The following is a 46,791-nucleotide window of genomic DNA, read 5'->3' on the forward strand; positions in this document are numbered from 1 at the left end:
TACTGCAGGGGGGACCCTGTGGGAGAGTAGGACGCCGCCGAACTAATTGTGGGGAAAGCCCCGTGCCGATGGCACGGGGCTTTCTGCATTTCTGGGTAATGCCGACCCCTGTGTACGCGCCGACTCGTACGGACGGTAGGGTCATGGAGCATTGTTCGTACGTGACCGCAGGAGGCCCAGGGTGGAGGTTCAGGAGACCCGCGTTCAGACGGACCGGGTGCTCACGATTCCGAACATCCTCAGCATGGCACGGCTTGTCGGCGTGCCCCTTTTCCTGTGGTTGATCCTCAGGCCGGTGTTCGGTGGGCCCAACAGTGACGGCTGGGCCCTGCTGGTGTTGGCGCTGAGTGGTGTCAGCGACTATCTCGACGGCAAGCTGGCTCGTCGATGGAATCAGGTCAGCAGCCTCGGTCGGCTCCTTGACCCGGCCGCGGACCGGTTGTACATCCTCTCGACATTGGCCGGGCTGACCTGGAGGGAGATTCTCCCTCTCTGGCTCACTGCCGCGCTCTTGGCGCGCGAGCTGCTGCTCCTGGTGATGGTGGGCATTCTCAGGCGGCACGGCTATCCGCCGCCGCAGGTGAACTTCCTTGGCAAAGCGGCGACGTTCAACCTCATGTATGCGTTCCCGCTGTTGTTGCTCAGTGACGGAACCGGCTGGGTGGCGTCACTCGCTGCTATTTTCGGATGGGCGTTCGCCGGATGGGGTACAACGCTGTACTGGTGGGCAGGAATCCTGTACGTGGTTCAGGTCCGCCGGGTTATCAGGGCGGACGCCATGGCCGATTAAGCCTGCCGGTGGGGCGGCCGTATCGCGGCTGTTGGCTCGCAACCTGAGCTTAGGCGGGCCTGTCTGACGGGCTAAGTCGGCAAGACAGTCGTCTCTTCAAGGAGGACGCTTCCGACATGAAGGCCGTCGTGATGGCTGGCGGTGAAGGCACTCGCCTTCGCCCCATGACCTCGAGTATGCCCAAGCCGCTTCTGCCCGTGGCCAATCGGCCAATCATGGAGCATGTGCTGCGGCTGCTCAAGCGGCATGGGCTCTCCGAGACCGTCGTAACTGTCCAGTTCCTGGCGTCGCTCGTCAAGAACTACTTCGGAGATGGTGAAGATCTCGGAATGGAGCTCACCTATGCCAACGAGGAGAAGCCACTCGGCACCGCCGGCAGCGTGAAGAACGCGGAGGAAGCACTCAAGGACGACGCGTTCCTCGTCATTTCCGGTGATGCGCTGACCGACTTCGACCTCACCGAGCTCATCAATTTCCATAAGGAAAAGGGAGCGCTTGTCACCGTCTGTCTGACACGCGTGCCGAATCCGCTGGAATTCGGTATCACGATCGTGGACGAGCACGGGAAGGTCGAGCGGTTTCTCGAGAAACCGACATGGGGTCAGGTCTTCTCGGACACCGTCAATACGGGCATCTATGTCATGGAGCCCGAGGTGTTCGACTATGTCCAGGCCGATGTGCCCGTCGACTGGTCCGGTGACGTCTTTCCTCAGCTCATGAAGGAAGGCAAGCCGATCTATGGGTATGTGGCCGAGGGGTACTGGGAGGACGTCGGTACCCACGAGAGCTACGTGAAGGCCCAGGCCGATGTCCTCGAGGGCAAGGTCGACGTAGACCTGGACGGGTTTGAGATCTCGCCCGGTGTTTGGGTCGCGGAAGGGGCCGAAGTCCATCCGGATGCCGTGCTGCGCGGGCCGCTCTACATCGGGGACTACGCGAAGGTCGAAGCCGGCGTGGAGATCCGGGAGCACACCGTGGTGGGCTCCAATGTGGTCGTGAAGAGCGGGGCCTTTCTACACAAGGCGGTGGTGCACGACAACGTGTACATCGGCCAGCAGTGCAATTTGCGAGGCTGTGTCGTCGGTAAGAACACCGACGTCATGCGGGCCGCGCGGATCGAGGACGGCGCGGTCATCGGGGACGAGTGTCTGGTGGGCGAGGAATCCATCGTCCAGGGCAACGTGCGCGTCTACCCCTTCAAGACCATCGAGGCCGGTGCCTTCGTCAATACCTCGGTCATCTGGGAGTCCCGCGGACAGGCCCACCTCTTCGGCGCCCGGGGCGTTTCCGGCATTCTCAATGTCGAGATCACGCCGGAGCTCGCGGTCCGGCTCGCCGGGGCGTATGCGACAACTCTCAAGAAGGGGTCGACCGTTACCACCGCGCGAGACCACTCGCGGGGTGCCCGGGCCCTGAAACGTGCGGTGATTTCCGCGTTGCAGGCCAGCGCCATCGACGTACGCGATCTGGAGAACGTACCGCTGCCGGTGGCCAGGCAGCAGACGGCGCGAGGCAGCGCCGGCGGGATCATGATCCGGACGACCCCAGGGGTTCCGGACTCCGTCGACATCATGTTCTTCGACGGCCGCGGCGCCGACCTGTCGCAGGCCGGGCAGCGAAAGCTCGACCGGGTGTACGCGCGTCAGGAGTACCGTCGTGCGTTCCCCGGAGAGATCGGGGATCTGCGCTTTCCGGCGAGCGTCTTCGACTCGTACACGGGATCGCTGCTGCGGAATGTGGACATCACCGGGATCGCGGAATCCGGGCTGAAAGTGGTCGTCGACGCCTCGAACGGAAGCGCCGGTCTCGTGCTGCCCAGCCTTCTCGGTCGGCTCGGCGTCGACGCCCTGACGATCAACCCCGGCCTCAACGAGGCGCGGCCCACCGAGTCGGCGGAGACGCGGCGGGCGGGGCTCGTGCGGCTCGGTGAGATCGTCGCCTCTGCCCGGGCAGCGTTCGGCGTGCGCTTCGACCCGGTGGGGGAACGCCTCTCGCTCGTCGACGAGAAGGGGCGGATCGTCGAGGACGACCGCGCGCTGCTCGTGCTGCTCGACCTGGTCGCGGCCGAGCGGCGCAGTGGCCGGGTGGCGCTGCCGGTGACCACCACCCGGATCGCCGAGCAGGTGGCGGCGTACCACGGCACGCAGGTGGAGTGGACGACCACATCGCCCGACGATCTGACGCGGGTGGGGCGCGACGACACCACGATCTTCGGTGGTGACGGGCGGGGCGGCTTCATCATTCCGGAGTTCAGCAGCGTATTCGACGGTACGGCCGCGTTCGTACGGCTCATCGGCCTGGTGGCACGTACCCAGCTCACGCTCAGTCAGATCGATGCGCGGATTCCGCGGGCGCATGTGCTGCGGCGGGACGTGGCGACGCCGTGGGCCGTCAAGGGTCTGGTGATGCGGCGCGTGGTCGAGGCGGCGGGGGAGCGGTCGGTGGATACGACCGATGGGGTGCGGGTGGTCGAGCCGGACGGCAGCTGGGTCATGGTGCTGCCCGATCCGGCCGAGGCCGTCACCCATCTGTGGGCCGAAGGCCCTGACGACGCCTCCGCTCAGGCGCTGCTCGACGAGTGGTCCGCCGTGGTGGACAGCGCCGGACACTGACGTAAGGAGTGCCGGTCGGCGGCCTGCGGGGCCGCCGACCGGCGCGCCGGTGGGGCCATTCGGAGGTACGGCCCGCGACGTGCGACGATGTGCGGCATGCCGCAGCAGCCCCCCGTTCGGAGCACATCTTCGCCACCCGCGCGACCTGACGCTTCGATGTCGCTGCTGACCAATGTGATGGATCACAGCCTGGACGACGGCTATGCCGAGGCGGCGGAGCGTAAGCGGAACGAGGGCGGTGGTGGTCTGCCGCGTACCCTGCGGGCGAAGCTCGGCCTCGCCGCCGGTCTCGTGCTCGCCGCGCTCGTGGTGACCGTAGGTGCCGCGCAGGCCCGGATAGCGGCACCGGTCGTGGCCAAGGAACGCGAGGAGCTGATCGACCGCATCGAGCGGGAGACCAGGGCCGCCGACAAGCTTGAGGGCGAGATCGACGGGCTCCGCCAGGAGGTCGGGCAGCGGCAGCGTCAGGCACTCGAGAAGGCCGGTGGTGACCAGGGCGGGCTTGTGGAGCTGCTCGCCGGTGCCACGGAGGTGCACGGTCCCGGCGTGAAGCTGGTGATCGACGACGCCAAGGCCTCCGGCGGGAGCGGCGACGGGCCGCGCGGGGACACCGGGTTCTCCGACAACGGCCGGGTACGGGACCGGGACATGCAGCAGGTCGTCAACGGCCTCTGGCAGTCCGGCGCCGAGGCCGTCGCCATCAACGGTCAGCGGCTCACCTCGCTCTCGGCGATCAGGGCCGCGGGCGACGCCATACTGGTCGACAACAGGCCCTTGGCACCGCCGTATACGGTGCTCGCGGTGGGGAACGGACAACGGCTGAGCACCAGGTTCCAGGACAGCCCCGACGGCCAGTACCTGCACGCGTTGCAGGAGAACTTCGGTGTCAGGACCAGCATCTCCGCAGAGGAAGAGGTACGGCTGCCCGCAGCGCCGAGCCTGACCGTACGTACCGCACAGCCGCAAGCAGGAAAGGGCACATCGTGATCGCCGTACTGGGCCTCGTCGTGGGAGTGGTGGTCGGACTCTTGGTCCGGCCCGAAGTGCCCGCGGTGGTCGAGCCGTATCTCCCGATCGCCGTGGTGGCGGCGCTTGACGCGGTGTTCGGGGGGCTGCGCGCGATGCTGGACGGCATCTTCGACGACAAGGTGTTCGTCGTGTCCTTCCTCTCCAATGTGGTCGTGGCGGCGCTGATCGTGTTCCTCGGCGACAAGTTGGGGGTCGGGGCGCAGCTCTCGACCGGTGTCGTCGTGGTGCTCGGCATTCGGATCTTCTCCAACGCCGCCGCGATCCGTCGGCACGTGTTCCGGGCGTGAGGCCGATGAGCAGGGAACTGCCGCCGGAGCAGCCGCGTAAGGCCGACGACGCCAACGACAAGCACAAGGTCCAGGTCAAGGGCGCGGGAAGCGACGCGGCCGCGCCCGCTTCCGAGCCTGCGCAGGCCGACGAGACGCCCGAGGTCACCGAGGCCGCGGAGTCCGCAGCGCCTGCCGCGTCCGCCGCGGATCAGCTCACCGGCCGCCAACGGCTCGCGGAGAGCCTGTGGCCGCCCAAGGTGTCACGGGCCCAACTCATCGTCGCCGTACTGCTGTTCGTTCTCGGCCTGGGCCTCGCCATCCAGGTGCGCTCGAACAGTGAGAGCAGTGCGCTGCGCGGAGCACGTCAGGAAGATCTTGTTCGCATCCTCGATGAACTGGATGACCGTACTCAGCGTCTAGAAGACGAGAGGCGGCGACTCGACGACCAGCGGACCGAGTTGGAGAACAGCTCGGACCAGGCCGAAGAGGCGCGCAAGCAGACGTTGGAGAAGGAGCGGCAGCTCGGTGTCCTGGCCGGCACGGTCGCGGCGCGGGGCCCGGGGATCTCGATGACCATCACCGACAGCAAGGGCACGGTCGAGGCCGACATGCTCCTCGACGCCGTGCAGGAGCTGCGCGCGGCCGGGGCGGAGGCGATTCAGATCAACGACGCCCGGGTGGTTGCCGAGAGCTACTTCGAGGACGGGGCGGGCGGTGTCCGGGTGGACGGACGCAAGCTGCGGTCCCCGTATGTGTTCAAGATCATCGGCAAGCCGCAGGACCTCGAGCCCGCGCTCAACATCCCTGGAGGTGTGGTGCAGACGCTGGAGAAGGAGCAGGCGATGGTCGCGGTGGTCCGGGGCGAGAGGATCGTCGTAGATGCCTTGCGACGGGCGAATCGTCCTGACTACGCTCGGTCGTCTTCGCAGTGAGGCGGGGCGTATGAGGGCAGTTGTGCAAGGACATGAGGTTGCGGGGGGTCGACGCACCGTAAGTGTGGTGCGTGGTGGAAACTGTCCGGAGGATGCGGACGTTATAAGGATGTCTGTGCTCCCGACGTATGCCGGTGTGTGCATTCAGGGTTCGTCCTGCCCCACGGGCGGGTCTGTTTCGGTCAAGGGGAATCGCCCGTGAAGTTGTTTGCGAAGTTGTTCGGCAAGAGCGGCCGCGAGGACGGTGCCGACGCCACCGCCCGGCACCGCGCGCCGCGGCACGGTGAGGCCGAGGAGCAGGGAGCGGGTCGCCCGCTCTTCCGCGATCAGGTCGACGGAAGTGCGGGGGGTGACCTTGCGGGTGCTCACGGTGCTTCTTCTGTTGACCCTGCCGCGCCCGGCCGCATAGGTTTCGAGGATCCGTCAACCTCAAGTGCGGGTGGAGACTTTGCCTCCGGCCCGTCGGCGTCCAACGGCCCCGGGGCCCAGTCGCGGCAGGAGGATCCCTTGCCGGTTTGCAGCAGGTGCGGGCACCGCAATGCCGAGGCCAGCCGCTTCTGTTCCCACTGCGGTGCGCCGCTGCGGGGCGGGGCGGCGCCGGAGCGTCCGTCCGAGACGACCTCGACGATCTCGATCTCGGGGATCGAGGCGTACGACTCGGAGACCACCGGTCAGACGCCGACACCGGCGCTCTCCCCGGAGGCACAGGCCGCCGTCGACGCTCTGCCGCTGGGCTCGGCGCTCCTGATCGTGCGCCGCGGGCCGAACTCGGGCAGCCGCTTCCTGCTTGACGGCGAACTGACCACGGCCGGGCGGCACCCGCAGAGCGACATCTTCCTTGACGACGTGACGGTGTCGCGCCGCCATGTGGAGTTCCGCCGCGGCGCCGACGGCGTCTTCACCGTCGCCGACGTGGGCAGCCTCAACGGCACGTACGTCAACCGGGAGCGGATCGACTCGGTCACGCTCGCGAACGGTGACGAGGTGCAGATCGGCAAGTACCGGCTGGTCTTCTTCGGGAGCCAGCGGGCTATCTGACCCGCCCCGGACTCCGTCCGGGGGACCACCAGGGAAGGTCCATGCGTCATACAGCGAAGGGCGGTGCCGGTGACGGCACCGCCGCCGCGGACGGCCGCCTGGTCAGCATCGGTACGGTGCTGAATCTGCTGCGCGAGGAATTCCCCGAGGTAACGATCTCCAAGATTCGCTTCCTGGAGGCCGAAGGTCTGGTCGAGCCGCAGCGCACGCCGTCCGGATACCGCAAGTTCGGACCCGCGGACGTGGAGCGGCTCGCCCAGGTGCTGAGGATGCAGCGCGATCACTATCTGCCACTCAAGGTGATCAGGGAGCACCTCGACGCCCTGGGCCGCGGTGAGCAGGTCCAGCTGCCGACGGTCGGGGACCAGCGAGGCCCCCAGGAGGGCGCTGAGGGCGCTCCCGAGCCCGCCGAGCACACCGCCGCGGTCATCGGCCGCGCGGAGCTTCTCGCGGGCGCAGAGGTCGACGAGGCGGACCTGGCCGAGTGGGAGTCGTACGGTCTGATCGCGCCCGGCGCCGACGGCGCGTACGACATCGAGGCCGTCACGGTCGCCAAGCTGATCGCGGAACTCGGTGGCCATGGCATCGAACCACGCCATCTTCGGGCCATGAAAGCGTCCGCGGAGCGCGAGGCGGGACTGGTCGAACAGGTGGTCGCGCCGCTGCGCCGACACCGGAATCCGCAGACCAGAGCCCATGCGGAGGCCCGTACCAAGGAGCTGGCGCAGCTCACCATACGGCTGCACGCGGCCCTGGTCCGGCAGGCTCTGGGCGTCCGCCGGGACTGACTCGGACGGAGCTCGACTACCCAAACCTGCCGAGCACGGCCTAGGGTTGCTGTGTGAATGAGCTCGACGTCGTCGGTGTCCGGGTCGAAATGCCCTCCAACCAACCGATCGTGCTCCTGCGTGAAGTGGGAGGCGACCGGTACCTCCCCATTTGGATCGGACCGGGGGAGGCGACCGCCATTGCCTTCGCTCAACAGGGCATGGCGCCTGCCAGGCCGCTCACCCACGATCTGTTCAAGGATGTGCTCGAGGCCGTGGGCCAGGAGCTCACCGAGGTACGCATCACGGACCTCCGGGAAGGCGTCTTCTACGCGGAGCTGGTGTTCGCGAGCGGCGTCGAGGTCAGTGCGCGCCCGTCCGACGCCATAGCGCTCGCGCTGCGCACCGGAACGCCGATCTACGGCAGTGACGGTGTGCTCGATGACGCGGGGATCGCCATTCCGGACGAGCAGGAGGACGAGGTCGAGAAGTTCCGCGAGTTCCTCGACCAGATCTCGCCCGAGGACTTCGGGACCAACAGCCAGTGAAGGGCCGCTGAGCCGCCAGGGCAGCCCCGGCGGCTCATTCGAGCAGCCGTTCCACGCCGGAGCCCGGCGTAAACCACTCTCGGGGTGATTATCACTCGGCGTGCCGAGTGTGGCGTTCGTTGACGCACCTATGGGTACTCCCTACCGTCGAGAAGGCAGGTCAAGGACGGAGGTCGGCGTGAGAAGCAGCGGCGACGGTATGGCGGCGGGTGGTCCCTATCCGCTCCACGGCAGCGCGGCCGGTCACGCTCCGCTGCGGCCTGAGGTGGTGGCCCAGGACGCCGGTGCGGCGTTCGAAGGCGTGGGATATCGAGGGCCCACGGCATGTGCGGCGGCCGGGATCACCTATCGGCAGCTCGACTACTGGGCGCGGACCGGCCTGGTGGAGCCCAGCGTGCGGGCCGCCTACGGCTCCGGTACGCAGCGGCTGTACAGCTTCCGGGACGTGGTCGTCCTGAAGATCGTGAAGCGCTTCCTGGACACCGGGGTCGGGCTCCAGAACATTCGTACGACCGTCCAGCACTTGCGGGACCGCGGGTTCGCGGATCTTGAGCGCATGACGCTGATGAGCGACGGCGCCACGGTGTACGAGTGCTCCTCGCCGGACGAGGTCGTGGATCTGCTGCAGGGCGGGCAGGGTGTCTTCGGCATCGCCGTGGGTGTGGTGTGGCGGGACGTCGAGGCGGCGCTCTCGCAGCTGCACGGGGAGCGCATCGACACCGGCGAGACGCTGATCGGGCACAACCCCACCGACGAGCTGGCGCAGCGTCGCAACCGCGCGGGGTGAGCGCGGCGCCCTCGTAAGGCGTGGCGGCCAAGGCGTGGCGGCCAAGGCGTGGCGGCCCGATTGTCAGTGGTGTAGGGCAGCATCGGTCTTGTGAGATCGACGCCCACGATTCTTCATCTGGACATGGACGCCTTCTACGCTTCGGTGGAGCAGGCGGCCAAGCCCAGTCTGCGCGGGAAGGCCGTGGTCGTCGGCGGCATCGGGCCGCGTGGGGTGGTCGCCACGGCGTCGTACGAGGCCCGGAAGTTCGGGGTGCACTCGGCGATGCCGGTGGCGCAGGCGCGTCGGCTCGCGCCGAACGCGGCGTATCTGATGCCGCGGTTCGGGCTCTACCGGGACATCAGCGAGCAGGTCATGAGGCTGCTGCGGGAGCTGTCGCCGCTGGTCGAACCGCTCAGCCTGGACGAGGCGTTCGTCGACCTGGAGGCCGGGGGCGTGGCCTGGGACGGGGTGTCCGCGCGGGCGGTGGGTGAGCGGCTGCGCGCGGACATACGGGCGGTCACGGGGCTCACCGGCTCGGTAGGGCTCGCCGCGTCCAAGATGCTGGCGAAGATCGCCTCGGAGGAGGCCAAGCCGGACGGGCTCGTGCTCATCGTCCCGGGCACGGAACGGGAGCTTCTGGCGCCGATGTCCGTGCGTACGTTGCCCGGGGTCGGGCCGGTGACCGGGGACCATCTGCGGCGGGCCGGGATCACCACGGTCGGGGAGATCGCCGAGGCGGGCGAGGACGAGCTCGTACGGCTGCTCGGGAAGGCACACGGCACGCAGCTGTACGCGATGGCCCTGGCGCGGGACGAGCGGGACGTGGTGGCCGAGCGGGACACGAAATCGGTGTCCGTGGAGGACACGTACGACGTGGACATCCACGACCGGGTGCGGGTGCGCCTGGAGGTCGCCCGGCTTGCGGACCGCTGTGTGCAGCGGCTGCGGGCATCCGGGCACTCCGGGCGGACCGTGGTCCTGAAGGTCCGGCGCTACGACTTCTCGACGCTGACCCGCTCCGAGACGCTGCGCGGGCCGACCGACGACCCGGGGGTGGTGCGGGAGGCCGCGGCGCGGCTGCTCGAGGGCGTGGACACCACGGGCGGGGTGCGGCTGCTCGGGGTGGGGGTGTCCGGTCTCGCCGACTTCACGCAGGAGGACCTGTTCGCACAGGCCCAGGCTGCGGAGGCGGCGGCTGAGGCGGCTCAGGCTGAGGTTCCGGGGGAGGCCGGGGGCGCGGAGGGCGATTCCGCGGTGGGTGGGGGCGGTAACGGTGGCGGTGCGGCCGCACCTGCGGGAGACGGGGCGGAGGACGCCGGTGCTGCCGAGGTGTCCGGGGAGCGGCGCTGGCACGCCGGGCAGGACGTGCTGCATGCCGAGTACGGGCCGGGGTGGGTGCAGGGCAGCGGCCTTGGCCGGGTGACGGTGCGCTTCGAGACACCCGGGTCGTCGCCGGGGCGGGTGCGGACGTTCCGGAGCGATGATCCGCTGTTGCGGGTCGGTGAGCCGTTGCCGTTGGTGACGGCTCGGGGCGTTGTCGCGGGGGAGGAGGCGGATGGTTCGGAGGGGGCCTCAGGGGTGACTGCCAGCCCGTCCGGCGTTTGAGGACGAGCCCTGCTCAGAGGCGACAGGGCAGGGGGCCTGGGGGCGCAGCCCCCAGGCGAGGGCACCGGGCCGACGGCGCGGATGCGTGATCCGTAAAGCCAGATCCGTACCCGATCCGTAAAGCCAGGCTCGTACACGATCCGTATGGCAGGCCCGTACGTGATCCGTAAAGCAGGCCCGTACGGGGCACAGGCCTCACGGCGGCTTTGGGCCGGAGTCCGGGCTTCCGCGGGAGTTCGAGGGGCCCGGCCCCTCGTCACGGGTCTCCGTGCCGGCTACGTGGCCGAAGTTGTGGTTGGGCGGCGGTGGCGCCGAGACGTCGATGCCGTAGTGGTGGTAGAGCTGAAGCTCTTGTTCCGGCGACAGGTGGCGGCCGACGCCGAAGTCCGGGGCGTCCTTGATCAGGGCGCGGTCGTACGGGACCTGAAGCGTGCCCTTGACCAGCTCGCTGGGTTCGAGGGGTATGAACGCATCCCGGCTGAACAGGCCGGTGCGTATCGCCGCCCACTCCGGGACGCCGGTGGCATCGTCGAGATAGACCTCGTCCACCGTTCCCAGCTTGGCGCCGTTGCAGTCGAATGCCTTGCGGCCGATCAGACTCCGTGGATCAATGTCGGTCTGCACGGTCCCTCCAAGACGTCGCAACTCCTTCGTCATCACTACGAAAGAGCACATTGCGGCACGTGGCCAGTCGAGCGCGAGAGAGGTGGGCGTCGGTCCAGTGTCCAGGGATACCCCGGGAGGGCGCTGGTAGGCTGGCCAGCGGCTGCTGACCCCATGCGGGAGAGCTCTCCGGTTGACAGGCCGCATAGGCCCGACTACTGGAGGCGCCGAAGGAGCAAATCCTCCCCGGAATCTCTCAGGCCCCCGTACCGCGTGGATGAGGTCACTCTGGAAAGCAGGGCGGGCGTCGACGGCATCCGCTCTCACCGACGGTGAAAGCCGGTCGCGGTACGTGACCGGTGAAGCTCTCAGGTTGAGATGACAGAGGGGGAGGCCGTCCGGGTGCCCGCGCCGTGGTGCCCCTCGTAGGTCGCATAGACCAGGAGGCCTTCCGCAATGACCGCCAACCGCATTCCGCTCTCCCAGCTGGAGCGAGGCATCCCCTTCGAGCAGCGTCACATAGGGCCCGATGGCGAGGCCCGGGCCAAGATGCTCGCCCAGGTCGGATACGGATCGCTCGACGAACTGACCGCCGCCGCCGTGCCGGATGTGATCAAGAGCGCCGAGGCGCTCGACCTGCCCGACGGGCGCAGCGAGGCCGAAGTCCTCGCCGAACTGCGCACGTTCGCGGACCGCAACCAGGTCCTCACGTCCATGATCGGCCTGGGCTACTACGGCACCTTCACGCCGCCGGTGATCCTGCGCAACGTGATGGAGAACCCGGCCTGGTACACCGCGTACACGCCGTACCAGCCGGAGATCTCGCAGGGCCGCCTCGAGGCGTTGCTCAACTTCCAGACGACCGTGGCCGACCTGACCGGCCTGCCGACCTCCGGCTCCTCGCTGCTCGACGAGGGCACCGCGGCCGCCGAGGCGATGGCGCTGTCCCGGCGCGTGGGCAAGGTCAAGGACGGTGTCTTCCTGATCGATGCCGATGCCTTGCCGCAGACCATAGCGGTGATCGAGACGCGGGCCGAGCCGACCGGCGTCGAGGTGGTCGTCGCCGACCTGTCGCAGGGCATCCCGGCCGAGGTCGCCGAGCGCGGGGTGTTCGGCGTGCTGCTCCAGTACCCGGGCGCCTCCGGTGCCGTGCGGGACCTCAAGCCGGTGATCGAGCAGGCGCACGAGCTCGGCGCGATCGTCACCGTCGCCGCCGATCTGCTCGCGCTCACGCTGCTCACCTCGCCCGGCGAGCTCGGCGCCGACATCGCGGTCGGTACGTCGCAGCGCTTCGGCGTGCCGATGGGCTTCGGCGGGCCGCACGCCGGCTACATGGCGGTGCGCGACAAGTTCGCGCGCAACCTGCCCGGCCGCCTCGTCGGCGTCTCCGTGGACGCGGACGGCGACAAGGCGTACCGCCTCGCCCTGCAGACCCGCGAGCAGCACATCCGGCGCGAGAAGGCGACCAGCAACATCTGCACCGCACAGGTGCTCCTCGCCGTCATGGCCGGGATGTACGCGGTGTACCACGGGCCGCAGGGCCTCAAGGACATCGCCCTGCGCACCCACCGTTACGCCGCGATCCTCGCCGAGGGGCTGCGCGCGGGCGGCGTCGAGGTCGTGACCGGGCAGTTCTTCGACACGGTCACCGTGCGGGTGCCGGGGCGGGCCGCCGAGGTCGTCGCGGCCGCGCGCGAGGGCGGCGTCAACCTGCGCCTGGTCGACGCCGACCAGGTCTCGCTGGCCTGTGACGAGACCACCACGCGGGCCCAACTGGCCGCCGTGTGGGCCGCCTTCGGCGTCGAGGCCGACCTCGCCGACGTCAACGCCCTGGACGCGAGCGTCGCCGAGGCGCTGCCGGAGGACCTGCTGCGCGCAGACGAGTACCTGACGCACCCGGTCTTCCACCAGTACCGCTCCGAGACCGCGATGCTCCGCTACCTGCGCCGCCTCGCGGACCGGGACTACGCGCTCGACCGGGGCATGATCCCGCTGGGCTCCTGCACCATGAAGCTCAACGCGACCACCGAGATGGAGGCCGTCACCTGGCCCGAGTTCGGTGCCCTGCACCCCTTCGCGCCCGCCGACCAGGCCCAGGGTTACCTCACGCTCATCCGTGAGCTGGAGGAGCGCCTCGCCGAGGTCACCGGGTACGACAAGGTGTCGCTTCAGCCCAACGCCGGTTCGCAGGGCGAGCTCGCGGGCCTGCTCGCGGTGCGCGGCTACCACCGGGCCAACGGCGACGAGCAGCGCACCGTCTGCCTCATCCCCTCCTCCGCGCACGGCACCAACGCCGCCAGCGCGGTGATGGCCGGGATGAGGGTCGTGGTCGTCAAGACCGCGGACGACGGCGAGATCGACGTCGAGGACCTGCGCGCCAAGATCGAGCAGTACCGCGACGAGCTGGCCGTCCTCATGATCACGTACCCCTCGACGCACGGCGTATTCGAGGAGCACGTCGCCGACATCTGCGCCCAGGTGCATGAGGCGGGCGGCCAGGTGTACGTCGACGGGGCCAACCTCAACGCGCTTGTGGGGCTTGCCGAGCCGGGCAAGTTCGGTGGCGACGTCTCGCACCTCAACCTGCACAAGACGTTCTGCATCCCGCACGGCGGCGGCGGTCCGGGCGTCGGCCCGGTCGGGGTGCGCGAGCACCTGGCGCCGTATCTGCCCAACCACCCGATGCAGCCCGCCGCGGGCCCCGAGACCGGCGTCGGCCCGATCTCTGCGGCGCCGTGGGGCTCGGCCGGGATCCTGCCGATCTCGTGGGCGTACGTACGACTCATGGGCGGCGAGGGCCTCAAGCGGGCCACGCAGGTCGCGGTGCTCGGTGCCAACTACATCGCCAAGCGCCTGGAGCCGCACTACCCGGTGCTCTACACCGGCCCCGGCGGGCTCGTGGCGCACGAGTGCATCATCGATCTGCGGCCGCTCACCAAGGCCACCGGTGTGACGGTGGACGACATCGCGAAGCGGCTCATCGACTACGGCTTCCACGCGCCGACGATGTCCTTCCCGGTTGCCGGGACGCTGATGATCGAGCCCACCGAGAGCGAGGATCTGGCCGAGCTCGACCGGTTCTGCAGCACAATGATCGCTATACGGGCGGAGATTGAGAAGGTCGGCTCGGGCGAGTGGCCCGCGGACGACAACCCGCTGCGGAACGCGCCGCACACCGCCGCCGTCCTCGCGGGCGACTGGGAGCACCCGTACGCGCGCGAGGAGGCCGTGTTCCCGGCCGGTGTCTCCAAGGCCGACAAGTACTGGCCGCCGGTGCGCCGGATCGACCAGGCGTACGGCGACCGCCACCTGGTCTGCTCCTGCCCGCCCCTGGAGGCGTACGACAGCTGACGGGCACGCGTGAGGGCCGGTGCGGAGATCGCTCTCCGTGCCGGCCCTTTTGTTCAGGTCGTGCGGTGTTGCTCGAGTCGTACGGTGTCGCTCGAGGCCGTACGGATGTGCCTGGTCGACGGCCCGGCGACGGCCGGGCCGTGGTCAGGCGGCGCGCGCCACCTGGTCGGTGCCGAGCGGCCGGTGCGGGGCGATGATCTGCCCGTCCGGCAGCAGCTCACCGGTGTCCTCGAAGAGCAGGACGCCGTTGCACAGCAGGCTCCAGCCCTGCTCCGGGTGGTGCGCCACGGGTCGGGCGGCCTCCCGGTCGGCGGAGTCGGCTGTAGGACAAGGCGGCTGATGCTGGCACATGGATGAGTTCTTTCGCTGTGTCGTTGTAGTGCGCTGAGCCCCGCGGCTCGATGCGGTGTTCATGTCCGCCCCCGTTGGTGTGTCGGTCCGGCCCGTTGGTGTGTCGGTCCGGTTGGTGTTCCGTCCTCTCTCAGTGTTGCCCTACGGACTCGAATCCGCAGGGATTTCCGAGCAGCACCGCTCTTCCGGTAGGGACGCGTCACCCATGCGGACGGTTCAGTCCAACTGGACTGTCTCTTTGGGGGGTTGGGCCTGACTAAAAGGGGCTACAGCGCGTGTCGTACGTCCTTCAGGCCGGTGAGCCGAGCAGTGGGCCGGGGGGCAGACGGTGACCGAGGACCGGAAGCAGGTCCGCGACGCGGTGCGGGAGGTGCGCGGCGATGCCGGGCGGGGCGGGCGCGAGCGGCACGAGGAGGTCGGCCGGGCGGGGGCTGCCGGTGGTGCCGTCGGACTCGGTGTCGCCATGCAGCCAGAGCGTGAGCATATAGAGCTCGGGGACGGAGAGCAGGCGCGGCTGATACGGCGTCGGGAGCGCCTCGGCCTGGCGCAGGGCGCGCTCGGTGGCGCTGATGTAGGGGCCCTCGAAGAAGTGCGAGAAGGCCCAGCCGTCCGGGGTGAGCCGGGTGTCGCCCGCCGCCAGCGCGCGCTCCTGGCAGCGGATCAGGAAGCGCCAGCCGGCGAGCCGGGTGCGGGGCGGTCCGTCGGTGGTGGTGATCCGGTCCAGTACGTGGACGGGTAGCGGGAGTTCGGGTGTGGCCGGGCCCGTCGCGGCGCGCAGGGACGGGGTGCGGGCCTCACGGACGGCGGTGGGGGAGCCGAGTGCCGTCAGGACACTGCGCAGGGCGGGCGCGGGAGCCGGGGGGACATACAGCGGCATGGTGGGTGCCTCTCATTTCGACAGGCCGGTGAGACGTAGAGGTGCGGACTGCGCTGTCAGCTCTCTGGGTCAGAGGGGCGGGGGGCGTCGGGCCCAGGTCCTGGCGCCAACTCTCTGCCGTACCTGGGAGTTTATACGACGGGTGTTCAGGTAGCGTTTCACCTAAGCGCCCCGAGTTTGCCGGTCAAGGCGTTATTCGGTCGGTTTCTTGCGGGGTTTGCGCCGATTCCCTTTGGTGGTGGCGTCCTGACCTCGGTGTTCGAGCCGTGCGCGGTCGGCCTGTTCTCATCGGCGTTTTTCACCAGGTCTGCTTGCGTACTGCATCTGCATGTGCTGCATGCCCGGTGAATGTGCCCGATCCGCAAGGGGGTTGAGCGTAGCGTGCCATGGGCATCAGCGAGGCGTTATCGATCGAACGGCCTGGGCATCATCCTCCGTGACGCAGCGGCAGCGCGGTGGGCCGCCCAATCGAGGAGGGACGCTTCGATGGGGGAGAAGGTCGCGGCCGGGGCGTTCGACCTGGCCGATCGGCAGCGGTACCGGAGGAAGCTGCAGCAGTGCCTCGCCGGGTTGCGCAGGCTGCTCGACGAGCAGCGGTTCGACCGCCCCCGGAATCTCATGGGGATGGAGATAGAGCTGAATCTCGCGGGGCCGGACGGGCTGCCGAGAATGATGAATGCGGAAGTACTGCAACGCATCGCGAGTGGCGATTTCCAGACCGAACTCGGAATGTTCAACCTGGAAGTGAACATTGCCCCGCACCGGCTCGGCGGCAGCGTTCTGGACCAGCTCGCCGAAGAGCTCCGCACCGGCCTCGGGTACGCCCATCGCAAGGCCGATGAATGCGCCGCCGGGATCGTGATGATCGGTATTCTGCCGACGCTCGGCCGCACGGATCTGGTGTCCGCGAATCTCTCCGCCGTGGACCGCTACACACTGCTCAACGACCAGATCATGGCCGCGCGGGGCGAGCAGTTCACGCTCGATATCGAGGGCGTGGAGCGCCTGGTGTGCACCTCGGCGTCGATCGCGCCGGAGGCCGCCTGCACCTCCGTACAGCTCCATCTTCAGGTGACGCCGGGGCGGTTCGCCGATGTGTGGAACGCGGCGCAGGCGGTGGCCGGTGCGCAGATAGCGGTAGGTGCCAACGCGCCCTTCCTGTTCGGGCACGAGCTGTGGCGCGAGTCCAGACCCCCGCTGTTCCTGCAGGCCACGGACACCCGGCCGCCCGAGTTGCAGGCGCAGGGGGTCAGGCCGCGGACCTGGTTCGGGGAGCGGTGGATCTCCTCGGCGTACGAGCTCTTCGAGGAGAATCTGCGCTACTTCCCGCCGCTCCTTCCGATCTGCGAGGACGAGGACGCGCTGCGGGTGCTCGACGAGGGCGGGGTGCCGAGCCTGGCCGAGCTGGTCCTGCACAACGGCACCGTGTACCGCTGGAACCGGCCGGTCTACGGCATCGCGGACGGCGTACCGCATCTGCGGGTGGAGAACCGGGTGCTGCCCGCAGGGCCCACGGTCACCGATGTGATCGCCAACGCGGCGTTCTACTACGGCGTGGTGCGGGCCCTGGCGGAGGAGGCGCGGCCGGTGTGGGCCCGGCTGCCGTTCGAGGCGGCGGCGGCCAACTTCGACGCCGCGTGCCGGTACGGCATCGAGGCCGAGTTCGAGTGGCCGCGGCCGGGCCGGTTCGGCGGGCTGACGCGGCTGCCCGCGGTCGAGCTCGTACGCGGTGAACTGCTGCCGTTCGCGGCCGCCGGGCTCGACGCGTGGGGCATCGAACCCAGTGACCGGGACCGGTACCTCGGGGTGATCGAGGAGCGCTGCCGACGGCGCGTGAACGGGGCGTCCTGGCAGGCCGAGACGTACCACCGGGCGCGGCGCTCGGGCCTGTCCCGGCAGGACGCGCTCGCGGCCACGACGCGGCGCTACTGCGAGCTGATGCACGCGGGCGAGCCGGTGCACACCTGGCCCATGGGGCTCTTGGAATCCGTGCTTCCGACGTGATGTCCCCTGGCCACTTTCCATTGGCCATTGCCCACTGCCCACTGGCCACCGCCCACTGGCCACTACCCACCGGCCACTGGCGGACGGTCAGTTGGCGCCCGCGGCCATGATCGCCTTGAGGATGACGGACTGCATCTCGGCCGGGTCGTCGATCTGGTAGCCCGAGCCGCCGGTGGCCTCGGAGATCTCCTGGACCTCCTCCTTGTCGGCGTCCGGGCCGACCGCGATGGTGATCAGCGGGACCGGGCGCTCGGGGTCGGCGAGGCGCTTCAGCTCGGCGACGAGGGCGCTGCGGCTGATCGAGCCCTCGTCCTGGTTGGCCCCGTCGGTGAGGATCACCACGGCGTTGAACTTGCCCTTCACATACGTCGACCGGGCTTCCTTGTACGCGGCGAGTGCGGTGTCGTACAGGCCGGTGTAGCCGGGGCCCGGCTTCAGCGCGGTGTAGGCCTTCGTCAGGCGCTCGCGCTGGGTCGTGCCGCGGGCGTCGCGGTCGCCGAGGCGCTTGGCGGGCACCAGTTCCTCGTAGTCGCGGGTGCCGTCGATGAGGGTGGAGAACTGCCAGAGGCCGATCTCGTCCTCGGGCGTGAACTGGGGAAGCGCGTCGAGCAGCGAGGACTTGGTGACCTCGAGGCGCGACTTGTCCTTGCCCGGGACCAGTCGGGCCATGGAGCCGGAGACGTCGACGACGGTGGTGAGCCGGGCGCTCTGCACGGTGATCGTCCACATGCCGAGCGTCGAGTCCAGCTGACGGTCGGTGGGCGGCTCGCCGGAAGCCTCCATGACCGGCTGCGGTGTGCGGCCGCCTGCCGTTGTGACCAGCTTCGAGGAAGGCTCGTCGGGCCCGGCCCGGAAGCCGTGCTTGTGCAGGATGCCGCGGCCGGACTTCTCGGTGAGCAGGGCCATGAAGCGGAGTGCGGCGCGGCTCTGGTCGGTGCTGAGGTCGGCCTGGTTCATCAGGGCGTACGGGTGGTTGAGCTCGGGCGCGCCGTCCTCGGGGTAGAAGAGGTCGAGGTCGGCCTCGTCGTTCGCCCGTTCGTTGTGGGTGTAGGCGGCCTGCTCGGAGACGATCAGGGCCTGATTGCGGCGCGGGTTGCCCTGCTCGGTGCCCGAGCCGTCGCGGGCCAGGGTCTCCAGGGCCTGGGTGTCGCTGTCGCTGGTGCGCTGGGCCAGGATCTTCGCGGTGGTGGCGACCCGGGTGTCGCTGCCGGGGCCGTCCTCCTTGGCCGCGGAGGCGCCTATCTTCGCCAGGGCGAGCAGGCCGGAGGCGCTGCGGGCCGGGTCGGCGGTGCCCAGGCGCAGCTCGTCCTGGGTGGTGGCGGCCCTGGCCAACTCGGCCCAGGTGTACCGCTTCTTGGGCCAGCCGAGCTTCTTGGCGGCGGACGGGACCATGCCCAGGGCCACGGGTGAGGTGGCGACATTGCCCGCGGTGGTGAGCGGCACGTTCTTGCCGCCGAGCCCGGCCCGCTCCACCCACAGGTCGGCGTCCGGCACCCACACCTGGTAGCCGGACCGGGCATGGCCGGAGCGCAGCGAGTCGGCGGTCTTGTACGACTCCTCCGCCTTGACCCGTACGTCCAGGCAGCGGCCGTCCGCCGTGACGTCCTTGTCGCGCGCGTACTGAGCCGCCTCGCGCAGCGCGGGCGCCATCGCGGGCGAGGCGACCACGCCGAGGCGGACCGCGTCCGCGTCGCAGGAGGAGCCGAAGGGCAACAGGCCGTTGCGGACGGCGACTCCGGCGCCCGTGGCCACGCCGAGGACCAGGACCGTTGCGATCGCCACGGTGCGGCGGCGGGCGCGGGCGCGGGGGCGAGCCGCGGCGCGGTCCGTCGCTGAGTTGCCGGGCGAGTTGTGTCGTCCCATGGCGGTGGTGCCCTCCCTGAAGAGATGGCGCGACGCGGCCGCAGGGCGGGCGGGGGACCACGCCCTGCTCTGGCGTAGCGTCTCTGCCGGCCCGTCGCGCACGATCTTCGTAACTGCTTTCGAGGACCCTAACGGGTGCGAGCGCGAAGATGCGGCGCGAATGAACAAGTGGAGGAAGTGTGAAGGCGGACGGGGTGGCGATGGCCGAAACTTTTCCTGAAGGGCGGCCGTATCGGCGGATGTTCCGTGACGAGACGCTGCTCGTCCTCGCGCTTTCGCTCGCCGCGAGTGCCGTATCCGCCCTGATCAGCTTTGTCGGCTCGGTCACCGAGCCGGGAGGTCTGAAGGACCAGGCGGCGACCCTGAACGCCTCGGCCGCGCCCGGGCGGCCCTGGCTCGATCTCGCCTGGCAGCTCTTCGGGATCGCGACGGCGCTCGTGCCCGTCGCGCTCGTCGCGCACCTTCTCGTACGGGAGGGATCGGGGCTGCGCGCGATCGGCTTCGACCGTACGCGGGCGTGGCCGGACCTGGGGCGGGGTGCGGCGATCGCCGCGGTGATCGGCAGTACGGGCATCGCCTTCTATCTGGCGGCCCGCGGCCTGGGGTTCAACCTCACGGTGGTGCCGGAGGCGCTGCCCGAGGTGTGGTGGAAGTACCCGGTTCTGGTGCTTTCGGCGGCACAGAACTCGATCGTCGAAGAGGTGATCGTGATCGGGTATCTGCTGCGCCGCCTGGACCAGTTGGGATGGTCCCCGAAGGCGTCGCTCGCGGTGAGCTCGGTCCTCCGGGGCTCGTACCACCTGTATCAGGGCATCGGCGGATTCATCGGGAACATGGTGATGGGCGCCGTCTTCGTACTTCTGTACCGGCGTTGGGGCCGGGTCGGGCCGCTCGTCGTCGCCCATACGCTGCTCGACGTCGGGGCGTTCGTGGGGTACGCGGTGCTCGCGGGCAAGGTGGGTTGGCTGCCCACGGCGTGAGACGGCCCGGTGGTCAGACGAGCACCTCCTCAGACGAGCAACCGCCCGTCGATCGTGGTGATCGCGCGGCCGGTGAGCAGGGTGCGCTCGCCCTTCAGTGACGTACGGACGAGACCGGTGCGGGCCGAAGCCTGTAGGCCGGTGAGTTCCGTGCTGCCCAGGCGCGGCGACCAGTAGGGCGCGAGCGCGGTGTGGGCGCTGCCGGTGACCGGGTCCTCGTCGATGCCGACACGCGGGAAGAAGCCGCGCGAGACGAACGCGTAGTCGCCGGTGGGGTCCTCGGCGCGTGCGGTGGCGATGAGGCCGCGCTCGGAGTGGCGTACGAGACCGGCGAGGTCGGGGGCCAGGCCGCGCACCGTCTTCTCGTCGGCCAGCTCGACCAGGACGTCGCCGCAGTACGGCCCGGCGTCGTAGCACGAAAGCAGCTCCGCGCCCAGCGCCTCGGCAAGCCCGGTGGGCGGCTCGGCCTCGGTGAGCGGGGCCGTGGGGAAGTCGAGCGTGAGGGTGCCGTCGCCGTGGGCGGTCGCGGTGAGGATCCCGGCGCGGGTGCGGAAGCCGATGGTGCCCGTCGCGGCGCCGGTGGTGTGCAGGACGTGGGCGGTGGCCAGGGTGGCGTGGCCGCAGAGGTCGACCTCGGTGGTCGGCGTGAACCAGCGCAGCGCCCAGGCCGCGCCGTCGCCGTCCGTGCCCTCCGGGAGCGGGTGGGCGAAGGCGGTCTCGGCGTGGTTGACCTCCATCGCTACGCGCTGGAGCCAGTCGTCCTCGGGGAAGGCGTCGGTGAAGAGCACGACCCCGGCCGGGTTGCCGGTGAAGGGGCGGTCGGCGAAGGCATCGACGATTCGAATCTGCATGGCCGCGAGGCTAGGCGGCCGCCGAAATGGCAGGCCAAGGCCAATTCGGGAGCCGTGGCCCTTCTTCTGTGGTGCCGGTCTTTGCCCCGGTTCGGTCGCTCTGGAAGCAAGGGCTTGTCGAACGTAGTGTTCCGATATATCGTTGAGGCATCGCGACTGATACACGATGTCGCGGTGACTCTTGAAGCGACAACACGAAGCGACGAACGGAAAGGGTGTGGTTGCCATGCGACCCCACGGACACGGACATGAGCACGAACGCGAGGGCGGCTGCGGGCGCGGCCCGGGCGGTCGCGGGCCGGGCGGTCGCGGGCCGTTCGGCCCCGGCTGGGGCCGCGGTGAATTCGAGGGGCGGCGCGGGGCCTTCGGCCCGTTCGGGCCCGGCTTCGGCGGCCCGGGTGGCCCCTGGGGCGGGCGGGGACGCGGCCCGGGCGGTCGCGGCAGGGCGCGGCGCGGCGATGTGCGCGCCTCGATCCTGGCGCTCCTCAAGGACCGGCCGATGCACGGCTACGAGATGATCCAGGAGATTGCCGAGCGCAGTGACGGGGCGTGGAAGCCCAGCCCCGGCTCGGTCTACCCGACCCTGCAGCTGCTCGAGGACGAGGGCCTGATCACCAGCGAGAGCGAGGGCGGCAAGAAGCTGTTCTCGCTGACCGAAGAGGGCACCGCGGCCGCCGCCGAGGGTCCCGACGCGCCCTGGGAGGACGCGGGCCGCGGCGTCGACTGGGAGGCCGTCAACGAGATCCGGCAGGCCGGGTTCGGCCTCATGGAGGCGTTCGGCCAGGTCTGGAAGACCGGGTCGGCCGAGCAGCGGCAGAAGGCGCTCACGGTCGTCAATGACGCCCGTAAGCGGCTGTATCTGATCCTGGCCGATGAGGACTAGGGCGTTCCTTGCGGATCACGGATGCGCACCGTCGTACGGGGCTCGGCAATCGCGCTGCACGCGCTGCACGCCCTCGTCCGCAAACGCCGGACGGGCTGAAACATGACGCCCGCCGCCATGATCCGGAGAGCTGCGGCGCCTCGCGGTCACACCCGCGGGGCGCCGTTGTCGTGCGTCGGGCGTCAGCCGACCAGGCCGCTCAGTTTGCGCAGTGACTCGTTGAGGGCCGCCGTCGCCGAGTCCTTGAGCTTTCCCGCCATGAGCGTGACGGCCGCGCCGGTGAACTCGCCGTCGATGCGTACGGTCGTGGCGTCGCCGTCCGGGGTCAGCGTGTAGCGCGTGCCCACGTTCACGGCCATCGGGCCCTTGCCCTTGATGGCGAACACCCGGGCGGGCTCCAGCTCCGCCACGGTCCAGGTCACCTCGGCCGGGAAGCCCATCAGCTTCATGCTCTCCTCGAACGTGCCGCCCACTTCGAGGGACTCGGGCACACCCTTGGGGAAGCCGGTGTGCGTGGTGTTCCACTCGCCGTACACGGAGAAGTCCGTGAGCCGACCCCAGACCTTCTCGGCGGGCGCTTCGATGCGTGCTTCCGCGGTGACTTCGGCCATGCGACACCCCTCTCGTCAGGCGCTGCGGCGGGTGCAGCGGTGAGTGTCGCGGAACGTAGCGGCGGGGCCTGGAAGTTACAAGACTGACGGCCCGTCAGGAATGCTGGGGATCGCCGACGCGACGGATCACCGCGGCGTCGAAGAGGTCCAGGGCGCGCGGGAACGGACCCTCGTCGTGGCAGTGCCAGGCGTCCCAGAAGAGATCCGCGAGCAGCGCGTCGGCGGGGGCGTAGACGCGGTAGACGTACTGCTTGTCGTCGACGGCGGGCAGGGCGACCAGCCAGCAGCCCATGTCCTCGGGCGGCGTCTCCTCGTACGAACCGCGCGTGCCCACGCCATACGGCTGCGGGGAGCGCGGGGCGGCGGACATCGGCTGAGTCCTTCGATGGGGAGCGGGCCTGCAGAGGACTGTGTACGGGATGGGACGTACTACGGCGAGCCGGGGTTGCGCAGGGGGAGTGAAGCAAGGCGGCGCGAGCCCCCGAGGAAAGAACGGCCGGATCTCCTCCCCAAGGAGGACAACTCGCCGATGGATGCCCAACCTGTGTCGGATGTGCAGATGCTCCCTTCCGGGGATGCTTCCGCAATAACGGCCTGATGGGGTGGGAGGCGTGCATAGTCCCACCTCGCCGGCGGCGCAGCCGGGCCCACCCCCTGACAGAACTGACGGAACCGACGGCCCGGTCAGCGATGACCGGCTCAGTGCGGAACTGACGTCGGTCGTCTCCGGTGCGCGCCGTCGCGCGCTGCGCGACGGTGACGCCCAGATCGACACCGCCCACCTGCTGCACTCCCTGCTCGAGGCCGACCCGGTGGTGCGCGAGGCGTTCGACGGCGGCACCCAGGTGGCCCGGCTGCTCGGCTATCTCGTGCAGCGCACCATCGGCTACGGGCTGCGCTGGCAGGGGACCGTGGAGGACTCCGGCGCCGTGCCCGTCGTGGCCGGGACTCCCGGCTGGTCGCCCGCGGCCGCCGGTGCCATGGCGGCGGCCCGGGTGCGCGCCGCGCGCCGCGGCGACCACCGCGCCACCGGCACCGACCTGCTCGCGGCGCTCGCTGCCGACGCGGAGTGCCGGGCGGTGGAGGTGCTGCGCCGGGCGGGGGTGGAACCGGGTGAACTGACGGAGCGAATAGCGGAGTTGGGGAGCGCGAGGGAAGGCGCGCGCCAGGTGCCGGGGTGAACGTCCGGACCCGCGCTCGGACCCGCGCCCGGACCCGCGTACTGAGGCGCAACGGGGCGCGGTCTCGGCCATTGATCTCGGCCATTGAGATGTCAGGGGTAACGGGGATGACGCTCCTGACATCTCCTGTCATGATGTGCCGATGTCCAGAGCTCAGGGTGTTCCGGGGAGCGGGGGGCGGGGCGTGGGCCTCGGCCTCGCGCTCGTCTCGGCGTTCGCGTTCGGCGGTTCGGGAGTCGCGGCCAAGCCGCTGATCGAGGCGGGGCTCGACCCGCTGCACGTGGTGTGGCTCAGGATCGCGGGCGCCGCCTTCTTCCTGCTGCCCATCGCGTGGCGCCACCGCGATCTGGTGCGGAACAGGCCCGCGTTGCTGGCCGGGTTCGGGGTGCTCGCGGTCGCGGGCGTGCAGACCTGCTACTTCCTGGCGATCTCCCGGATCCCCGTCGGCGTCGCGCTGCTCATCGAGTATCTGGGGCCCGCGCTGGTGCTCGGCTGGATCCGGTTCGTACAGCGCCGCCCGGTGTCGCGGGCCGCGGCGGTCGGCGTCGTGCTCGCGGTCGGCGGGCTCGCCTGTGTCGTCGAGGTGTGGGCCGGGATGCGGTTCGACGCGCTCGGGGTGCTGCTCGGCCTCGGCGCCGCGGTCTGCCAGGCCGGGTACTTCATCCTCGGCGATCACGGCAGCGACGCGGGGGAAAGCGCCCCCGACCCGCTCGGCGTGATCGCGTACGGATTGCTCGTCGGCGCCGCCGTGCTCACGGTCGTCGCGCGCCCCTGGGGCATGGAGTGGTCGGTGCTCGCCGGGCGGGCCGATATGAACGGCGACTCGGTGCCCGCCTGGCTGCTGCTCGGCTGGATCGTGCTCATCACCACCGTGCTCGCGTACGGCACCGGGGTGCTCGCCGTGCGTCGGCTCTCGCCCCAGGTCGCCGGGGTCGTCTCCTGCCTGGAGGCGGTCATCGCGACCGTGTTCGCCTGGATCATGCTCGGTGAGCACCTCGCTCTGCCGCAGATCGTCGGCGGCGCCCTCGTGCTGGTCGGCGCGCTCGCCGCACAGTCGTCCACGCCCGGCAAGCCGGTCTCCGCGGAGCCGGTCGCGGGCGGGACGCCGGGGACGGGCGCGGCGCCTGACGGGACGGGCGCGGCGCCCGACGGGGAAAGCCAGTTGTCCGGGTCCCGCACCTCCGCTTAAGGTCCGATCATGCCTTCGACGCTCGTTCTGCCCCCGCCCGCCGCATAATGCGGGCGGCCGGTAGCCACGTACCCACGTGCAAGCTCACCCCCGGGCGGTGTCCCGGGGCGATGACGGCTGCCCGCAGACGACAGCCATGACGTTCCGTCTTCCTGTCTTTTGCGGAGAACTCACGTGTCGAACGTGTCGAATGCTGTTTCCGGCGCGCCCACTTCGGGCTCGTCCTCACTCCCCGCGGTGGCTTCCGTCGCCGCGCGCCCGTCCGTCGGGCGCGGGCTCCTCTATCTGATCGTCGCCGGGGTCGGCTGGGGCACCGCGGGTGCGGCCGGCTCCCTGGTGTTCCGGGCCGGTGAACTCGGGCCGCTCGCGCTCTCGTTCTGGCGGTGCGCGGGCGGGCTTGTGCTGCTGCTCCTGGCCGCCGTGTTGCCGCGGCCCGGCCGGACCCCGCGCCGCGAGGGCGCCGCACGCGTCCGGCCCGGCCGGATCGTCGCGCTCGGTCTCTGCCTCGCGATGTTCCAGACCGCGTACTTCGCCGCCGTCGAGGCCACCGGGCTTGCCGTCGGCACCGTCGTGACTCTGGGCGCGGGCCCTGTACTCATCGCGCTCGGCGCGTGGTGCACGCTCGGCGAACGCCTCGGGTGGGGCGGGCTCGCCGCCGTGGCCGGGGCGCTCGCCGGGCTCGCCGTCCTGGTGCTTGGCGACGGCGGGGTGACGGTGCGCTACTGGGGCGTCCTGCTCGCCGTGCTCTCCGCCGCCGGGTACGCCCTGATGACGCTGCTCACCCGCTGGTGGGGGCGCGACGCGGGCGGCGGCGACGCACGCACCACCACGGCATGGACCTTCGGAGTGGCCGCCCTCGCGCTGCTGCCGCTCGCCGCGGGGGAGGGGCTGCTTCCGCACACCGACCGGCCCTGGCTCGTGCTCGGCCTGCTCGGGTACATCGCCGCGGTGCCGACGGCCCTCGCGTACAGCCTGTACTTCTCGGGTGCCGCGGTCGTCCGCTCCGCGACCGTCTCCGTGATCATGCTGCTCGAACCAGTCAGCGCGGCGCTCCTCGCGGTCCTGCTGCTCGGCGAGACGCTCACGGCCGCCACCGTGGCGGGCACCGTCCTGATGCTCGCCGCGGTGGCCGGACTCGCGGTCGCGGAGGTACGGCGACGGTAAGGCGACGACGGGAGGCCGCAGCCCACCCTCACCCGCCGGACGGCCCCGGCGTCCGCCCGGAGGGCGGGCCCCGCCGGGGGTACCTCCCGCTCGAGCGAGGCCGAGAGTGGGGGAGTCTGGTGCGGCGATCGCAAGGCGCCGGAGCGTCCTCGTGGCGGAGCCACGTGGGCGATTCGGCAACGCCGCGAGCGTGCGTGCCAGGCGTCGTGGGGCAGGCGGGAGTTTGACGGCAGGGCCTAGGATCGCGTCCGGTGCCGCGCTCGGCGAGACCGGCCGCGATCCGGTCCCGCCGCTCCTGCGCCCGGTGCCCCGCGTACTTGAACTTCGCCCGTACGTCGGTGATGTCGAGCCGGAGGCCGCGGATCCCGGCGAGCTGCCTGCCGAACGGCGCCTCGCCGGGCGCCGCGGGTGCCGTACCGCCGTCAGGCTGGAAGTGGGCGGCCTGGCGGTTCAAGAGCGCGGCCTTCTCGGCCGGGTCGTCCACGAGGTGGGCGGTGCAGTGGAGTTGAACGGCCGCGTAGATGCTGGTCGGCACGCCGTGCTCGGTCGGGTCGTCGGGCGCCGCCTGCCAGGGGCCGGGCACGTATGCGTAGTCGTCGACCACGCTCACGACCACCTCGGGGCGGGCCTCGAGGGCGGGCCAGATCGGGTTGGGGCGCGCCAGATGCGTGAGTACGGTGCCGCGCGGGCCGCCGTCCGCGACGTACGCGATATGCAGCGGCTGGACGTGCGGGGGCCAGGCCCTCTCTTCCGGGTCATCCCGGCGTCGCGGGGTCTGGTGCGCAGGCATTTGGCGGCACTTACTCGTTGGGGCTCCGCGTCGCCGCCCTCCTCCGCCTTGCAGCTGCTGCTCGCCATCCAAGGGGATGAATCAAAGAGGCGAGGCGGAGCCGCGCAGCGGCGGAGCGCACCAGACCCCGCTCGGGCCACCCGGACAGCGCCGTCGTCCGGAGCCGGGCTGACCCGGAAGAGAGCACCTAGCCGGACAGTCCGTTGACGACGAGCTGACCGAAGTCGTGGTCGGCGAGCCACCGTTGCCACTCGGCGTCGTCCTGCGGGGCGGCGCGGCCTCATCCGGGACGGACCAGCCTCACAGCCCCTTGACGTAGTCGGGGACCTCGATGCCGGGCGCCAGGTCGGCCGCGGGCACCGGCTCGCCGTACGACAGGTGGAGCGGGACCACGCCGGTCCAGTGGGGGAGGCCGAGGTCCTCCTCGTCGTCGTTGGGGGCGCCGGTGCGGAGCTTCGCGGAGACCTCGTTCAGGTCGAGGCGGAGTACGGCGGTGGCGGCCAGCTCCTTGGCGTTGGCCGGGCGGGAGTCCGCGGCGCGGCCCGGGACCACGTGGTCGACCAGGGCGTCCAGGGCGGTGCGCTTCTCGTCCGGCTCGGTCACCTGGTGGGCCGTGCCGTGCACCACGACCGAGCGGTAATTGAGCGAGTGGTGGAAGGCGGACCGGGCAAGGACCAGGCCGTCCACGTGCGTGACCGTCAGACACACCGGAAGCCCCGGATCCGCCTGGCCTGTCCGGCCCGCCGCGCGCAGCGGCCGGGAGCCGGTGGAGCCGTGCACATAGAGGCGCTCGCCCACCCGTCCGTACAGCGTGGGCAGCACGACCGGGGCGCCGTCGCGGATGAAGCCGAGGTGGCAGACGTACGCCTCGTCGAGTATCGCGTGCACCAACGCGCGGTCGTACGAGGCTCGTTCACGGGCGCGGGTGGGGACGGTCCGGTCGGTCGGAACGTAGCTGGTGCTGTCCGGCGACACGGGCTTGGCGTCGGGCATTGCGAACTCCATTGCACTAGTGCATAATCTTGTTTGTGCTAGGAGAGTATCGGATTCAGGGGCGGCGTGCAGCCGAAATCGCCGCCAGCGTCGAGACCGGGGTCGGCAGCGGTGACCTGCCACCCGGCCAACTTCTGCCGCCCATGCGGGAGTTGGCGGCCGAGCTCGGGGTGAATCCGAACACCGTGGCGGCCGCCTACCGCACGCTCCGGGAGCGCGGAGTGATCGAGACCGCCGGGCGCCGCGGCAGCCGGGTGCGCCCCCGGCCCGCCACCACGGCGCGCGAGTCGATCCGCGTCGACGTACCGCCCGGGGTGCGCGACGTGTCCACGGGCAACCCGGACCCCGCCCTGCTACCCCCACTCGCCGACGCTCTCGCGGCCGCCGCCGAGCAGGCCCGACGACACCCCGTGCTCTACGGAGACGACGCCGTGGAGCCGGAGTTGGCGCGGCTCGCGCGGGCGGCGTTCGCTGCCGATGGGGTACCGGACGGGCCGGTCGCCGTCACCTCCGGGTCCCTGGACGCCATCGAGCGGGTCCTCGCCGTGCACCTCAGGCCGGGCGACGCGGTCGCCGTCGAGGACCCCGGCTGGGGCAGCCTGCTCGACCTGATCCCGGCGCTCGGGCTGCGGCCGCTGCCGGTCCGCGTCGACGACGAGGGGCCGCGCCCCGAGGACGTGGAGCGGGCGCTGCGCGACGGCGCCCGCGCTCTCGTCGTGACCGACCGCGCACAGAACCCGACCGGCGCCGCCGTGACCGCGCCACGCGCGCGTGCCCTGCGCGAGGTGCTCGCGGCCCACCCCGAGGTGCTGCTCATCGAGGACGACCACGGCCACGGCATCGTCGACCTGCCGCTGCACCCGCTGGCCGGAGTGTCCGACCACTGGGCCCTGGTGCGCTCCACGGCCAAGGCGTACGGCCCCGACCTACGGCTCGCCGTCCTCACCGGCGACCCGGCCACCGTCGACCGGGTGCAGGGCAGACAGCGCCTGGGGCCCGGCTGGGTGAGCCGACTGCTCCAGTGCGCCGTGGTGCGACTGTGGACCCAAGGGGCCGTCGACGCGCGCGAGGTGGCCGCTTCGTACGGTCGCCGCCGGGACGCCCTGATCGCGGCGCTCGCGGAACGCGGGGTGGCCGCGCACGGGCGCAGCGGGATGAATGTGTGGGTGCCGGTGCCGGACGAGACCGGTGCGGTGGCGCGGTTGCTGCATGCGGGGTGGGCGGTGGCGCCGGGGGCTCGGTTCCGGGTGGGGGCCGGGTCCGGGGTGCGGATCACCGTGTCGCTGCTCGCGGCCGCCGACATCGAGGCGGTGGCCGAGGCGGTGGCGGCGGCGACGGGGCCTGCGCCTGCCCGGCGGTATGAGTGAGCAGAAGAAGCCCGTCCGGCGTTTGAGGACGAGGCCGTTCAGGCCGATAGGGGGTCTGGGGGCGCAGCCCCCAGTTCCGGCCACCCCGTACAACGGTGCGGATCGCCTAGCGGTGGGCCCGCCGTCGCGACTGCGTCAGCGCCGCCCCTACTAGGACGATCACCGCACCAACAGGCGTGGACCAGGCCAGCGGCTCGCCGAGCAGCGCGACGCCCGCCGCGGTGGCGATGACCGGGATGAAGTACGTGACCATCTGGGCCGTCGTCGGGCCGACCTCCGCGACCAGGCCGTACTGAAGAAGCACCGCGAGCCCGGTGCCGAGCGCGCCCAGGGCGACGACGGCGAGCAGCGGAAGGAGCGGGAAGCTCGTCGGGGCGGATGTGAACAGCGGGGTCACCAGCGCCAGTTGGGCGGTCGCGAGGAGTAGTTGCGCGCCGGTGAGGGAGAGGTTCGAGTGCGAGCTGCCCGCGAGGGTGCGGCGCACGTAGATCCAGCCGATCGGATAGCTCAGCGAGGCGAGCAGCGCCATCGCCGTACCGCCCGCGTCGAGCCCGCTGAACCCCTGCCAGGCGCCGAGCACCGTGAGCACGCCGAGGAACCCGAGGCCGAGCCCCGCGACCCGGCGCCGGGTCGGCCGGTCCTCGGAGAGCGCGACCAGGGACAACGCCATGCCCCACAGAGGAGAGGTGGCGTTGCAGATGCCCGCGAGCGTGGACGGAATCGTCAACTCCGCGTAGGCGAAGAGCGAGAACGGCAGGGCGTTGAGGAAAAACGCCGCCACCGCCACATGCCCCCACGTACGCAGCCCGCGCGGCAGCCGCTGCCGCCGCGCCACCATCGCCACCGCGAGCACGGCGGTACCGAAGAACAGCCGCCCGAGCGTGACGTGGAACGGCGCGTAGCCCTGCGTACCGACCTTGATGAGCAGAAAGCTGAAGCCCCAGATGAGCGACAGGACGGCGAAACGGAGCCGCCAGTCGAGCGCGGGCCGACGGCGCACAGCGGCAGGAGTAGCAGTGGCAGGAGCACAGGGGCAGGGGCAGGTGCGGGCGGCGGACGCCGGGGCATCGGAAGACTGCCCGAGGTCGGAGGTGACGGAGGCCATGGACGACACTCTGGTGAAGCCGACTTCGTAGAACAAGCGAAATTTGATACGTCGTTCCGCTTAGCATTGCTTACATGTTGAGCCTGGAGCGCCTGCGCACCCTGGATGCCCTCGCCCGGCACGGCTCCGTCAGCGGAGCGGCCGCCGGGCTGCACGTCACCACCTCGGCCGTGTCCCAGCAGATGGCCAAGCTGGAGCGCGAGGTGGGCCAGCAACTGCTCGCCAAGAACGGTCGCGGCATCCGCCTCACCGACGCCGGGCAGCTGCTCGCCGAGCACGCCGGACGGATCCTGTCCCAGGTGGAGCTGGCCCAGTCGGACCTGGAGGCACAGCGCGGCCAAGCCGTCGGCGAACTCCGCGTCGCGGCCTTCCCGACCGCCGCGCGCGGCCTCTTCCCGGCCGCCCTCGTCGCGCTTCACGCCGCCCACCCGGGCCTGCGCGTACGCTCCCACGAGCGCGAGCCGCAGCCCGCCGCCGCCGGAGTGGTCCGCGGCGACCTGGACCTGGCGGTGGTCCTCGACTGGTACAACAAGTCGCTCCCGGTGCCCGAGGGGCTCGTACGGGCGCCGCTCCTGGACGACTTGGTGGACGTGACGCTGCCCGCCGACCACCGGCTCGCCGACAGCGCCGACCTCGACCTCGAGGAACTCGCCGACGAGGACTGGATCACCTGGCCGGAGGGCGCCTTCTGTGCGGACTGGCTGTTCTACACGCTGCGCACCAAGGGCATCGAGCCGCGCCTGTGCCACTGGGCGGAGGAGCACCACACCCAGCTCGCCTATGTCGCGGCCGGGCTCGGCGTCTGCGTCACACCGCGCCTGGGCCGCGGCCAACTCCCCGACGGCGTAAGGGTGGTGCCGGTCCGGCAGCGGATCAGCCGCCATGTGTACGCGGTGTGGCGCGCGGACGCCGACCGGCGGCCGTCGATCCGGGCGGCCGTCGAGGCGCTGCGTACGGCCGGGGCGGCGGTGACGGGGTGAAGCGGTTGGTCAGGTGGTGCGGGAGGCCAGCTTCCGGAAGTCCCACGACGCCACCGTGTCCGGGGTGAGCCGGGCCCAGGCGTGCCGCCCGTCGTGCGGCATGGTGTCGAGGCCGAAGTTCTTCCGCGCGAAGAGCCGCTCGGGCTCCACCAGTTCGGGACACGGCTCGCCGGTGCGCGGGGCCTCGCCGACGAACTCCACGGAACCGGCGAGCTCGACGCCGCGCAGCTCCCCGTACTCCTCGCCCGCGTCCACGACCACGGCGATCCGCGGGTCCCGGCGCAGCTGGGCCCAACGCCTGCTGCGGGTGATGGAGTACAGCCACAACGAGGTGCCGTCCCAGGCGAACCAGAGCGTGCCGGCGTGCGGGGCGCCGTCCGTCGCGACGGTCGCGACCCGGCAGGTGCGCTGCTCGGCCAGGAACGCGTCCAGCTCGTCCGGCGTCATCATGATCTTGCGACCGCGGCGCTGCGTGGTGGCCATGCGTCCTCCCCGATGGCCCTGGGCGGGCCGGTCCGGCACTGCTTTCTGACAGCGTGTCAGGAAATCATGGGGGCTCTTCCGCGCATACGCAATGGGGGCTAGTCTCCGCGACCTGTCCCGACCGTCCTGACCCGTCCGCGCCCGCCCGCCGCACCGTGCTCGTGTCAAGGGGAGAACCATGCCGTCGCCCGAAGCGCTCGCCGAGCTTCTCGACCCCGCCACCACCGCGCTGCTCACCGTCGAGTGCCAGCAGGGCGTCGTCGGCACCGAGAGTGCCCTGCCCGAACTCGCCGAGGAGGCCCGCGGCTCGGGTGCGCTCGGCAACGTCGCCCGGCTCGTGGCCGCCGCGCACACCGTCTCCGTACAGGTGCTGCACGCGGTCGCGGAGCGCCGCCCCGACGGGCGCGGGGCCGGTCGCAACGCGCGTCTGTTCCGCGCGGCGGAGCGGCTGCCCGTGCAGCAGATCGCGGGGACGAAGGCGGTCCGCGTCGCGCCGCCGATCGAGGTCGCGGAGGAGGATCTGGTGGTGCGGCGGCTGCATGGGCTCTCGCCGCTCGCGGGCACGGACGTGGATCCGTTGCTGCGGAATCTGGGGTGCCGGACCTTGATCGTCACTGGGGTCTCGGCCAATGTGGCCGTGCCCAATGCCGTGTTCGACGCGGTGAATCTGGGGTACGAGGTGGTGGTTCCCGCGGATGCGATCGCGGGGGTGCCCGCGGAGTACACGCCCTTGGTGGTGCGGCACACGTTGGCACTGGTCGCGACCGTCACGTCTACGGACGAGGTGCTCGGGGCTTGGAAGGGGGCGCCGCGGGGGTAGTGCAGGGCGCTGAGCGCGCGCGTCGTCGACCGCCGGATGGGCTCAAAGAGCCAACGCCCGCCGCAAGAAACCCAGTTCATGCACCATCAACGCGTCCGCCGTCCCCCGGCCGGAGGCCATGTGCGTCGCCCCCGACAACGGCAGCACGCTGTGCGGGCGCCCCGCCGCAAGCAGCGCGGCGGAGAAGCGGAGCATGTGGGCCACCACCACGTTGTCGTCGGCCAGGCCGTGGACCAGGAGGAGGGGCCGGGTCAGGCGGTGGGCCGCGGCCACCAAGTCGCAGCGCTCGTAATGTTCCGGGGTCACCTCGGGGTGGCCGAGAAAGCGCTCCTTCCAGTACGTGTCGTACAGGCGCAGATCCGTCGGCGCGGCCCCGGCGACCGCCGCGTGGAAGACGTCAGGACGGTGCAGGACCGCGCCCGCGGCGAGGAAGCCGCCGAAGGACCAGCCACGGATCGCGACCCGGTCCAGGTCCAGGTCGCGCCCGGCACGCGCGCGTACGGCCGCGTGCAGCGCATCGACCTGGTCCTCCAGGACGGGCGTCAACTGGTCGCCGTGCACGGCGTTCTCCCAGGCGCGGCCGCGCCCCGGCGTGCCCCGCCCGTCGACCGTGAGCACCGCGAAGCCCTGGTCCGCGAACCACTGCGAGACCGCCGCCCACCAGCCCCGGGCCCGCTGCACGAGCTGAAGACCGGGCCCGGAGTACGAGTTGACCAGGACCGGAAGCCGTCCGTCGCCCGGCTCGTGGCCGGTCGGCAGGTGCAGGTTCGTGCGCAGCTCGCGCTCGCCGAGGTGAAGCAGGGTGGGTGCCACGCGCACCAGGGGCTCTTCCGCCCGTACGGCGATCCGGCCCGCGGGTTGTCCGTCGCGCAGCACCGTGACGGTGTGCCCGTCGGCGGTACGACTGTCCAGAACCATGGCCGGGCCGTTCGCGCTGGCCGTGTGCACCCCGGGCTCCGTGGTGAGGCGGGTGGCGCCGTCCCCGGGCGTGTACGACCAGACGTGCACCTCGGTCGGCTCCTCGCTCGCGGTGAACAGGACCCGCTCGCCGACCGTGCCCAGGACCTCGTGGACCTGAAGGCCGGGCGGTGTCGCTGTGTTTCCGACGCCCCCGACGCCCCCGACGCCCCCGACGCCCTCGACGTACCCGACGCGCAGCCCGCAGGTGTCCCCGGTGACGGAGGTCAGGACCGGGGTCCCCGAAGCGGTGCGCACCGGGGTGCCCGGCAGGAGCCGCACCCAGGCGTCGTCGGTGCGGTGGTGCAGGAGCCGGGTCGCGCCGCTGTCCGGGTTCACGGCGTAGAGCAACTCGGAGCGCTGGTCCCGGGATTGGAGCACCACCAGCGGACCGTGCGCGTCCCAGGCCGCGCCGGTCACGTACTCCAGGGCGGGGTCCATCCAGGTGCCCGCGGGGTGCCGCTCGCCCGGGGCCGACGCGGGCGTACGCACCCGTACGCGCGTGCCGTCCAGGGCAAGGACATACAGCTCCGTCACGGCGTTGGCGGTGCCCGCCGCCGGGTACCGCACCGCGCGCGGCGGCCGCTCCGGGTGCGCCGGGTCGGACAGATACCAGCGCCGCACCGGAGCCGTGTCCACGCGCGTAACGAGCAGGGCGGTGCCGTCCGGCGCCCACCAGAAGCCGCGCGGGCGGCCGATGGACTCCGCCGCGACATGGTCGGCGAGCCCGTACGTCACATCCGCCGACTCCGGGTCCGCGAGCAGCCGGTCGTCCCCGCCGTCATCGAGGCGTACGACGCGCAGGGCCCCGCCGGAGACGTACGCGACCCGGCTCCCGTCCGGCGACGGGCGCGGGTCGAAGACCGGCCCCGCCGTCGGGATACGGCGCGGCGGTATGTCCTGGGCCACCGTACCCCCCGTACCGACCACCCACAGGGCCCCGCCCAGCGAAAACGCCACCACGCGCGCGTGCCGGTCGGTCGCGTACGCCACCACCCCCTCAGACGCCTCCCGCGCCCGCTCCCGACGCACCCGCTCCGCCTCCGGCACCGCACCGCCCAGGTTGAGCACCGCCGGGTCGGCCACCAGCCGTTCCTTGCCGTTTTCGTGCACCCATAGGCGGCTGACCGGATCGTCGCCTCCAGTAGTGCGCAGAAAGACCACGCGCTCCCCGTCAGGGGAGACCGAAAACGCCCGCGGAACCCCGAGCGCGAAGCGGCGCGTGCGGGCGAACTGACGGGGAAAGGCAAGGTCTGCCATGGCGGACACGCTGTCAGACACTGTCAGATACCGACAGACACTGCCACGGAAAATCCCGGTCGAACACCCCTGATCCGCGGCGTAGCCTGGCCCGATGCTCACCGAAGTCAGCGCGACCCGCTACGTCACGCCCTTGCGTGAGGGCGGCTCGCTCCCCGGCATCGTCGAGGCCGACGATCTCGGCACGTACGTCATGAAGTTCACCGGCGCGGGGCAGGGCCGCAAGACGCTCGTCGCGGAGGTCATCTGCGGGCAGTTGGCGCGCGGGCTCGGGCTGCGGATTCCCGACCTGGCGCAGATTCAACTGGACCCCGTGCTCGGGCTTTCCGAGCCGGACCAGGAGGTGCAGGAGCTGCTCAAGGCGAGCGGTGGCCTCAACCTCGGCATGGACTACCCTGCCGGGCTCGATCGGCTTCGACCCGCTCGCGTACGAGGTGACGGCCGCGGAGGCCGGGCGCGTGGTGTGGTTCGACGCGCTGATCAACAACGTCGACCGCTCCTGGCGCAACCCCAACATGCTGGTGTGGCACGGCGACCTGTGGCTCATCGACCACGGCGCGAGCATGATCTGGCACCACAACTGGCCGACCGCGCCGCGCGCCGCCGAGAAGCCGTACGACGCCTCCGACCACGCCCTCGCGCCGTTCGGCCCGGACGTCGCGGCCGCGGCCGCCGAGCTCGCCCCGAAGGTCACCGAGGAGCTGCTCACCGAGGTCGCCGCGGACGTGCCCGACGAGTGGCTGGTGGACGAGCCCGGCTTCGAGCACCCCGACGAGCTGCGCCGCGCGTACGTCGACGTGCTGCACGCGCGCGTGGCGGGGCTGCACGAGCGGATCACGCTCGGGCCGCGCCAGGAGCGGAAGTCCTCCGGCGCGCCCGGCTGGCTGACCGACCACGTCGGCGCCTGGCCGCACCCCACCCGGGCCGAGCAGAGCGGGAAGGACGCGGGCCGGTGACCGAGCGCGATGTGTACGAGTACGCGCTGCTGCGCGTGGTGCCGCGGGTCGAGCGCGGCGAGCAGTTCAACGCCGGGGTCGTCGTCTACTGCCGCAACCGCGGCTTCGTGGCCGCCCGCACCCACCTCGACGAGACCAAGCTGCGGGCCCTCGACCCCAACGCCGACGTGACCGGCGTACGGGCCGCGCTGCACGCCGTCGAGGGCATCTGCCACGGCGGCGAAGAGGCCGGGCAGGCCGCGCACGACAACCCCGGACGGCGCTTCCGCTGGCTGATCGCACCGCGCTCGACCGTGGTCCAGCCCGGCCCGGTCCACACCGGCCTCACCACCGACCCGGAGGCGGAGGTGGAGCGGCTGCTCGACCTCCTGGTCCGCTGATCCGGCGCGGGCCGCCGAGCACGCCGAGAATGCCGCCATGATCAAGCCCTGGCACCCGATGGGCCGTTGACACCGGGTGCCAGGGCTTCTAGCGTCTCGTCCACTGAGGGTACTAAGCGGTCGCTCACTGAGCGGAGCGACCCCGCCGCAGTCGATCCGTCTTCAGGTGAGGAGAACCCGCATGTCCACCACCGAGCAGCGCGTCGCCGTCGTCACGGGAGCCGCGCGCGGAATCGGCGCCGCCACCGCCGTACGTCTGGCCGAGGAGGGCCGGGCCGTGGCCGTGCTCGACCTCGACGAGGCCGCCTGCAAGGAGACCGTCGAGAAGATCACGGCCGCCGGCGGCAAGGCGATCGCGGTCGGCTGCGACGTCTCCGACGAGGCGCAGGTCGAGGCGGCCGTCGCGCGCGTGGCCGAGGAGCTCGGCGCGCCGTCGATCCTGGTCAACAACGCCGGCGTACTCCGCGACAACCTGCTGTTCAAGATGAGCGCGGCCGACTGGGACATGGTCATGAACGTGCATCTGCGCGGCGCCTTCCTGATGTCCCGGGCCTGCCAGAAGCACATGGTGGACGCGGGCTTCGGCCGGGTCGTGAACCTCTCCTCGTCCTCCGCGCTCGGCAACCGCGGCCAGGTCAACTACTCCGCCGCCAAGGCCGGTCTGCAGGGCTTCACCAAGACCCTCGCCAAGGAGCTCGGCAAGTTCGGCATCACCGCCAACTCCGTCGCCCCGGGCTTCATCGTCACCGAGATGACCAAGTCCACCGCCGACCGCGTCGGCATGGGCTTCGAGGACTTCCAGGCCGCGGCCGCCACCCAGATCCCGGTGCAGCGCGTCGGGAAGCCCGAGGACATCGCCAACGCCATCGCCTTCTTCACCGGCGAGGCGGCGGGCTTCGTCTCCGGGCAGGTCCTGTACGTGGCGGGCGGCCCGCTCGACTGACGTACGCCTCCGGACCGACGTACGAAACGCGCAGAACGTAAAGGACACAGCAGATGACGGTGCAGGACAGCGGCAGGGCCGCGCTCGTCACGGGTGCGAGCCGCGGTATCGGGTACGGCATCGCCGAGGCGCTGGTCGCCCGCGGTGACCGGGTGTGCATCACCGGGCGGAACGAGGACACCCTCAAGGAGGCGGTCCAGCGGCTCGGCGCGGACCGGGTGATCGGCGTCGCGGGCAAGGCGCACGACGAGGCGCACCAGGCCGTCGCCGTGGAGCGGGCCATGGAGGCGTTCGGGCGGCTCGACTTCCTGATCAACAACGCCGGTACGAACCCGGTATTCGGGCCGATCGCCGAGCTCGACCTCAATGTGGCGCGCAAGGTGTACGAGACCAATGTGATCTCGGCGCTCGGCTTCGCCCAGCAGACCTGGAAGGCCTGGCAGAAGGAGCACGGCGGCGCGATCGTGAACATCGCGTCCGTCGCCGGGGTCGCGGCCTCGCCGTTCGTCGGCGCGTACGGGATGAGCAAGGCCGCCATGGTCAATCTGACGCTTCAGCTGGCGCACGAGTTCGCGCCGCAGGTGCGGGTCAACGCGATCGCCCCCGCGGTGGTCAAGACGAAGTTCGCGCAGGCCCTCTACGAGGGACGGGAGGAGGAGGCGGCCGCCTCCTACCCGCTCGGTAGGCTCGGGGTGCCGGAGGACATCGGCGGCGCCGCGGCGTTCCTCACCTCGGAGCAGGCCGACTGGATCACCGGCCAGACCCTGGTCGTGGACGGCGGAATGTTCCTTAATGCGGGCGTTGGCTGATAAAACCGAACCGGGCGGTCCAATAGCGGACCGATAGTGCTTTACCGGACGTCCTGGGGCATCAAGTGCCCCGCTGGGCCTGTGGGTTGGCTCGGCGGGGCGCTGCGGTAGTGTGCGGCAACCCCCCATGGCGTGGTTGATCGAGGAGCGTGCGCGTGTTCAACCGGACCCGAAGTCTGCAGGCCGCTGCAGTTCTTGCGTCCATATCCCTGCTCTCGGGATGCGGCCTTGTGTCCTCCGGCGACTCCGAAGAGGAGCAGCCGATCGTGGTCGGCACCACCAGTGCGCCCACCGGCCTTGACCCTGCGGCTGCCTGGAACGGCTCCTGGGAGCTGTACCGGAACATCTACCAGACCCTGGTCAGCTTCCCGACCGGGGCCTCGTCCCCGGAGCCGGACGCGGCCGAGAGTTGCGCCTTCACGGACGGCACCAACCGTACATACCGGTGCGAACTGCGCGAAGGGCTCACCTTCTCGGACGGCAACTCGCTGGACGCCAAGGCCGTGAAGCACTCCATCGACCGGATCCGCACCATCGACGTCAAGGGCGGCCCCGCGGGCCTGCTCGGCAGCCTGGACAAGGTCACGACGAAGGGTGACCGGCAGGTCACCTTCCACCTCAAGAAGGCCGACGCGACCTTCCCGTTCGTCCTGGCCACGCCCGCCATGTCGATCGTCGACCCGGCCGAGTACCCGGCGAACAAGCTCCGCGAGGGCGACGAGATCAACGGCTCCGGGCCGTACGTCCTCGACTCGTACGACGGGCAAGAGGCCGAGCTCGTCAAGAACGAGCACTACAAGGGCGCCGCCGAGCGCAAGAACAACGCCGTCACCATCCGCTACTTCAAGAAGTCCACCGCCATGGTGAGCGCCCTGAAGGAGAAGCGGATCGACGTCACCTACCGTGGTCTGACCTCGCAGGACATCGTCGACCTGCAGGGCAAGAACGCGAGCCAGGGGCTCCAGCTGGTCGAGGGCGCCGGCACCGAGACCCGCTTCCTGGTCTTCAACCCGAAGGACAAGTGGGCCGGCAACCAGGCGGTGCGCAAGGCCGTCGCCCAGGTCATCGACCGCGGCGCCATCGCGCACAACGTCTACAAGGACACCGTCGAACCGCTCTACTCGATGGTCCCGCAGGGCGTGGCCGGTCACACCACCGGCTTCTTCGACCGGTACGGCAAGCCCAGCGCCGCCAAGGCCAAGTCGATCCTCGCGGACGCGGGGATCAACGAGACGGTGCCGCTCACCCTCTGGTACACCACGGACCGCTACGGCTCGGTGACCAAGGACGAGTTCGAGGAGATCAAGCGCCAGCTGGAGAAGTCCGAGCTCTTCGACGTCACGCTCGAAGGCCGTCCCTGGGAGGACTTGGAGAAGGGGTTCAGCAAGGGCGAGTACCCCGTGTTCGGCCGCGGCTGGTTCCCCGACTTCCCGGACGCCGAGAACTTCATCGCGCCGTTCGTCGGCAAGCAGAACGCTCTTGGAACGCCGTACGAGACCTCGAAGATCACCGACGAGCTGCTTCCGCAGTCCCGCCGCGAGAGCGACCGGGGCGCCGTGGTCAAGGAGTTCGAGCAGGCCCAGGAGATCCTCCTGAACGATGTGCGCCTGCTGCCGGTCTGGCAGGGCAAGCAGTACGTGGCCGCGAGCGAGGACATCGCCGGTGGTGAGCGGGCCCTTGACCCGTCGACGATCATGATGATGTGGGAGCTGAGCCGGAAGACCAGCTGGTAGTCGCGGCCGGGACGGTGGCCGTGGACCGAGCCCGGTCACGGCCACCGTCCCGCGTTGTCAGTGGCCGACGGTAGGTTCAGTGGAGCTAACTGACCACACACCGGAGGTTGTTGACGTGACGGACCCCTCGATGCTCCCCGAGTCCTGGCGCGAGGTGCTCGGCGAAGAGCTCCAGAAGCCCTACTTCAAGGAACTCACCGAGTTCGTGGAGGAGGAGCGGGCGAAGGGTCCCGTCTACCCGCCGCGCGAGGAGGTCTTCGCCGCCCTGGAGGCCACGCCGTACGAGAAGGTGAAGGTCCTGGTCCTCGGCCAGGACCCGTACCACGGCGAGGGGCAGGGCCACGGCCTGTGCTTCTCGGTGCGGCCCGGTGTGAAGACCCCGCCGTCGCTGCGGAACATCTACAAGGAGATGCACGCCGAGCTCGGCACCCCCATTCCGGACAACGGCTATCTGATGCCCTGGGCCCGCCAGGGCGTGCTGCTGCTCAACGCGGTGCTCACGGTCCGGGCCGGTGAGGCCAACTCCCATAAGGGCAAGGGCTGGGAGAAGTTCACGGACGCGGTGATCCGCGCCGTCGCCGAGCGGCCCGACCCGGCGGTCTTCGTGCTCTGGGGCAACTACGCGCAGAAGAAGCTCCCGCTGATCGACACCGAGCGGCACGTCGTGGTGAAGGGCGCCCACCCCTCGCCGCTCTCGGCGAAGAAGTTCTTCGGCTCGCACCCCTTCACGCAGATCAACGAGGCGGTGGCGGCCCAGGGCCACGAGCCGATCGACTGGCGCATTCCGGACTACGCGGAGGCCGGCTACTGAGCGGCCCGCCCGACACGGGGGCACTGCCGCCGTATGCCCGCGCCCGACCGGCGTTCGTCCCGGGCGGCGGTTAGCGTCGTCCCGGCGGGCAACGGCTGGGGAAGGTGCGTGAGGGCGCGGTGGCTGAGCGGCAGGAGCGGGCGGCGGAGGACGCGGTCCTGGCCCGGGCGGGGCAGGCGGTCATGCTGCACCACGCCGGGGACCGCGAGGAGGCCCGTAAGCGGTTCCTGGACCTCTGGGCGGAGATCGGCGAGGACGGCGATCCGCTGCACCGCGTCACCGTCGCGCACTACATCGCCGACACCCAGGACGAACCGGCCGACGAGCTGGCCTGGGACCTGCGCGCGCTGACCGCGGCCGAGTCGCTCACCGAGGAGCGCCTCGGCCGCGCCTTCTCCCCGTCCCTGCACCTGAACCTCGCCGCCGACTATCTGAAGCTCGCCCGCGAGGACGAGGCCCGCAGGCACCTGCGGTGTGCCCGCGCGGCTCTGGATGCCCTGGACGACGACGCGTCCCGGACCGGGGTCCGTGCCGCCCTGGAACGGCTTGAGCGGCGGCTCGGCTAGGGCCTGTCCGATGGGTCAGGCCGGCTGAGGTGGGCGGTGCCTGTCCGTGTGGCCGGGAGCGGCGTCTGGTGCGCTCCGCCGCTGTGCGGCTCCGCCTCGCCTCTTTGATTCGTCCTTCGGATGGCGAGCAGCGGCTGCAAGGCGGAGGAGGGGGTGCCGTCATCCGGGGGCTGCGCCCCCAGACCCCCCTTTCGCCCCTAGGCCAGGGGGTGGCGCGTAGCGCCTCGGTTGAGGGTGGTGGTGGGAGACGGGTGGGCAGGGCTCGTCCTCAAACGCCGGACGGGCTGAATTGTTGCCCAGCATCCCCCGCAGAAGTTCACGGAAGCCCACCGTCAGCTCCGCCTCCGAGGGCACCTCCGCGTGGAACGACCCCGCCGAGCAGGAGAACAGGATGCCCTCGCACCACGCCACCAGGGACAGCGTGTGCCGCTCCGGATCCGGCGAGCCGAGCGCCCGCAGCAGCGCCGTCACCGGCTCGCGGAACTGTCGGCCCGCCCGGTCGTAATAGGCCCGCAGCTCCGGCCTGCGGGTGGCCTCCAGGGCCAACTCGTAGCGCGAGACGACCAGTTCGCGCTCCCGCGTGAGCGAGCGGTGCAGGGCCAGGGCGAGGCTCTCGGCCACGCCCTCCACGCCGCTCTCCGGACTCGGTGACTCCGTCGGCGTGAGCAGCCGCGCCTCCCGCTCGGCCTGGCGCCGTACCGCCGTCTCCAGGAGCGCGAGCCGGGTGCGGGCGTGGTTCGACGTGGAGCCCTGCGGCAGCCCGGCCGCCTCGTCCACGGCGCGGTGCGTGAGCCCGCGCATGCCGCGCTCGGCGAGCAGGGCGAGGGCGGTGTCGGCGATGAGTTCGGCGCGGGTGGCGGCGCCGGTGGAGCGTACGGCCATGGGAGCACTCTACTCACGATCACTACATGTGTAGTACTGTCGGGGCAGGTGCTCACTACAGGTGTAGTTCCGCGTGGTTGCGCGAGAAGGAGGAGTGTCATGGCCCGTGCACTCGTGATCGGAGGCGGCATCGGTGGGCTCACCGCGGCCGCCGCACTGCACCAGGAGGGCTGGGACGTGACCGTCGTGGAGCGCGCCGTGTCCCTCGAACCGGTCGGCGCGGGCATCTCGCTCTCGCCCAACGCCCAGCGCGCCCTCGACGTCATCGGGCTCGGGGACGAGATCCGCGCGCTGGCCGCCTGGCAGGGCGACGGCGGCCTGCGCACCCCCGCAGGTCGCTGGCTCTCGCGCACCAGCAGCAAGGATCTGGCCGAGCGGTTCGGCGGCTCGCTCGTGCTCCTGCACCGCGCCACCCTGGTCGACGCGCTCCGCTCCCGGCTGCCGCGCGAGGCCGTGCGCACCGGGCAGGCCGCGTCCCTCGTCGACGCGGGCGGACCGGTGCGGCCCGCCGTGGTGGCCACGCCGGACGGCGCGTTGACGGCGGACCTGGTGGTCGGCGCGGACGGCATCCACTCGCGGGTGCGCGGGGCGCTGTTCCCGGACCACCCCGGCCCGGCGTACTCCGGATTCACCACCTGGCGCGTCGTGGTGCCCGCGCTCGAGCGGCCCTTCGGGTCGCACGAGACCTGGGGGAGAGGCGAGTTGTGGGGCTCGCATCCGATGAAGGACAGCACGGTGTACGCGTACGCCGCCGCGGGCGTCCCGGCGGGCGGGCGCGTGCCCGACGACGAACGCGAGGAGCTGCTGCGCCGGTTCGGGGACTGGCACCGGCCCATCCCGGACATCCTGGCCGCGGCACGGCCCGAGCAAGTTCTGCGCAACGACGTGTACTTCATGCGCGAGGCGCTGCCCGCCTACCACTCGGGCCGGGTCGCACTGCTCGGTGACGCCGCGCACGCCATGACGCCCAGCCTCGGCCAGGGCGGCAATCAGGCCATCGAGGACGCCGTCGTGCTCGCCCACCACGCCCGCCCGGACGCCACGCTCGACGCGGCCCTCGCGGCGTACACGGCGGACCGCCTGCCGCGCACCATGGCCGTCGTCCGCAAGGCGTACACGATGGGCCGGGTCAACACGACGCCGATCGGGCGCCCCGCCGAGTTCCTGCGCAACGCGCTGATCGCGGGCGTCGACCGCCTGGGCCCCAACCTGGTGGCCCGCACCTTCGACGGCATCGTCGACTGGCGGCCGCCGCAACGCACGTATGCTGCCGGGGCGGAGCGGGACGCCGCCGCACAGCGCCCGTAGCGTCCGTGGCGCTTGCAGTGCCCGTAGTGCCGAAACGGTCGCCACTACAGAAGCGGCGGCGGGCGGATCGGTCGCTACAAGAGAAGCGACGCACAGCGAAACGCGACGCACGGCGAGAACCGCCACGAACACACGGCCACGAACACACGGCCACGAACACAGGGAGACGGACGTGAAGGTCGGCTGCATCGGGCTCGGGGACATCGCGCAGAAGGCGTATCTGCCGGTGCTCGGCACGCTGCCGGGGGCCGAGCTGCATCTGCAGACCCGCTCCCCGGCCACGCTCGCCCGGGTCGCGGCCGCCCACCACGTCCCCGAGGAGCGCTGCCACACAGATCTGGACGGGCTGCTCGCGCAGGGCCTCGACGCGGCGTTCGTACACGCGCCGACCGCCGTGCACCCGGAGATCGTCGGGCGCCTCCTGGAGGCCGGGGTCGCGACGTATGTCGACAAGCCGCTCGCGTACGAACTCGCCGACTCCGAGCGCCTGGTGGCCCTCGCCGAGGAGCGCGGCACCAGCCTCGCCGTCGGCTTCAACCGCCGCTTCGCACCCGGCTACGCGCAGTGCGCCGAGCACCCGCGCGAGCTGATCCTGATGCAGAAGAACCGCATCGGCCTGCCCGAGGACCCGCGCACGCTCGTCCTCGACGACTTCATCCACGTCGTCGACACGCTGCGGTTCCTGGTGCCGGGGCCGGTCGACGACATCTCGGTCCGGGCCCGCGTCGTGGGCGGCCTCATGCACCACGTGGTGCTGCAACTGGGCGGCGAGGGCTTCACCGCGATCGGCGTCATGAACCGGCTCAGCGGCTCGACCGAGGAGATCCTGGAGGTCTCCGGGCAGGACAGCAAGCGCGAGGTGCGCAACCTCGCCGAGGTCATCGACCACAAGGGCCAGCCCAGCGTCCGGCGGCGCGGCGACTGGGTGTCGGTGGCCCGGCAGCGCGGCATCGAACAGGCCGTGCACGCCTTCCTGGACGCGGTGCGAGCGGGCAAGGCGCTCAGCGCACGGGATGCTCTGGCGACCCATGAGCTGTGCGAGCGGGTGGTGGAGCGGGCGGTCGCGGGCGCCGACCGGAACCTCTGAACATCCGGATCGCCTCGACCGCGCACAGCACGGCAAGTGCCGCGAGCGACCCGTACACCGTCCAGTCGCCGAACCGTACGTACGGCGTGGTTCCGGTGGCGAGCGGTACGTCGTAGACCGCGGCCGTGGACTCGTCCGTGCCGAGCGGGGCGCCGATGCGCTCGCCGTCCGGGCCGTACACCGCGGAGACCCCGGTGAGCGTGGCGTGCACGAAGGGGCGGCCGGTCTCGGCGGCGCGCAGTGCGGCGAGCGAGGCGTGCTGCGCGGGGGCCCAACTGCCCTGGAACGTCGAGGTCGCGGACTGGGCGAGAAGGACCTGGGCGCCGTCGCGGGTGAGGTGGCGGCTCATGTCGGGGAACGCCGACTCGAAGCAGACCAGCGGGCCGACCCGCGGCCCGCCTGCCACCGGCAGCACCACCGGGGCCGTGCCGCGCCTGCGGTCCTCCTCCGCGGCCTTGCCGACGAAGGTGGCCCAGCCGAGCACCGCACGGGCCGGTATGTACTCGCCGAACGGCACGAGCCGCATCTTGTCGTAGCGCGCGCCGGTCGGCCCGTCCGGGCCCACGAGCAGCGCGGACTTGAAGATTCCGGGCTTGTCGGAGCGGCGTGCGTCCACGTTCACGAGGATCTGGGCGTCCACCTCACGGGAGAGCGCCGCGATCCGGTCGGCGAGGTCGGGGCGGTCGGCGAGGTCGGACCCGACGCTGCTCTCGCCCCAGACCACCAGGTCGAGCTCGCGCCCGGCGAGCCCCCGGGTGAGCGCCTCCTCGCGGTCGAAGCGCGCCGCGGCGCCGCCCACCCCGTTGTTCACGCCGGGCTGTACGACGGCGATCCGGACGGTGCCCGCGCCGTCCCGGTCCGGGCGCGGCGCCCACAGCCACGCGGCGCCGGTCACCAGGGCCGCGGCGACGAGCCCGGCGGTCGCGGGGGTCCGGGCCGCGCGCTCCGTGACGAGCAGGGCGAGCCCGGTGTTCACCGCCACGACCAGGAGACTGATCAGCCATACGCCGCCGACCGACGCCACCCGCAGAGCCGGGCCGACCTGCCACTGGCTGGACCCGAGCAGCCCCCACGGACCGCCCAACCCCTCCCAGGACCGGACGAGTTCGATCACCAGCCAGCCCGAGGGCACGAGCACCAGGGCGGCCGCCGCCCGACGCCACGAGAGCGCCCGGGCGCCGAGCAGATGGTGCACGAGCCGCCCCCACGGCGCCCAGAGCAGCCCGAGCAGCGCCGCTATCACCAGCGTGAACACATGCAGGCTCGGCAGCAGCCAGTGGTGCACCGCGAACATGAAGCCGATCCCACCGAGCCAGCCGTCGTACATGGCCCGCCGCGCGGTCGGCGCGGACCGGATGAGCAGCAGCCACGGCACGAGGGCGACGTACGCGAACCACCACCAGTTCGGCTCGGGGAACGTGAGCACGGGCAGTGCCCCGCAGAGCACCGCGGCCCCGCCCCGCCACCATGGGGATGACAGGAGCGCAGGCCCTGTCTTCACACTCCGGCCCGCCCCGCGCCCTCCGCGATCCTCGGTCGTGCCTGCAGCGACGTCCATATACCGCGCCTCCCCGGCCCTGGATGCCCGGTGCACACGTCCAGTGTGCGCGCCCGCGGCGATCTCCGACAGAGGGCCTGGTGCGGCCCGCGTCAGGGGCCGGTGCGGTGGTCAGCCCGTACGACGCCACTTTTCGTGCACGGTGAGCCGGGTGATGCGCCAGCCGACCGGCGTACGCAGGAAGGAGAAGGCGTACCGGCCGCCGCACTCGAAGTCCGGGGCCCCGCCGCGACCGTCCGTACGCATCGGGTTGGTGTAGTCGGCCTGGAGCTCGGCGGTGTCGCCGATGTCCCCCTCCGGGTAGTCGAGGCGGAGGCGGCGGTTCACGATCAGGTGCTGGCGCATCGGCAGGGCGAGGAGGGACTCGGCCAGCCAGTCGGCCACGTCGTCCGCGGTCCCCTCGATGCCACCGGCCGAGCGGTAGTCGGCGCGCCCGTCCGGCGCGAACAGCCTCCGGTAGGCGGCCCAGTCGCCGTCGTCGACGGCGATCGCGTAGTCGGTGACGAGTTCGTCAATGGCTAGGCGGTCCATCACGGTCGCGAGATCCACGCGCTGCGTCATTGACTCAGTCTTGTCCGCCACGGGCGCGAGGCCAAGGGGTGTGCGCAACCGTTGTTCAACACGGCGTTCAACACGACCTGCGCCATGGCGCCCGACGTCGCCCGACGCGCCGCTCCGCCTCCGACTCCCGGGCGAGCGCCGCGACGTTCTGCGCCTGGGTGACGGCATCGGCTGC

Annotated in this window: 41 protein-coding genes, 3 pseudogenes and 1 riboswitch; of the genes and pseudogenes, 29 read left to right on the forward strand and 15 right to left on the reverse strand. The window is 71.1% G+C overall.

Annotated elements, in window-relative coordinates:
- The first annotated feature begins 181 nt into the window (after positions 1-181).
- The 10 genes from ACWD10_RS34465 to ACWD10_RS34510 all read left to right on the forward strand — a co-directional run bounded on the left by ACWD10_RS34465 (position 182) and on the right by ACWD10_RS34510 (position 10,359).
- On the forward strand, positions 182-790 hold the full coding sequence (locus ACWD10_RS34465) for a CDP-alcohol phosphatidyltransferase family protein (protein ID WP_451097626.1): 609 nt from the start codon (positions 182-184) through the stop codon (positions 788-790).
- 116 nt (positions 791-906) lie between these two features.
- A complete protein-coding gene (locus ACWD10_RS34470) occupies positions 907-3,402 on the forward strand; it encodes a sugar phosphate nucleotidyltransferase (protein WP_451097627.1) in 2,496 nt (831 codons plus the stop codon).
- 87 nt (positions 3,403-3,489) lie between these two features.
- Positions 3,490-4,389 carry a DUF881 domain-containing protein gene (locus ACWD10_RS34475; protein WP_451097628.1) on the forward strand — a complete coding sequence of 300 codons (900 nt, stop codon included), beginning with the start codon at positions 3,490-3,492 and terminating at the stop codon, positions 4,387-4,389.
- On the forward strand, positions 4,386-4,718 hold the full coding sequence (locus tag ACWD10_RS34480) for a small basic family protein (protein ID WP_019708255.1): 333 nt from the start codon (positions 4,386-4,388) through the stop codon (positions 4,716-4,718). Before ACWD10_RS34475 ends, ACWD10_RS34480 begins: the two co-directional genes overlap by 4 nt.
- Before the next feature lie 5 nt (positions 4,719-4,723).
- Entirely contained in the window at positions 4,724-5,632 is a 909-nt protein-coding gene (locus tag ACWD10_RS34485) for a DUF881 domain-containing protein (RefSeq protein ID WP_451097629.1), read from the forward strand.
- A gap of 81 nt (positions 5,633-5,713) precedes the next feature.
- A complete protein-coding gene (locus ACWD10_RS34490; RefSeq protein ID WP_451097662.1) occupies positions 5,714-6,670 on the forward strand; it encodes an FHA domain-containing protein in 957 nt (318 codons plus the stop codon).
- Positions 6,671-6,711: 41 nt separating this feature from the next.
- Positions 6,712-7,458 carry a transcriptional regulator FtsR gene (gene ftsR / locus ACWD10_RS34495; RefSeq protein ID WP_451097630.1) on the forward strand — a complete coding sequence of 249 codons (747 nt, stop codon included), beginning with the start codon at positions 6,712-6,714 and terminating at the stop codon, positions 7,456-7,458.
- Between the two features lie 53 nt (positions 7,459-7,511).
- Positions 7,512-7,985 carry a bifunctional nuclease family protein gene (locus ACWD10_RS34500; RefSeq protein ID WP_006123076.1) on the forward strand — a complete coding sequence of 158 codons (474 nt, stop codon included), beginning with the start codon at positions 7,512-7,514 and terminating at the stop codon, positions 7,983-7,985.
- Positions 7,986-8,163: 178 nt separating this feature from the next.
- On the forward strand, positions 8,164-8,772 hold the full coding sequence (locus ACWD10_RS34505) for a MerR family transcriptional regulator (protein WP_451097631.1): 609 nt from the start codon (positions 8,164-8,166) through the stop codon (positions 8,770-8,772).
- Positions 8,773-8,862: 90 nt separating this feature from the next.
- The gene (locus ACWD10_RS34510) at positions 8,863-10,359 is read left to right on the forward strand and encodes a DNA polymerase IV (protein ID WP_451097632.1); all 1,497 of its coding nucleotides are present in this window, start codon (positions 8,863-8,865) and stop codon (positions 10,357-10,359) included.
- Positions 10,360-10,554: 195 nt separating this feature from the next.
- Here ACWD10_RS34510 and ACWD10_RS34515 read toward each other — a convergent pair whose 3' ends face one another.
- Positions 10,555-10,983 (reverse strand): PRC-barrel domain-containing protein, encoded by a 429-nt coding sequence (locus ACWD10_RS34515; protein ID WP_451097633.1) that lies wholly within the window; start codon positions 10,981-10,983, stop codon positions 10,555-10,557.
- Positions 10,984-11,129: 146 nt separating this feature from the next.
- A riboswitch (glycine riboswitch) is annotated at positions 11,130-11,244 on the forward strand.
- A gap of 174 nt (positions 11,245-11,418) precedes the next feature.
- Here ACWD10_RS34515 and gcvP point away from each other — a divergent pair.
- Positions 11,419-14,313, forward strand: coding sequence for an aminomethyl-transferring glycine dehydrogenase (gene gcvP / locus ACWD10_RS34520; RefSeq protein WP_451097634.1), 2,895 nt, complete (start codon positions 11,419-11,421; stop codon positions 14,311-14,313).
- Positions 14,314-14,457: 144 nt separating this feature from the next.
- On the opposite strand, the gene ACWD10_RS34525 is transcribed toward gcvP, so the two are convergent.
- Positions 14,458-14,664: a DUF5999 family protein gene (locus ACWD10_RS34525; protein WP_451097635.1), complete on the reverse strand. Its 207-nt coding sequence runs from the start codon at positions 14,662-14,664 to the stop codon at positions 14,458-14,460.
- 289 nt (positions 14,665-14,953) lie between these two features.
- Positions 14,954-15,541: a hypothetical protein gene (locus tag ACWD10_RS34530; protein ID WP_451097636.1), complete on the reverse strand. Its 588-nt coding sequence runs from the start codon at positions 15,539-15,541 to the stop codon at positions 14,954-14,956.
- A 486-nt stretch (positions 15,542-16,027) separates the two neighbouring features.
- Between ACWD10_RS34530 and ACWD10_RS34535 the strand changes: the two genes are divergently transcribed.
- Positions 16,028-17,545, forward strand: coding sequence for a glutamate--cysteine ligase (locus tag ACWD10_RS34535; RefSeq protein ID WP_451097637.1), 1,518 nt, complete (start codon positions 16,028-16,030; stop codon positions 17,543-17,545).
- A gap of 87 nt (positions 17,546-17,632) precedes the next feature.
- Here the strand turns inward: ACWD10_RS34535 and ACWD10_RS34540 are convergent, their stop codons facing one another.
- Positions 17,633-19,408 carry a substrate-binding and VWA domain-containing protein gene (locus ACWD10_RS34540; protein WP_451097638.1) on the reverse strand — a complete coding sequence of 592 codons (1,776 nt, stop codon included), beginning with the start codon at positions 19,406-19,408 and terminating at the stop codon, positions 17,633-17,635.
- A 200-nt stretch (positions 19,409-19,608) separates the two neighbouring features.
- On the opposite strand from ACWD10_RS34540, the gene ACWD10_RS34545 reads away from it, so the two are divergent.
- On the forward strand, positions 19,609-20,388 hold the full coding sequence (locus ACWD10_RS34545) for a CPBP family intramembrane glutamic endopeptidase (protein ID WP_451097639.1): 780 nt from the start codon (positions 19,609-19,611) through the stop codon (positions 20,386-20,388).
- A 29-nt stretch (positions 20,389-20,417) separates the two neighbouring features.
- Here the strand turns inward: ACWD10_RS34545 and ACWD10_RS34550 are convergent, their stop codons facing one another.
- Positions 20,418-21,239 carry a PhzF family phenazine biosynthesis protein gene (locus ACWD10_RS34550; RefSeq protein ID WP_451097640.1) on the reverse strand — a complete coding sequence of 274 codons (822 nt, stop codon included), beginning with the start codon at positions 21,237-21,239 and terminating at the stop codon, positions 20,418-20,420.
- Between the two features lie 226 nt (positions 21,240-21,465).
- Here ACWD10_RS34550 and ACWD10_RS34555 point away from each other — a divergent pair, with 226 nt between their 5' ends.
- Entirely contained in the window at positions 21,466-22,122 is a 657-nt protein-coding gene (locus ACWD10_RS34555) for a PadR family transcriptional regulator (RefSeq protein ID WP_451097641.1), read from the forward strand.
- A gap of 182 nt (positions 22,123-22,304) precedes the next feature.
- Here ACWD10_RS34555 and ACWD10_RS34560 read toward each other — a convergent pair whose 3' ends face one another.
- Together ACWD10_RS34560 and ACWD10_RS34565 are read right to left on the reverse strand one after the other, a co-directional pair.
- Positions 22,305-22,733: a type II toxin-antitoxin system Rv0910 family toxin gene (locus ACWD10_RS34560; protein ID WP_451097642.1), complete on the reverse strand. Its 429-nt coding sequence runs from the start codon at positions 22,731-22,733 to the stop codon at positions 22,305-22,307.
- A 94-nt stretch (positions 22,734-22,827) separates the two neighbouring features.
- A complete protein-coding gene (locus ACWD10_RS34565; RefSeq protein ID WP_451097663.1) occupies positions 22,828-23,025 on the reverse strand; it encodes a hypothetical protein in 198 nt (65 codons plus the stop codon).
- A gap of 319 nt (positions 23,026-23,344) precedes the next feature.
- Between ACWD10_RS34565 and ACWD10_RS34570 the strand changes: the two genes are divergently transcribed.
- The 3 genes from ACWD10_RS34570 (at position 23,345) to ACWD10_RS34580 (ending at position 26,267) form a co-directional block, all read left to right on the forward strand.
- On the forward strand, positions 23,345-23,914 hold the full coding sequence (locus ACWD10_RS34570; protein WP_451097643.1) for a Clp protease N-terminal domain-containing protein: 570 nt from the start codon (positions 23,345-23,347) through the stop codon (positions 23,912-23,914).
- 142 nt (positions 23,915-24,056) lie between these two features.
- Positions 24,057-25,103, forward strand: coding sequence for an EamA family transporter (locus ACWD10_RS34575; protein WP_451097644.1), 1,047 nt, complete (start codon positions 24,057-24,059; stop codon positions 25,101-25,103).
- Between the two features lie 183 nt (positions 25,104-25,286).
- A complete protein-coding gene (locus ACWD10_RS34580; protein WP_451097664.1) occupies positions 25,287-26,267 on the forward strand; it encodes a DMT family transporter in 981 nt (326 codons plus the stop codon).
- Positions 26,268-26,508: 241 nt separating this feature from the next.
- Here ACWD10_RS34580 and ACWD10_RS34585 read toward each other — a convergent pair.
- Together ACWD10_RS34585 and ACWD10_RS34590 are read right to left on the reverse strand one after the other, a co-directional pair.
- A pseudogene (locus tag ACWD10_RS34585) lies at positions 26,509-27,057 on the reverse strand (FMN-binding negative transcriptional regulator); the annotation flags it as partial.
- Positions 27,058-27,357: 300 nt separating this feature from the next.
- Positions 27,358-28,050 carry a pyridoxamine 5'-phosphate oxidase family protein gene (locus ACWD10_RS34590; RefSeq protein WP_451097645.1) on the reverse strand — a complete coding sequence of 231 codons (693 nt, stop codon included), beginning with the start codon at positions 28,048-28,050 and terminating at the stop codon, positions 27,358-27,360.
- Between the two features lie 35 nt (positions 28,051-28,085).
- Between ACWD10_RS34590 and ACWD10_RS34595 the strand changes: the two genes are divergently transcribed.
- A complete protein-coding gene (locus ACWD10_RS34595) occupies positions 28,086-29,417 on the forward strand; it encodes an aminotransferase class I/II-fold pyridoxal phosphate-dependent enzyme (protein WP_451097646.1) in 1,332 nt (443 codons plus the stop codon).
- A 106-nt stretch (positions 29,418-29,523) separates the two neighbouring features.
- Here the strand turns inward: ACWD10_RS34595 and ACWD10_RS34600 are convergent, their stop codons facing one another.
- Complete coding sequence (locus ACWD10_RS34600) at positions 29,524-30,522, reverse strand: DMT family transporter (RefSeq protein WP_451097647.1); 999 nt, start codon at positions 30,520-30,522, stop codon at positions 29,524-29,526.
- A 74-nt stretch (positions 30,523-30,596) separates the two neighbouring features.
- On the opposite strand from ACWD10_RS34600, the gene ACWD10_RS34605 reads away from it, so the two are divergent.
- Entirely contained in the window at positions 30,597-31,502 is a 906-nt protein-coding gene (locus tag ACWD10_RS34605) for a LysR family transcriptional regulator (protein WP_451097648.1), read from the forward strand.
- Between the two features lie 9 nt (positions 31,503-31,511).
- Here ACWD10_RS34605 and ACWD10_RS34610 read toward each other — a convergent pair whose 3' ends face one another.
- Positions 31,512-31,985: a pyridoxamine 5'-phosphate oxidase family protein gene (locus ACWD10_RS34610; protein WP_451097649.1), complete on the reverse strand. Its 474-nt coding sequence runs from the start codon at positions 31,983-31,985 to the stop codon at positions 31,512-31,514.
- A gap of 178 nt (positions 31,986-32,163) precedes the next feature.
- Between ACWD10_RS34610 and ACWD10_RS34615 the strand changes: the two genes are divergently transcribed.
- Positions 32,164-32,805 (forward strand): cysteine hydrolase, encoded by a 642-nt coding sequence (locus ACWD10_RS34615; protein WP_451097650.1) that lies wholly within the window; start codon positions 32,164-32,166, stop codon positions 32,803-32,805.
- Between the two features lie 42 nt (positions 32,806-32,847).
- Here ACWD10_RS34615 and ACWD10_RS34620 read toward each other — a convergent pair whose 3' ends face one another.
- Positions 32,848-35,022: a prolyl oligopeptidase family serine peptidase gene (locus tag ACWD10_RS34620; RefSeq protein WP_451097651.1), complete on the reverse strand. Its 2,175-nt coding sequence runs from the start codon at positions 35,020-35,022 to the stop codon at positions 32,848-32,850.
- Positions 35,023-35,116: 94 nt separating this feature from the next.
- On the opposite strand from ACWD10_RS34620, the pseudogene ACWD10_RS34625 reads away from it, so the two are divergent.
- The 7 genes and pseudogenes from ACWD10_RS34625 to ACWD10_RS34655 all read left to right on the forward strand — a co-directional run bounded on the left by ACWD10_RS34625 (position 35,117) and on the right by ACWD10_RS34655 (position 41,220).
- Positions 35,117-35,978: pseudogene (locus ACWD10_RS34625) on the forward strand (HipA family kinase).
- Entirely contained in the window at positions 35,975-36,358 is a 384-nt protein-coding gene (locus ACWD10_RS34630) for a DUF3037 domain-containing protein (protein ID WP_451097652.1), read from the forward strand. The pseudogene ACWD10_RS34625 and the gene ACWD10_RS34630 overlap by 4 nt, the downstream one beginning before the upstream one ends.
- 181 nt (positions 36,359-36,539) lie before the next feature.
- Positions 36,540-37,301 carry a 3-oxoacyl-ACP reductase FabG gene (gene fabG / locus ACWD10_RS34635; RefSeq protein ID WP_451097653.1) on the forward strand — a complete coding sequence of 254 codons (762 nt, stop codon included), beginning with the start codon at positions 36,540-36,542 and terminating at the stop codon, positions 37,299-37,301.
- 53 nt (positions 37,302-37,354) lie between these two features.
- Entirely contained in the window at positions 37,355-38,110 is a 756-nt protein-coding gene (locus tag ACWD10_RS34640) for an SDR family oxidoreductase (RefSeq protein ID WP_451097654.1), read from the forward strand.
- Positions 38,111-38,265: 155 nt separating this feature from the next.
- Positions 38,266-39,843: an ABC transporter substrate-binding protein gene (locus tag ACWD10_RS34645; RefSeq protein WP_451097655.1), complete on the forward strand. Its 1,578-nt coding sequence runs from the start codon at positions 38,266-38,268 to the stop codon at positions 39,841-39,843.
- 115 nt (positions 39,844-39,958) lie between these two features.
- Positions 39,959-40,654 carry a uracil-DNA glycosylase gene (locus ACWD10_RS34650; RefSeq protein ID WP_451097656.1) on the forward strand — a complete coding sequence of 232 codons (696 nt, stop codon included), beginning with the start codon at positions 39,959-39,961 and terminating at the stop codon, positions 40,652-40,654.
- Between the two features lie 119 nt (positions 40,655-40,773).
- Positions 40,774-41,220 carry a hypothetical protein gene (locus tag ACWD10_RS34655; RefSeq protein ID WP_451097657.1) on the forward strand — a complete coding sequence of 149 codons (447 nt, stop codon included), beginning with the start codon at positions 40,774-40,776 and terminating at the stop codon, positions 41,218-41,220.
- A gap of 291 nt (positions 41,221-41,511) precedes the next feature.
- On the opposite strand, the pseudogene ACWD10_RS34660 reads toward ACWD10_RS34655, so the two are convergent.
- Positions 41,512-42,102: pseudogene (locus tag ACWD10_RS34660) on the reverse strand (TetR/AcrR family transcriptional regulator); the annotation flags it as partial.
- A gap of 99 nt (positions 42,103-42,201) precedes the next feature.
- On the opposite strand from ACWD10_RS34660, the gene ACWD10_RS34665 reads away from it, so the two are divergent.
- Together ACWD10_RS34665 and ACWD10_RS34670 are read left to right on the forward strand one after the other, a co-directional pair.
- Entirely contained in the window at positions 42,202-43,410 is a 1,209-nt protein-coding gene (locus ACWD10_RS34665; RefSeq protein WP_451097658.1) for an FAD-dependent monooxygenase, read from the forward strand.
- Between the two features lie 172 nt (positions 43,411-43,582).
- Positions 43,583-44,497 (forward strand): Gfo/Idh/MocA family protein, encoded by a 915-nt coding sequence (locus tag ACWD10_RS34670; RefSeq protein ID WP_451097659.1) that lies wholly within the window; start codon positions 43,583-43,585, stop codon positions 44,495-44,497.
- Here the strand turns inward: ACWD10_RS34670 and lnt are convergent.
- Together lnt and ACWD10_RS34680 are read right to left on the reverse strand one after the other, a co-directional pair.
- Positions 44,412-46,055, reverse strand: coding sequence for an apolipoprotein N-acyltransferase (gene lnt, locus ACWD10_RS34675; protein ID WP_451097660.1), 1,644 nt, complete (start codon positions 46,053-46,055; stop codon positions 44,412-44,414). The two genes, ACWD10_RS34670 and lnt, sit on opposite strands and share 86 nt — an antisense overlap.
- A gap of 111 nt (positions 46,056-46,166) precedes the next feature.
- Positions 46,167-46,616 carry a nuclear transport factor 2 family protein gene (locus ACWD10_RS34680; protein ID WP_451097661.1) on the reverse strand — a complete coding sequence of 150 codons (450 nt, stop codon included), beginning with the start codon at positions 46,614-46,616 and terminating at the stop codon, positions 46,167-46,169.
- Positions 46,617-46,791: the final 175 nt, after the last annotated feature.

This window comes from Streptomyces sp. NPDC002851 (genome assembly GCF_053591935.1).

What these genes read in the sequence shown, in the direction of transcription:
- ACWD10_RS34470 (WP_451097627.1), top strand. Translation starts at nt 907, where the DNA reads ATGAAGGCCGTCGTGATGGCTGGCGGTGAAGGCACTCGCCTTCGCCCC.
- ACWD10_RS34475 (WP_451097628.1), top strand. Translation starts at nt 3,490, where the DNA reads ATGTGCGGCATGCCGCAGCAGCCCCCCGTTCGGAGCACATCTTCGCCA.
- ACWD10_RS34485 (WP_451097629.1), top strand. Translation starts at nt 4,724, where the DNA reads ATGAGCAGGGAACTGCCGCCGGAGCAGCCGCGTAAGGCCGACGACGCC.
- ftsR (WP_451097630.1), top strand. Translation starts at nt 6,712, where the DNA reads ATGCGTCATACAGCGAAGGGCGGTGCCGGTGACGGCACCGCCGCCGCG.
- gcvP (WP_451097634.1), top strand. Translation starts at nt 11,419, where the DNA reads ATGACCGCCAACCGCATTCCGCTCTCCCAGCTGGAGCGAGGCATCCCC.
- ACWD10_RS34525 (WP_451097635.1), bottom strand. Translation starts at nt 14,664, where the DNA reads ATGTGCCAGCATCAGCCGCCTTGTCCTACAGCCGACTCCGCCGACCGG.
- ACWD10_RS34530 (WP_451097636.1), bottom strand. Translation starts at nt 15,541, where the DNA reads ATGCCGCTGTATGTCCCCCCGGCTCCCGCGCCCGCCCTGCGCAGTGTC.
- ACWD10_RS34535 (WP_451097637.1), top strand. Translation starts at nt 16,028, where the DNA reads ATGGGGGAGAAGGTCGCGGCCGGGGCGTTCGACCTGGCCGATCGGCAG.
- ACWD10_RS34540 (WP_451097638.1), bottom strand. Translation starts at nt 19,408, where the DNA reads ATGGGACGACACAACTCGCCCGGCAACTCAGCGACGGACCGCGCCGCG.
- ACWD10_RS34545 (WP_451097639.1), top strand. Translation starts at nt 19,609, where the DNA reads ATGGCCGAAACTTTTCCTGAAGGGCGGCCGTATCGGCGGATGTTCCGT.
- ACWD10_RS34550 (WP_451097640.1), bottom strand. Translation starts at nt 21,239, where the DNA reads ATGCAGATTCGAATCGTCGATGCCTTCGCCGACCGCCCCTTCACCGGC.
- ACWD10_RS34555 (WP_451097641.1), top strand. Translation starts at nt 21,466, where the DNA reads ATGCGACCCCACGGACACGGACATGAGCACGAACGCGAGGGCGGCTGC.
- ACWD10_RS34560 (WP_451097642.1), bottom strand. Translation starts at nt 22,733, where the DNA reads ATGGCCGAAGTCACCGCGGAAGCACGCATCGAAGCGCCCGCCGAGAAG.
- ACWD10_RS34565 (WP_451097663.1), bottom strand. Translation starts at nt 23,025, where the DNA reads ATGGGCTGCTGGCTGGTCGCCCTGCCCGCCGTCGACGACAAGCAGTAC.
- ACWD10_RS34575 (WP_451097644.1), top strand. Translation starts at nt 24,057, where the DNA reads ATGTCCAGAGCTCAGGGTGTTCCGGGGAGCGGGGGGCGGGGCGTGGGC.
- ACWD10_RS34590 (WP_451097645.1), bottom strand. Translation starts at nt 28,050, where the DNA reads ATGCCCGACGCCAAGCCCGTGTCGCCGGACAGCACCAGCTACGTTCCG.
- ACWD10_RS34600 (WP_451097647.1), bottom strand. Translation starts at nt 30,522, where the DNA reads ATGGCCTCCGTCACCTCCGACCTCGGGCAGTCTTCCGATGCCCCGGCG.
- ACWD10_RS34605 (WP_451097648.1), top strand. Translation starts at nt 30,597, where the DNA reads ATGTTGAGCCTGGAGCGCCTGCGCACCCTGGATGCCCTCGCCCGGCAC.
- ACWD10_RS34610 (WP_451097649.1), bottom strand. Translation starts at nt 31,985, where the DNA reads ATGGCCACCACGCAGCGCCGCGGTCGCAAGATCATGATGACGCCGGAC.
- ACWD10_RS34615 (WP_451097650.1), top strand. Translation starts at nt 32,164, where the DNA reads ATGCCGTCGCCCGAAGCGCTCGCCGAGCTTCTCGACCCCGCCACCACC.
- ACWD10_RS34620 (WP_451097651.1), bottom strand. Translation starts at nt 35,022, where the DNA reads ATGGCAGACCTTGCCTTTCCCCGTCAGTTCGCCCGCACGCGCCGCTTC.
- fabG (WP_451097653.1), top strand. Translation starts at nt 36,540, where the DNA reads ATGTCCACCACCGAGCAGCGCGTCGCCGTCGTCACGGGAGCCGCGCGC.
- ACWD10_RS34640 (WP_451097654.1), top strand. Translation starts at nt 37,355, where the DNA reads ATGACGGTGCAGGACAGCGGCAGGGCCGCGCTCGTCACGGGTGCGAGC.
- ACWD10_RS34665 (WP_451097658.1), top strand. Translation starts at nt 42,202, where the DNA reads ATGGCCCGTGCACTCGTGATCGGAGGCGGCATCGGTGGGCTCACCGCG.
- lnt (WP_451097660.1), bottom strand. Translation starts at nt 46,055, where the DNA reads ATGGACGTCGCTGCAGGCACGACCGAGGATCGCGGAGGGCGCGGGGCG.
- ACWD10_RS34680 (WP_451097661.1), bottom strand. Translation starts at nt 46,616, where the DNA reads ATGACGCAGCGCGTGGATCTCGCGACCGTGATGGACCGCCTAGCCATT.